This is a genomic window from Sporolactobacillus vineae DSM 21990 = SL153 (assembly GCF_000377985.1).
GTDB lineage: Bacteria > Bacillota > Bacilli > Bacillales > Sporolactobacillaceae > Sporolactobacillus > Sporolactobacillus vineae.
Map to the genome: position 1 here is coordinate 1 of NZ_KB899051.1, position 55,561 is coordinate 55,561.

The 55,561-nt window shown below is 49.5% G+C and carries 70 protein-coding genes, 8 tRNA genes, 1 rRNA gene and 2 other annotated features (1 of these 81 cut by a window edge); of the genes, 78 read left to right on the forward strand and 1 reads right to left on the reverse strand.

The genetic code is table 11. The features are described from left to right. Nucleotides 1–152: 152 nt before the first annotated feature. The 78 genes from rrf to gerD all read left to right on the forward strand — a co-directional run bounded on the left by rrf (nt 153) and on the right by gerD (nt 55,344). Nucleotides 153–269 (forward strand): 5S ribosomal RNA (rrf, locus tag D889_RS0110965). A 6-nt stretch (nt 270–275) separates the two neighbouring features. Beyond that, nucleotides 276–348: transfer RNA gene (locus D889_RS0110970), tRNA-Val, on the forward strand. Between the two features lie 7 nt (nt 349–355). Further along, nucleotides 356–428 (forward strand) — tRNA-Thr (locus tag D889_RS0110975). Between the two features lie 20 nt (nt 429–448). Next, nucleotides 449–523, forward strand: a tRNA-Lys gene (locus D889_RS0110980). Nucleotides 524–558: 35 nt separating this feature from the next. Further along, a tRNA-Gly gene (locus D889_RS0110985) sits at nt 559–633 on the forward strand. 14 nt (nt 634–647) lie between these two features. Next, a tRNA-Leu gene (locus D889_RS0110990) sits at nt 648–736 on the forward strand. A 16-nt stretch (nt 737–752) separates the two neighbouring features. Further along, nucleotides 753–826: transfer RNA gene (locus D889_RS0110995), tRNA-Arg, on the forward strand. Nucleotides 827–834: 8 nt separating this feature from the next. Then, nucleotides 835–908: transfer RNA gene (locus D889_RS0111000), tRNA-Pro, on the forward strand. An 11-nt stretch (nt 909–919) separates the two neighbouring features. After that, nucleotides 920–992, forward strand: a tRNA-Ala gene (locus D889_RS0111005). Nucleotides 993–1,244: 252 nt separating this feature from the next. Next, nucleotides 1,245–1,703 carry a CtsR family transcriptional regulator gene (locus D889_RS0111010; protein WP_010632237.1) on the forward strand — a complete coding sequence of 153 codons (459 nt, stop codon included), beginning with the start codon at nt 1,245–1,247 and terminating at the stop codon, nt 1,701–1,703. Between the two features lie 273 nt (nt 1,704–1,976). Beyond that, nucleotides 1,977–4,424, forward strand: coding sequence for an ATP-dependent protease ATP-binding subunit ClpC (gene clpC, locus D889_RS0111015; protein WP_010632238.1), 2,448 nt, complete (start codon nt 1,977–1,979; stop codon nt 4,422–4,424). A 152-nt stretch (nt 4,425–4,576) separates the two neighbouring features. Continuing rightward, nucleotides 4,577–5,986 (forward strand): DNA repair protein RadA, encoded by a 1,410-nt coding sequence (gene radA, locus D889_RS14970; RefSeq protein ID WP_193379227.1) that lies wholly within the window; start codon nt 4,577–4,579, stop codon nt 5,984–5,986. Nucleotides 5,987–6,106: 120 nt separating this feature from the next. Next, nucleotides 6,107–7,213, forward strand: coding sequence for a PIN/TRAM domain-containing protein (locus D889_RS0111025; protein WP_010632240.1), 1,107 nt, complete (start codon nt 6,107–6,109; stop codon nt 7,211–7,213). Nucleotides 7,214–7,267: 54 nt separating this feature from the next. After that, entirely contained in the window at nt 7,268–7,990 is a 723-nt protein-coding gene (gene ispD, locus D889_RS0111030) for a 2-C-methyl-D-erythritol 4-phosphate cytidylyltransferase (RefSeq protein ID WP_193379228.1), read from the forward strand. Then, a complete protein-coding gene (ispF, locus tag D889_RS0111035; RefSeq protein ID WP_010632242.1) occupies nt 7,968–8,447 on the forward strand; it encodes a 2-C-methyl-D-erythritol 2,4-cyclodiphosphate synthase in 480 nt (159 codons plus the stop codon). The genes ispD and ispF overlap by 23 nt, the downstream gene beginning before the upstream one ends. Nucleotides 8,448–8,570: 123 nt before the next feature. Continuing rightward, nucleotides 8,571–10,052, forward strand: a complete 1,482-nt coding sequence (gene gltX / locus D889_RS0111040; protein WP_026039102.1) for a glutamate--tRNA ligase — start codon at nt 8,571–8,573, stop codon at nt 10,050–10,052. A gap of 76 nt (nt 10,053–10,128) precedes the next feature. Continuing rightward, nucleotides 10,129–10,351: a binding site (T-box leader), on the forward strand. 107 nt (nt 10,352–10,458) lie between these two features. Continuing rightward, a complete protein-coding gene (gene epsC / locus D889_RS0111045; RefSeq protein WP_010632244.1) occupies nt 10,459–11,112 on the forward strand; it encodes a serine O-acetyltransferase EpsC in 654 nt (217 codons plus the stop codon). Between the two features lie 5 nt (nt 11,113–11,117). Beyond that, nucleotides 11,118–12,518, forward strand: coding sequence for a cysteine--tRNA ligase (gene cysS, locus D889_RS0111050; protein WP_010632245.1), 1,401 nt, complete (start codon nt 11,118–11,120; stop codon nt 12,516–12,518). Further along, a complete protein-coding gene (locus tag D889_RS0111055; protein ID WP_010632246.1) occupies nt 12,515–12,937 on the forward strand; it encodes a Mini-ribonuclease 3 in 423 nt (140 codons plus the stop codon). Before cysS ends, D889_RS0111055 begins: the two co-directional genes overlap by 4 nt. Next, complete coding sequence (gene rlmB / locus D889_RS0111060; RefSeq protein WP_010632247.1) at nt 12,934–13,668, forward strand: 23S rRNA (guanosine(2251)-2'-O)-methyltransferase RlmB; 735 nt, start codon at nt 12,934–12,936, stop codon at nt 13,666–13,668. The genes D889_RS0111055 and rlmB overlap by 4 nt, the downstream gene beginning before the upstream one ends. Before the next feature lie 13 nt (nt 13,669–13,681). Continuing rightward, nucleotides 13,682–14,197, forward strand: coding sequence for an NYN domain-containing protein (locus tag D889_RS0111065; protein ID WP_010632248.1), 516 nt, complete (start codon nt 13,682–13,684; stop codon nt 14,195–14,197). Between the two features lie 67 nt (nt 14,198–14,264). Next, nucleotides 14,265–14,921: an RNA polymerase sporulation sigma factor SigH gene (gene sigH, locus D889_RS0111070; protein ID WP_428834903.1), complete on the forward strand. Its 657-nt coding sequence runs from the start codon at nt 14,265–14,267 to the stop codon at nt 14,919–14,921. A gap of 191 nt (nt 14,922–15,112) precedes the next feature. Further along, the gene (gene secE, locus D889_RS0111075) at nt 15,113–15,310 is read left to right on the forward strand and encodes a preprotein translocase subunit SecE (protein WP_010632250.1); all 198 of its coding nucleotides are present in this window, start codon (nt 15,113–15,115) and stop codon (nt 15,308–15,310) included. Between the two features lie 36 nt (nt 15,311–15,346). Continuing rightward, nucleotides 15,347–15,883: a transcription termination/antitermination protein NusG gene (nusG, locus tag D889_RS0111080; RefSeq protein ID WP_010632251.1), complete on the forward strand. Its 537-nt coding sequence runs from the start codon at nt 15,347–15,349 to the stop codon at nt 15,881–15,883. 172 nt (nt 15,884–16,055) lie between these two features. Further along, nucleotides 16,056–16,481 (forward strand): 50S ribosomal protein L11, encoded by a 426-nt coding sequence (gene rplK / locus D889_RS0111085; RefSeq protein WP_010632252.1) that lies wholly within the window; start codon nt 16,056–16,058, stop codon nt 16,479–16,481. 101 nt (nt 16,482–16,582) lie between these two features. After that, complete coding sequence (rplA, locus tag D889_RS0111090) at nt 16,583–17,275, forward strand: 50S ribosomal protein L1 (RefSeq protein WP_010632253.1); 693 nt, start codon at nt 16,583–16,585, stop codon at nt 17,273–17,275. Between the two features lie 75 nt (nt 17,276–17,350). Beyond that, nucleotides 17,351–17,502, forward strand: a sequence feature (ribosomal protein L10 leader region). Between the two features lie 59 nt (nt 17,503–17,561). Next, nucleotides 17,562–18,068: a 50S ribosomal protein L10 gene (rplJ, locus tag D889_RS0111095; protein WP_010632254.1), complete on the forward strand. Its 507-nt coding sequence runs from the start codon at nt 17,562–17,564 to the stop codon at nt 18,066–18,068. Between the two features lie 60 nt (nt 18,069–18,128). Further along, nucleotides 18,129–18,491 (forward strand): 50S ribosomal protein L7/L12, encoded by a 363-nt coding sequence (gene rplL, locus D889_RS0111100; RefSeq protein WP_010632255.1) that lies wholly within the window; start codon nt 18,129–18,131, stop codon nt 18,489–18,491. A gap of 122 nt (nt 18,492–18,613) precedes the next feature. After that, nucleotides 18,614–19,210, forward strand: coding sequence for a class I SAM-dependent methyltransferase (locus D889_RS0111105; RefSeq protein WP_010632256.1), 597 nt, complete (start codon nt 18,614–18,616; stop codon nt 19,208–19,210). A 167-nt stretch (nt 19,211–19,377) separates the two neighbouring features. Then, nucleotides 19,378–22,899 carry a DNA-directed RNA polymerase subunit beta gene (rpoB, locus tag D889_RS0111110; RefSeq protein WP_026039105.1) on the forward strand — a complete coding sequence of 1,174 codons (3,522 nt, stop codon included), beginning with the start codon at nt 19,378–19,380 and terminating at the stop codon, nt 22,897–22,899. A gap of 94 nt (nt 22,900–22,993) precedes the next feature. Continuing rightward, nucleotides 22,994–26,620, forward strand: coding sequence for a DNA-directed RNA polymerase subunit beta' (gene rpoC, locus D889_RS0111115; RefSeq protein ID WP_010632258.1), 3,627 nt, complete (start codon nt 22,994–22,996; stop codon nt 26,618–26,620). A gap of 80 nt (nt 26,621–26,700) precedes the next feature. Further along, nucleotides 26,701–26,952 (forward strand): 50S ribosomal protein L7ae-like protein, encoded by a 252-nt coding sequence (locus tag D889_RS0111120; RefSeq protein WP_010632259.1) that lies wholly within the window; start codon nt 26,701–26,703, stop codon nt 26,950–26,952. A gap of 98 nt (nt 26,953–27,050) precedes the next feature. Next, nucleotides 27,051–27,464, forward strand: coding sequence for a 30S ribosomal protein S12 (gene rpsL, locus D889_RS0111125; RefSeq protein ID WP_010632260.1), 414 nt, complete (start codon nt 27,051–27,053; stop codon nt 27,462–27,464). A 28-nt stretch (nt 27,465–27,492) separates the two neighbouring features. Further along, the gene (gene rpsG, locus D889_RS0111130) at nt 27,493–27,963 is read left to right on the forward strand and encodes a 30S ribosomal protein S7 (protein WP_010632261.1); all 471 of its coding nucleotides are present in this window, start codon (nt 27,493–27,495) and stop codon (nt 27,961–27,963) included. A gap of 34 nt (nt 27,964–27,997) precedes the next feature. Further along, nucleotides 27,998–30,076, forward strand: coding sequence for an elongation factor G (fusA, locus tag D889_RS0111135; protein ID WP_010632262.1), 2,079 nt, complete (start codon nt 27,998–28,000; stop codon nt 30,074–30,076). Nucleotides 30,077–30,196: 120 nt separating this feature from the next. Further along, a complete protein-coding gene (tuf, locus tag D889_RS0111140; protein WP_010632263.1) occupies nt 30,197–31,384 on the forward strand; it encodes an elongation factor Tu in 1,188 nt (395 codons plus the stop codon). A gap of 342 nt (nt 31,385–31,726) precedes the next feature. Next, nucleotides 31,727–32,035, forward strand: coding sequence for a 30S ribosomal protein S10 (gene rpsJ, locus D889_RS0111145; RefSeq protein WP_010024543.1), 309 nt, complete (start codon nt 31,727–31,729; stop codon nt 32,033–32,035). 29 nt (nt 32,036–32,064) lie between these two features. Further along, the gene (rplC, locus tag D889_RS0111150; protein WP_010632264.1) at nt 32,065–32,703 is read left to right on the forward strand and encodes a 50S ribosomal protein L3; all 639 of its coding nucleotides are present in this window, start codon (nt 32,065–32,067) and stop codon (nt 32,701–32,703) included. Between the two features lie 17 nt (nt 32,704–32,720). Next, nucleotides 32,721–33,344 (forward strand): 50S ribosomal protein L4, encoded by a 624-nt coding sequence (gene rplD, locus D889_RS0111155; RefSeq protein WP_010632265.1) that lies wholly within the window; start codon nt 32,721–32,723, stop codon nt 33,342–33,344. After that, nucleotides 33,344–33,637: a 50S ribosomal protein L23 gene (gene rplW, locus D889_RS0111160; protein WP_010632266.1), complete on the forward strand. Its 294-nt coding sequence runs from the start codon at nt 33,344–33,346 to the stop codon at nt 33,635–33,637. Before rplD ends, rplW begins: the two co-directional genes overlap by 1 nt. Nucleotides 33,638–33,665: 28 nt before the next feature. Next, nucleotides 33,666–34,496, forward strand: coding sequence for a 50S ribosomal protein L2 (rplB, locus tag D889_RS0111165; RefSeq protein ID WP_010632267.1), 831 nt, complete (start codon nt 33,666–33,668; stop codon nt 34,494–34,496). A gap of 36 nt (nt 34,497–34,532) precedes the next feature. Further along, complete coding sequence (rpsS, locus tag D889_RS0111170) at nt 34,533–34,814, forward strand: 30S ribosomal protein S19 (RefSeq protein ID WP_010632268.1); 282 nt, start codon at nt 34,533–34,535, stop codon at nt 34,812–34,814. A gap of 17 nt (nt 34,815–34,831) precedes the next feature. Further along, nucleotides 34,832–35,173, forward strand: coding sequence for a 50S ribosomal protein L22 (rplV, locus tag D889_RS0111175; protein WP_010632269.1), 342 nt, complete (start codon nt 34,832–34,834; stop codon nt 35,171–35,173). Nucleotides 35,174–35,176: 3 nt separating this feature from the next. Beyond that, nucleotides 35,177–35,836, forward strand: coding sequence for a 30S ribosomal protein S3 (gene rpsC / locus D889_RS0111180; protein ID WP_010632270.1), 660 nt, complete (start codon nt 35,177–35,179; stop codon nt 35,834–35,836). A gap of 2 nt (nt 35,837–35,838) precedes the next feature. Further along, nucleotides 35,839–36,273, forward strand: a complete 435-nt coding sequence (rplP, locus tag D889_RS0111185; RefSeq protein WP_010632271.1) for a 50S ribosomal protein L16 — start codon at nt 35,839–35,841, stop codon at nt 36,271–36,273. After that, a complete protein-coding gene (gene rpmC, locus D889_RS0111190; protein ID WP_010632272.1) occupies nt 36,263–36,466 on the forward strand; it encodes a 50S ribosomal protein L29 in 204 nt (67 codons plus the stop codon). Before rplP ends, rpmC begins: the two co-directional genes overlap by 11 nt. Before the next feature lie 16 nt (nt 36,467–36,482). Beyond that, nucleotides 36,483–36,752, forward strand: a complete 270-nt coding sequence (rpsQ, locus tag D889_RS0111195) for a 30S ribosomal protein S17 (RefSeq protein ID WP_010632273.1) — start codon at nt 36,483–36,485, stop codon at nt 36,750–36,752. A gap of 43 nt (nt 36,753–36,795) precedes the next feature. After that, the gene (gene rplN / locus D889_RS0111200) at nt 36,796–37,164 is read left to right on the forward strand and encodes a 50S ribosomal protein L14 (protein ID WP_010632274.1); all 369 of its coding nucleotides are present in this window, start codon (nt 36,796–36,798) and stop codon (nt 37,162–37,164) included. A 43-nt stretch (nt 37,165–37,207) separates the two neighbouring features. Further along, the gene (rplX, locus tag D889_RS0111205) at nt 37,208–37,516 is read left to right on the forward strand and encodes a 50S ribosomal protein L24 (RefSeq protein WP_026039106.1); all 309 of its coding nucleotides are present in this window, start codon (nt 37,208–37,210) and stop codon (nt 37,514–37,516) included. 29 nt (nt 37,517–37,545) lie between these two features. Further along, the gene (rplE, locus tag D889_RS0111210; protein WP_010632276.1) at nt 37,546–38,085 is read left to right on the forward strand and encodes a 50S ribosomal protein L5; all 540 of its coding nucleotides are present in this window, start codon (nt 37,546–37,548) and stop codon (nt 38,083–38,085) included. A 24-nt stretch (nt 38,086–38,109) separates the two neighbouring features. Then, the gene (locus tag D889_RS0111215; protein ID WP_010632277.1) at nt 38,110–38,295 is read left to right on the forward strand and encodes a type Z 30S ribosomal protein S14; all 186 of its coding nucleotides are present in this window, start codon (nt 38,110–38,112) and stop codon (nt 38,293–38,295) included. Nucleotides 38,296–38,327: 32 nt separating this feature from the next. Further along, on the forward strand, nt 38,328–38,726 hold the full coding sequence (rpsH, locus tag D889_RS0111220) for a 30S ribosomal protein S8 (RefSeq protein ID WP_010632278.1): 399 nt from the start codon (nt 38,328–38,330) through the stop codon (nt 38,724–38,726). 27 nt (nt 38,727–38,753) lie between these two features. Beyond that, nucleotides 38,754–39,293: a 50S ribosomal protein L6 gene (rplF, locus tag D889_RS0111225; protein ID WP_010632279.1), complete on the forward strand. Its 540-nt coding sequence runs from the start codon at nt 38,754–38,756 to the stop codon at nt 39,291–39,293. A 46-nt stretch (nt 39,294–39,339) separates the two neighbouring features. Then, nucleotides 39,340–39,702, forward strand: a complete 363-nt coding sequence (gene rplR / locus D889_RS0111230; protein WP_010632280.1) for a 50S ribosomal protein L18 — start codon at nt 39,340–39,342, stop codon at nt 39,700–39,702. A gap of 22 nt (nt 39,703–39,724) precedes the next feature. Next, entirely contained in the window at nt 39,725–40,252 is a 528-nt protein-coding gene (gene rpsE, locus D889_RS0111235; protein ID WP_010632281.1) for a 30S ribosomal protein S5, read from the forward strand. A 12-nt stretch (nt 40,253–40,264) separates the two neighbouring features. Then, nucleotides 40,265–40,453 carry a 50S ribosomal protein L30 gene (gene rpmD / locus D889_RS0111240; protein ID WP_010632282.1) on the forward strand — a complete coding sequence of 63 codons (189 nt, stop codon included), beginning with the start codon at nt 40,265–40,267 and terminating at the stop codon, nt 40,451–40,453. A gap of 29 nt (nt 40,454–40,482) precedes the next feature. Beyond that, on the forward strand, nt 40,483–40,923 hold the full coding sequence (rplO, locus tag D889_RS0111245) for a 50S ribosomal protein L15 (protein ID WP_010632283.1): 441 nt from the start codon (nt 40,483–40,485) through the stop codon (nt 40,921–40,923). Further along, nucleotides 40,923–42,209 (forward strand): preprotein translocase subunit SecY, encoded by a 1,287-nt coding sequence (secY, locus tag D889_RS0111250; RefSeq protein ID WP_010632284.1) that lies wholly within the window; start codon nt 40,923–40,925, stop codon nt 42,207–42,209. Before rplO ends, secY begins: the two co-directional genes overlap by 1 nt. 30 nt (nt 42,210–42,239) lie before the next feature. Beyond that, nucleotides 42,240–42,893, forward strand: coding sequence for an adenylate kinase (locus tag D889_RS0111255; protein ID WP_010632285.1), 654 nt, complete (start codon nt 42,240–42,242; stop codon nt 42,891–42,893). Beyond that, on the forward strand, nt 42,890–43,639 hold the full coding sequence (gene map / locus D889_RS0111260; RefSeq protein ID WP_010632286.1) for a type I methionyl aminopeptidase: 750 nt from the start codon (nt 42,890–42,892) through the stop codon (nt 43,637–43,639). The genes D889_RS0111255 and map overlap by 4 nt, the downstream gene beginning before the upstream one ends. A 16-nt stretch (nt 43,640–43,655) precedes the next feature. After that, the gene (locus D889_RS0111265; RefSeq protein WP_010632287.1) at nt 43,656–43,979 is read left to right on the forward strand and encodes a KOW domain-containing RNA-binding protein; all 324 of its coding nucleotides are present in this window, start codon (nt 43,656–43,658) and stop codon (nt 43,977–43,979) included. Continuing rightward, nucleotides 43,972–44,190 carry a translation initiation factor IF-1 gene (infA, locus tag D889_RS0111270; RefSeq protein WP_010632288.1) on the forward strand — a complete coding sequence of 73 codons (219 nt, stop codon included), beginning with the start codon at nt 43,972–43,974 and terminating at the stop codon, nt 44,188–44,190. Before D889_RS0111265 ends, infA begins: the two co-directional genes overlap by 8 nt. 38 nt (nt 44,191–44,228) lie before the next feature. Further along, entirely contained in the window at nt 44,229–44,342 is a 114-nt protein-coding gene (gene rpmJ / locus D889_RS0111275) for a 50S ribosomal protein L36 (protein WP_010024581.1), read from the forward strand. 16 nt (nt 44,343–44,358) lie between these two features. Further along, nucleotides 44,359–44,724, forward strand: coding sequence for a 30S ribosomal protein S13 (gene rpsM, locus D889_RS0111280; RefSeq protein ID WP_010632289.1), 366 nt, complete (start codon nt 44,359–44,361; stop codon nt 44,722–44,724). Nucleotides 44,725–44,746: 22 nt separating this feature from the next. Continuing rightward, nucleotides 44,747–45,136 carry a 30S ribosomal protein S11 gene (rpsK, locus tag D889_RS0111285; RefSeq protein ID WP_010632290.1) on the forward strand — a complete coding sequence of 130 codons (390 nt, stop codon included), beginning with the start codon at nt 44,747–44,749 and terminating at the stop codon, nt 45,134–45,136. 168 nt (nt 45,137–45,304) lie between these two features. Next, nucleotides 45,305–46,249 (forward strand): DNA-directed RNA polymerase subunit alpha, encoded by a 945-nt coding sequence (locus D889_RS0111290; RefSeq protein WP_010632291.1) that lies wholly within the window; start codon nt 45,305–45,307, stop codon nt 46,247–46,249. 81 nt (nt 46,250–46,330) lie between these two features. Next, entirely contained in the window at nt 46,331–46,696 is a 366-nt protein-coding gene (gene rplQ, locus D889_RS0111295) for a 50S ribosomal protein L17 (RefSeq protein ID WP_010632292.1), read from the forward strand. Nucleotides 46,697–46,846: 150 nt separating this feature from the next. Continuing rightward, the gene (locus D889_RS0111300; protein ID WP_010632293.1) at nt 46,847–47,686 is read left to right on the forward strand and encodes an energy-coupling factor ABC transporter ATP-binding protein; all 840 of its coding nucleotides are present in this window, start codon (nt 46,847–46,849) and stop codon (nt 47,684–47,686) included. Further along, nucleotides 47,662–48,534 (forward strand): energy-coupling factor ABC transporter ATP-binding protein, encoded by an 873-nt coding sequence (locus tag D889_RS0111305; protein ID WP_010632294.1) that lies wholly within the window; start codon nt 47,662–47,664, stop codon nt 48,532–48,534. Before D889_RS0111300 ends, D889_RS0111305 begins: the two co-directional genes overlap by 25 nt. Next, nucleotides 48,524–49,321 (forward strand): energy-coupling factor transporter transmembrane component T family protein, encoded by a 798-nt coding sequence (locus D889_RS0111310; protein ID WP_026039107.1) that lies wholly within the window; start codon nt 48,524–48,526, stop codon nt 49,319–49,321. The genes D889_RS0111305 and D889_RS0111310 overlap by 11 nt, the downstream gene beginning before the upstream one ends. 17 nt (nt 49,322–49,338) lie before the next feature. Continuing rightward, nucleotides 49,339–50,079 (forward strand): tRNA pseudouridine(38-40) synthase TruA, encoded by a 741-nt coding sequence (gene truA, locus D889_RS0111315; protein WP_010632296.1) that lies wholly within the window; start codon nt 49,339–49,341, stop codon nt 50,077–50,079. A gap of 231 nt (nt 50,080–50,310) precedes the next feature. Continuing rightward, on the forward strand, nt 50,311–50,748 hold the full coding sequence (gene rplM, locus D889_RS0111320) for a 50S ribosomal protein L13 (protein ID WP_010632297.1): 438 nt from the start codon (nt 50,311–50,313) through the stop codon (nt 50,746–50,748). A gap of 26 nt (nt 50,749–50,774) precedes the next feature. After that, nucleotides 50,775–51,167 carry a 30S ribosomal protein S9 gene (rpsI, locus tag D889_RS0111325; protein WP_010632298.1) on the forward strand — a complete coding sequence of 131 codons (393 nt, stop codon included), beginning with the start codon at nt 50,775–50,777 and terminating at the stop codon, nt 51,165–51,167. Between the two features lie 173 nt (nt 51,168–51,340). Continuing rightward, nucleotides 51,341–51,541 (forward strand): hypothetical protein, encoded by a 201-nt coding sequence (locus tag D889_RS0111330; protein ID WP_010632299.1) that lies wholly within the window; start codon nt 51,341–51,343, stop codon nt 51,539–51,541. A 756-nt stretch (nt 51,542–52,297) separates the two neighbouring features. Next, complete coding sequence (locus D889_RS0111345; RefSeq protein WP_010632301.1) at nt 52,298–52,732, forward strand: DUF2521 family protein; 435 nt, start codon at nt 52,298–52,300, stop codon at nt 52,730–52,732. Nucleotides 52,733–52,815: 83 nt separating this feature from the next. Beyond that, entirely contained in the window at nt 52,816–53,526 is a 711-nt protein-coding gene (gene cwlD / locus D889_RS0111350; protein ID WP_010632302.1) for an N-acetylmuramoyl-L-alanine amidase CwlD, read from the forward strand. A gap of 81 nt (nt 53,527–53,607) precedes the next feature. Beyond that, nucleotides 53,608–54,666: an Mrp/NBP35 family ATP-binding protein gene (locus D889_RS0111355; RefSeq protein WP_010632303.1), complete on the forward strand. Its 1,059-nt coding sequence runs from the start codon at nt 53,608–53,610 to the stop codon at nt 54,664–54,666. Between the two features lie 123 nt (nt 54,667–54,789). Further along, on the forward strand, nt 54,790–55,344 hold the full coding sequence (gene gerD, locus D889_RS0111360) for a spore germination lipoprotein GerD (protein WP_010632304.1): 555 nt from the start codon (nt 54,790–54,792) through the stop codon (nt 55,342–55,344). A gap of 40 nt (nt 55,345–55,384) precedes the next feature. Here the strand turns inward: gerD and D889_RS0111365 are convergent, their stop codons facing one another. Further along, nucleotides 55,385–55,561 carry the final stretch of a polysaccharide deacetylase family protein gene (locus D889_RS0111365; RefSeq protein ID WP_010632305.1) on the reverse strand. 576 nt of this gene lie beyond the right edge of the window, so the window shows 177 of its 753 coding nt (coding positions 577–753); its start codon lies beyond the right edge, outside the window; the stop codon is at nt 55,385–55,387.

Here is a 55,561-nt window from a genome sequence, read left to right on the forward strand (position 1 = left end):
GGATAGGTCTGGAGTGGAAGCGCGGTGACGCGTGAAGCGGACAGATACTAATCGGCCGAGGGCTTAACCCGGAAGGGTTAAGGATCAGATCAGGAAGACATGGCAAAACATTCGTTACCGGTTTTGAAGGCTCGGTCCAGGCCGGGTTTACGTCTGGCGGTTATAGCGAAGAGGTCACACCCGTTCCCATCCCGAACACGGCCGTTAAGCTCTTCGGCGCCGATGGTAGTGGGGGGCTGTCCCCCTGTGAGAGTAGGTCACTGCCAGGCAATTGTGGAGGATTAGCTCAGCTGGGAGAGCGTCTGCCTTACAAGCAGAGGGTCATAGGTTCGAGCCCTATATCCTCCATTTTTATGCCGGTCTAGCTCAATTGGTAGAGCAACTGAATCGTAATCAGTAGGTTGGGGGTTCAAGTCCTCTGACCGGCATCCCTCTATTACAGAGGTATGAGCCGCTAGCTCAGGGGTAGAGCATCTGACTTTTAATCAGAGGGTCGAGGGTTCAAATCCCTCGCGGCTCACCATTTGATATTTATGGTGTAATGAATCTTTACAATATGCGGAAGTAGTTCAGTGGTAGAACATCACCTTGCCATGGTGGGGGTCGCGGGTTCGAATCCCGTCTTCCGCTCCATTTTGATTTATTGCGCCGGGGTGGCGAAATTGGCAGACGCACAGGACTTAAAATCCTGCGGCAGGTGACTGCCGTGCCGGTTCGAGTCCGGCCCTCGGCACCACTTATTCTGTCTTTTTGCGCCATTAGCTCAATTGGATAGAGCGTCTGACTACGGATCAGAAGGTTGGGGATTCGACTTCCTCATGGCGCATGTATTATCGGGAAGTGGCTCAGCTTGGTAGAGCACCACGTTCGGGACGTGGGGGTCGCAGGTTCAAATCCTGTCTTCCCGACTTTTTGTTTTGGGGCCTTAGCTCAGCTGGGAGAGCGCCTGCTTTGCACGCAGGAGGTCAGGAGTTCGATCCTCCTAGGCTCCATAATTTTATCAGCACTCAGATTTTCCGGACAGACTACCGAAAGCTGAGGGCACATGACTGACTGATGACGTTTCCGTCTGTAGAACGGGAACGTCATCTTTTTAGCACACATCGCTGTTTTCAGGCCCAGGAGGATCCGGTGATATTTCCGGATCCGGGGGGATATATCTGTACCGATGCTTGAATTTTCTCCAAAAACCAGTCATAATTAATTTAGTCAAAGTTAGTCAAAGTCAGGGAGATGATACCCCGATGAGGAACATATCAGATGTAATCGAAAAGTATATCAAGGAGATACTTAATTCAAGCGACACGATCCGATTAAAACGTAACGAACTAGCCGAAAAATTTCAATGCGTGCCTTCACAAATTAATTACGTGCTGAAAACACGCTTTTCTATTGAACGGGGTTATGTTGTCGAAAGTAAGAGGGGCGGCGGCGGGTATATCAGGGTTGTGAAGGTCCAGCCGGTAACCGATGCCGATCTGATTGATGAAATGATCCATTTGATCGACTACCAGGTTTCAGAAAATATGGCGGATTCGATCATCGTACATCTTCTCGAAGAAGAAGTTATCAATGAACGTGAAGCAAGGCTGATGCTCAGTGCGATCGACCGTGGCGTAATTGAGGCAGATGTCCCTGCAAGAGACGAGATGCGCGCGAATATTTTAAAAGCAATGTTGCAGTCACTGACCTATACAAGATGAATTAATCCGGGAATTAAAGGAATTTTACTGATTAGCGGCGAATGATTATAGTGTGTTATTCAGTGATAAAGAGTTGAACATTTTCAGAAGGTTCTCTACAATAGACAGAACAAGAAGAATTGATGCTGCATAGGGTCTTCTTGTATCTATAGGCTGGAATCCAAAGATGATGGACGATGGGCCGGTTATATTTGCAGTCAGACGGTGAACAAAAGTCACGGTTATCTGAAAGGCCTGAAGCAACAGATAAAGCAGCAAAGGGAGGCCACCATTATGATGTTTGGACGGTTTACGGAACGTGCTCAGAAAGTACTTGCACTTTCGCAGGAAGAAGCCATAAGGCTTGGCCATAACAATATCGGTACGGAACATATTTTGCTTGGCCTTGTCCGTGAAGGTGACGGCATTGCCGCGAAGGCGCTGCTGGCACTTAATCTGAGTCCGGAAAAGATTCAGAAGGAAGTTGAGGCGCTGATCGGACGGGGGAGCGAAACCGTTCAGAACCCGCATTATACGCCAAGGGCAAAGAGAGTCATTGAATTGTCAATGGATGAAGCAAGGAAGATCGGGCACTCTTACGTCGGTACGGAACATATTTTGCTCGGCCTGATTCGTGAAGGCGAAGGTGTAGCTGCAAGAGTACTGAACAACCTCGGCGTCAGCCTGAATAAAGCAAGACAGCAGGTGCTGCAGCTTCTGGGGAGTCATGAAGCAACGGCAGGCGGTGCTCAGGGAAGGGCGTCAGCGCATGCCAGTACGCCGACGCTTGACAGTCTGGCCCGTGATCTGACAGCTATGGCCGGTGAGGGGGGCCTTGATCCTGTAATCGGGCGCAGCAAAGAGATTGAACGTGTGATTGAAGTGCTGAGTCGCCGGACGAAGAACAACCCGGTACTGATCGGCGAACCTGGAGTCGGGAAAACGGCCGTTGCAGAAGGCTTGGCACAGGAGATTGTCAATAATGAAGTGCCGGAGATTCTGCGGGACAAACGTGTCATGACGCTCGATATGGGGACTGTCGTTGCCGGTACCAAGTATCGTGGTGAATTTGAAGACCGACTGAAAAAAGTGATGGATGAAATACGTCAGGCGGGAAACATCATTCTATTCATTGACGAACTTCACACACTGATCGGTGCCGGCGGGGCAGAGGGTGCAATTGATGCATCGAATATCCTGAAGCCATCTCTGTCACGCGGGGAACTGCAGTGTATCGGCGCGACAACGCTTGATGAATATCGCAAATATATTGAAAAAGATGCGGCACTGGAGCGGCGCTTCCAGCCGATCAAGGTGAAGGAGCCGACCAAAGAGGAGTCCGTTCTGATCCTGAAAGGGCTGCGTGACCGCTATGAGGCTCATCACAGGGTGAAGATCACCGATGCAGCGGTTGAAGCGGCAGTGAACCTGTCCGACCGTTATATTTCCGATCGTTTCCTTCCTGATAAAGCCATCGATCTGATGGATGAGGCATCCTCAAAAGTTCGCCTGCGCTCCTATACGGCTCCGCCGGATCTCAAGGAGCTGGAGCAGAAGCTGGAAACAGTGAAGAAAGAGAAGGATGCTGCAGTACAGAGCCAGGAGTTTGAGAAGGCCGCATCGCTTCGCGACAGCGAACAGAAGCTGAAGGAACAGGTAGACGTCTGCGAAAAAGAATGGAAAGAGAAACAGGGTAAGGAGAATACCCAGGTTCTTGCAGACGATGTTGCCCAGGTTGTTGCCAACTGGACAGGAATACCGGTTGTCCGGCTGGAACAGAAAGAGAGCGAGCGTCTGCTCCATATGGAAGACATCCTGCATAAACGGGTGATCGGCCAGGATGAGGCGATCAGGGCAATTTCACACGCCGTTCGTCGTGCCCGTGCCGGGCTGAAAGATCCGAAGCGGCCGATCGGCTCGTTCATATTCCTTGGACCGACCGGTGTCGGTAAGACGGAACTGGCCCGTGCCGTTGCCGAGACCCTCTTTGGTGACGAAGAGGCAATCATTCGCATTGATATGTCCGAATATATGGAGAAGCACACAACTTCGCGTCTGGTTGGTTCACCCCCAGGCTACGTCGGTCATGAGGAAGGCGGTCAGCTGACTGAAAAGGTACGTCAGAAACCATATTCCGTGATTCTTTTCGATGAAATTGAGAAGGCGCATCCGGATGTCTTTAATATTCTGCTCCAGGTGCTCGATGACGGGCGTCTTACCGACTCTAAAGGCAGGACCGTCGATTTCAGGAACACAGCGATCATCATGACCTCCAATGTCGGCGCCAGTGAGTTGAAACGGAATAAGTACGTCGGATTCACGGTTGGCGGTGAAAATCATGAATACAAGGAAATGAAGGATAAGGTGATGGGCGAGCTGAAGCGTGCGTTCCGTCCGGAATTCCTGAACCGAATCGATGAAATCATCGTCTTCCATGAACTGACCAAGCCGCAGCTGATGCAGATTGTGACGCTGCTCGCCGGACATCTGAAACACCGGCTGTCCAGTCAGGGCATTGTCATCGATATCACAGACAAGGCCAAAGCTCAGATTGTCGAAGAAGGATATGATCCTGAGTATGGTGCAAGACCGCTGCGCCGGGCGCTTCAGAGGCGTGTTGAAGATAAACTCTCCGAAGAATTGCTTAAGGGCAATATTGAAAAGGGAACGCAGGTCATCATTGATTATGCAGATGGTGATTATGTCGTCAGAAAAAATGAAGAAGCCGTTGCCAAAGCCTGAAATGGCGACAGCTTCGAAGTCTGATCACTGAACCAGGGAGAAAGCCAAAGTTTGCTTATCGCCTTGGCTTTTTTCTTTACCGGAAAGACATAATTTATCCTGGTGATCCGGCGTTGTCAGGTTAATTTCAGATGATGAACAGGTGGATGAAATTGGCGAAGGTAAAAACGGTATTTATTTGTCAGGAATGCGGTTATGAAAGTCCCAAGTGGATGGGACGCTGTCCCGGCTGCCAGAAGTGGAACACAATGGTGGAGGAAACCGTCCGTCCGTCATTATCCGGAGCCGCCCCGGCGAAGCAGGAGAACAAGCCGGCACTGCTGAATCATGTACAGCTTGGTAAGGAGCCGAGAATGGTGACCGGTTTTCCCGAGTTTGACCGGGTGATGGGCGGCGGGGTCGTACCTGCCTCGCTGACACTGGTCGGCGGCGATCCGGGCATCGGGAAATCAACCCTGCTGCTTCAGGTTTCGGACCGGCTGGGAAAGACCGGACGCAAAGTCTTTTATATTTCAGGAGAGGAGTCGGTCCGTCAAACAAAGATGAGGGCAGACCGCCTGAACGTCTCTTCTGATAAACTATATGTGCTGGCGGAAACGGACATCCAGCAGATTGAGCAGCATTTGCAATCGGTCGGCCCGGAGATCATGGTCATTGACTCCATTCAGACCATTTATGATTCGGAAATGTCGTCCGCTCCGGGCAGCATCTCACAAGTCAGGGAATGCACCGGCCACCTGCTGCGAATTGCCAAAACGGAAGGCATTGCCATATTTATCGTCGGACATGTGACCAAAAACGGGGCATTAGCCGGACCGCGGACGCTGGAACATATGGTGGACACCGTGCTGTATTTCGAAGGCGAACGCCATCACACATTCCGCATTCTGAGAGCTGTAAAAAACAGGTTCGGATCGACGAATGAAATGGGTGTGTTTGAAATGAAAGAATCCGGACTCGTCGAGGTGACCAATCCCTCTGAAATGTTCCTTCAGGAGAGAGCCAGAGGTGCATCGGGTTCGGCAATTGTTGCGGCGATGGAGGGGACACGGCCGGTGCTGGTCGAAGTCCAGGCACTGGTGTCTCCCACCAGCTTCGGCAATCCGCGCCGCATGGCCACCGGGATGGACGACCACAGAGTGGCATTGCTCATGGCTGTTCTTGAGAAGCGGGCAGGACTGCTGCTGCAGAATCAGGATGCGTATGTCAATGTTGCCGGCGGGATCAAGCTTGATGAACCGGCCACTGATCTTGCTACCGTGATCAGTATTGCATCCAGTTTCAGCAACCGTCCGACAGCGGCAACAGATGTATTCATCGGAGAAGTCGGTCTGACAGGTGAGATCAGAGGCGTTTCCCGGATCGAACAGCGGGTGAAAGAGTCTTTTAAACTCGGGTTTACACGCGCATTTATTCCCAAAAGGAATCTGGAAGGATGGAGTCACCCTGACGGGATGCATCTTATTGGCGTCTCTTCCCTTGCGGAGGTGATGCGGCTGGCCTTTGGTGAGGAAGAAAGAATTCCGTCAGGATCGGAATTTTATAACCCTGATGCGACGTAACCGGTCGGTCCGCTGCGTATTATTGAGAGGGTACACTTCTAAAATATCCCTTTCTTTTTTTAAAACAGTTTGTGTTTCGAATCTGCTAATTTGTCAATAATGTCTGAGGAGGTGATCAATGTGTTAAAAAGAGGCGTTCAGCTATTCTTTATCTTACTTGGAGGTACACTCGGTTTTGTCTACATTCCGATAATTGTGAAACTGCTGAATTTCGGAAGTAACATTCCGGGCTGGATCCATTCTTCCTTTACAGGCATGGTAATCGGTGCGGTGATTTTTACACTTCTGACTTTCTGGTTCGTGGACTCATTAGTCAATTTTATTAAAACTTTTGAAGAGAGAATCATCAATGCCCCGGTTACCGATGTTGTCTTCGGCACGATCGGTCTGGTATTCGGTCTTGTGATTTCCTTTCTGATCCAGCTCCCGCTGTCCGGGCTTCATATTCCGGGGATCAGCAATGTCCTTCCGATCTTCATCTATATCCTGCTGGGGTACTTTTTCTTTCAGATCGGCTTCAGGAAAAAGGATGAACTGATCAGTCTGTTTCATCTGCCGACGCGCTCCAGAGACAGAAAAAGGGATACAAAAATTGAGACTGGAAAGAAAAGCAGCTATGCACCCTATAAAATTTTTGATACGAGCGTGATTATTGACGGCCGTATTGCGGACATCTGTCAGACTGGATTTCTTGAAGGTACGATGGTGATCCCCCACTTTGTTCTGGAGGAATTGCAGCATATCGCCGATTCATCCGACGTGCTGAAGAGAAATCGGGGCCGACGCGGGCTGGATATTCTAAATAAAATCCAGAAAGACCATTCGATCGATGTCGATCTTTATGAAGGCGATTACGACGATATCACGGAAGTCGACAGCAAACTTGTCCGGCTGGCGAAACAGATTGGCGGTATCGTAGTGACCAATGATTTTAATCTGAATAAGGTCTGTGAGTTTCAGGGTGTCCGCGTCCTGAACATCAACGATCTGGCGAATGCGGTCAAACCGGTCGTACTGCCCGGTGAAGAACTGCAGGTTCAGGTGATCAAAGACGGCAAGGAACAGAATCAGGGTGTCGGCTATCTGGATGACGGCACGATGATTGTCGTCGAAGAAGGCCATCGTTTTATCGGCAAAACCATTGATGTCATTATTACGAGTGTGCTTCAGACTTCTGCCGGCCGGATGATCTTTGCCAAGCCGAAACTGCTTGAAAAAGCGTTGTAAGCCGGACTGAAGTTTAACCGGCACGTTGTATCGCATGCGGAGGAATGATCTGTGATAAGTTATTATGTCGTCGTTGTGGCAGCCGGCCGGGGAACGCGCATGGGCGCAGACAGGAACAAGGTGCTCCTGTTGTTGAAAGGCGTTCCGGTGATTATCCGCACGCTGCAAGTCTTTGAAAACGATCCCGCATGCGGCGGGATCGTTCTGGTTGTTCGGAAAAATGAAATTCCCCAGTTCCGTAAGCTGACTGATACATTTGAAATAAATAAAATCATGGCTTTTGCAACAGGCGGGCCGGAACGGCAGGAGAGTGTCCGAAACGGTCTGAATGTACTGGAAGCACAAGGTGCCGGGCAAAATTCCGTGATCCTGATCCATGACGGTGCGCGTCCCTTTATCGGACAGGACCGGATTGCGGCAGTTGCCGAGGCGGCTGACGGTCAGGGTGCGGCCCTGCTAGCCGTACCCGTCAAGGATACGATTAAGCAGGCCCGGGGAAATCATGTGGACAAAACACTGGAGCGGAAAACCCTGTGGGCGGCGCAAACCCCGCAGGCTTTTCGTCTTTCAGTGATTCTGAGGGCTCATGATCAGGGCCGTAAAGACCAGTACCAGGCGACTGATGATGCTTCACTGGCGGAACATCTTGGTGTACCGGTTACCCTTGTCAAAGGGAGCTACCGGAACATTAAACTGACCAGTCCTGAAGACATGATGATTGCCGAAAAGTTTATCGAAGAAGAGGAGACTGAACATGCGCGTAGGTCACGGATTTGATGTCCATCAGTTTGCCGATCACCGGAAATTAATTATCGGCGGCGTGACGATCCCCTATGTTCAGGGGCTTGCGGGGCATTCCGATGCAGACGTCCTGCTCCATGCTGTCAGTGATGCACTTCTCGGCGCAGCCGGTGAAGGCGATATCGGCAGGCATTTTCCGGACAGCGACAGCCGGTTTAAGGACGCTGACTCACGGGAATTGCTTGAGACGGTCCGCCAGATTATCCGGAAAAAAGGTTACAGGATCAGTAACGTCGATTGCGTGGTCATTGCTCAGAAGCCGAAACTTGCCTCGTATATTGAAGCGATGCGGGAGGCCATTGCTTCCGTCCTGGAAACGGATCGGGACCGGATCAATGTGAAGGCGACAACGACGGAGCGACTCGGTTTTACCGGGCGGGGCGAAGGCATTGCTGCCGAAGCAGTATGCCTGCTCGAAGAGAATCCGAAATAAGCACTTTCTGACTCCGGAACAACCAGAATCGACACAGAACGCCCGGAAAAAGATGAAAAAGATGATACCTGAACGTTCATCCGTGTTAAAATAAAAAAGAATAACTGGAAAGTGGTGAATATGGTGGCAGAAGAAGTAAGGGTACGCTATGCACCGAGTCCGACCGGCTTTCTGCATATAGGCAACGCGCGTACCGCGATATTTAACTATCTTTTCGCTCGCCACGCGGGCGGGAAGTTTATCATCCGGATTGAGGATACCGACCAGAAGCGAAATGTTGAAGGCGGCGAAGAAAGCCAGCTGAAGTATCTGAAGTGGCTGGGCCTCGACTGGGACGAAAGCGTCGATGTCGGCGGACCATACGGCCCCTATCGGCAGATGGAGCGTCTGGATATTTATAAAAAGTACTGGCAGGAGCTTCTGGATAAAGGGCTCGCCTACAAGTGCTATTGCACCGAAGACGAACTGAAGGCGGAACGCGAAGATCAGATGGCTCACGGTCAGACACCGCACTATTCAGGAAAGTGCCGTAATCTGACTCAGGAACAGATTGCAAAATACGAGGCTGAAGGAAGGAAACCGACGATCCGGTTCCGGATCCCTTCTGACCAGGCGGTTGAATTTGATGATATCGTCAAAGGGCATGTCTCGTTTCAATCAAATGATGTCAGTGATTTTGTTATTGTCAAACAGAACGGCGTACCGACCTATAACTTTGCGGTCGTGATTGATGATCATCTGATGAAGATGACCCATGTGCTGCGCGGTGAAGAACACATATCGAACACACCGAAACAGATTATGCTGTTCCAGGCTTTCGGGTGGAAGCCGCCGGTGTACGGGCATATGACGCTGATTGTCAATGAAAATCATAAGAAGCTGAGCAAGCGCGACCACAGTATCGTCCAGTTCATCGAGCAGTATAAGAACATGGGCTTCCTTCCAGAAGCACTGTTTAACTTTATCACGCTGCTCGGCTGGTCTCCAAAGGGAGAAGAAGAGATCTTCTCCATGAACGAGTTCATCAAAATGTTTGATGCGAACCGGCTGAGCAAGTCGCCGGCAATGTTCGACAAGTCAAAGCTGGAGTGGATGAACGGGCAGTATATTAAGAAAATGCCTAAAGATGCATACGTCCGCTTCACGCTTCCGTATCTGATCGACGCCGGACTGCTGCCGGCCGACATGACGGAGGCGCAGAAATCGTGGGCGACACGTGTCGTTCTGCTCTATCAGGAACAGCTGCACTATGGCGAAGAAATCGTGAAGATCAGCGATATGTTCTTTAACAAGAACATTGAAAACCAGGCTCTGACCAAGGATGAGAAAAAGATTCTGGCCGGCGATCAGGTTAATGATGTGATTTCTGCATTTAACCGTGAACTCAAAGGTCTGACTGAATGGACAGCAGAAGCCATTGCACCGGTAATTAAGACCGTACAGAAGGAAACGAAACAACGCGGCTGGAAATTGTACATGCCGATGCGGGTTGTCGCAACCGGTTCGCAGCACGGACCGGAGCTTCCGGAAGCGCTTGAACTGCTGGGCCGTGATCTGGTGTTGAAACGGATGGAGACCTATCTCGATAAGCAGACGGCTGTCTGACAGAGCTGCCGTCCGGTGAAAAACGACCGGTCACGGCGGCCTGACTGTGAGCATAGGCTATGAGACAGCTGAATAGGAGAAGATGTTGAAGAGGTTAAGTAGGGATTGGTCGTTCCGGAACAGAGAGGACGGATGATAAGCTGAGAGCCGCCCTGGAAGGCAAATTCACGAATTGCTCCTCGGAGTTTTATCGCTGAATTCATCAGTAGGCGATGACGGTTGCCGCCGTTACCGGTGTTGAGCGGGAAAGCGAATACTTTCCAAACAAAGTGGAACCGCGTCCAGGGGGCGTCTTTGTGTTTACAGGCACAGAGGCGTCCTTTAGTATATTTTCCTGTATGAAAACAGGTGCGGAGCAAAACAGATATCTGTTTGCAGCCAACTAGAAAAAAGAGGTGCATCTGCAGTGCGGAATCTCATTCGTGAGGATCTGAATAATGTCTTTGACCAGGATCCCGCAGCTCGCAGCAAGTTTGAAGTGATCATGACGTATTCCGGCCTTCACGCAATCTGGGCACATCGGGTTGCGCACTGGCTGTGGAAAAAGAAGCTGTACTTTTTCGCCCGGGCACTCTCGCAATTTTCACGATTTCTTACCGGTATTGAAATTCATCCCGGTGCTCAGATCGGCAGGCGTTTTTTCATGGATCACGGTATGGGTATTGTAATCGGCGAAACTTGTGAAATCGGCGATGATGTTACCCTTTTCCAGGGTGTAACACTGGGCGGAACAGGGAAAGAAAAAGGGAAAAGGCACCCGACCATCGGAAACGATGTCTTGATTTCAGCCGGAGCACGTGTCCTCGGATCCATTAATATCGGCGATCATTCCAAGATCGGGGCCGGATCGGTTGTCCTTCGGGATGTTCCCGCCGATTCCACAGTCGTGGGCATCCCTGGCCGCGTCGTCCGGCAGCATGGCCAGAAAGTGCATCATCATGATCTGGATCACGCCGACCTGCCGGATCCTGTCGCCGATAAAATTGAGAAACTCGAGTCCGAAATCAACCGGCTGAAAAAAGCAGTACAAGACCTTGAGCTATCTGAAGAGAAGGAGTGATCATTTTGGTTCTTAGAGTATTTAACACAATGACAAGGAAGAAAGAAACGTTTGTTCCGATTGAAAAAGGCAAAGTACGCATGTACGTCTGCGGGCCGACTGTTTACAACTATATTCATATAGGCAATGCCCGGCCGGTGGTGGTTTTTGATACGGTCCGGCGCTACTTTGAGTACAGAGGCTACGAAGTCAACTACGTTTCGAACTTTACGGACGTCGATGACCGGCTGATCAATGCGTCAAAGGAACGCCACATTCCTGTACCGCAGATTGCGGATCAGTTCATCAAAGCATTTCTCAGCGATATTCGCGCGCTGAATGTAAAGAAGGCAACGGTTAATCCGCGGGCCACAGAAACGATGCCGGAAATCATCGCTTTTATCGGCAGACTGGTTGAGACCGGCTACGCCTATCCGGTTCACGGGGATGTCTATTTCCGGACGAGAAAATTCCAGGATTATGGCAAGCTCTCTCACCAGTCTGTTGACGATCTGAAATCCGGAGCACGGATTGAGATTGGCGAAAACAAGGAGGACCCGCTGGACTTTGCCCTGTGGAAGGCGGCAAAACCTGGCGAAATCAAATGGAAAAGCCCGTGGGGTGAAGGACGCCCCGGCTGGCATATTGAATGCTCGGCGATGGTTGAGAAATATCTTGGCGATACGATTGATATTCACGCCGGCGGTACGGATCTGGTTTTCCCGCATCATGAGAATGAAATTGCCCAGTCTGAAGCATTGCATCATAAAACCATGGCCCACTATTGGCTGCATAACGGACATATCCAGATTAACAATGAAAAAATGTCCAAATCCATCGGCAATGTGATCCTGGTTCACGATCTGATCCAGAAATATGATCCTCAGGTTATTCGCTTTTTCATTCTGACGGTTCAGTACCGGCATCCGATCAATTTCAGTGATGAACTGCTGAATGATGCGGTGCAGGCCTTCGGACGCCTGAAAACAGCAGCGTTTAATCTTCGTGAACGCGTTGGTGACCGAGATGTTGACGACAGTGCCTTTCAGGAAAAAGGGGACCACTACCGTCAGGACTTCATTTCGGCGATGGATGACGACTTTAATACGGCAAACGCGATTGCTGTGCTTTTCGACATCGTTAAAGATGCGAATATTGCCCTGCAGCAGACGAATGCGGAGCCGGGACAGCTTGCCGGCTATCTGAATGTTTTGCTGGAACTGTCCGGCGTTCTGGGCCTGAAACTTGAGAGCCATGAAACAAGTATATTGGATAGTGAGATTGAGGATCTGATTAAGAAGCGCGAGCAGGCGCGCAACCAGAAACAATTTGCGCTTGCCGACCAGATTCGCGGTGAGCTTAAGAGTAAAGGGATTGTTCTGGAAGACACCGTTCAAGGCGTACGCTGGAGGCGGGATCAGGAATGATACTGGATCAGAAACGCGTCGACCCCGAACTGCTCGGCAGCCTGACACTGGCTTTTATGGGTGATGCAATTATTGAAACTTATGTGCGTGAAGCGGTGATCGCAGCCAGTAAGGCGAAAATACACCGGCTCCACGAACAGACGATCAGTTACGTTTCGGCAAAGGCGCAGTCTGCCTTCCTTCATGAACTGACGGCCGCCGGCTTTCTCACGGATCAGGAGCAGGATATTGTGCGCAAGGGACGGAATGTTAAACCGCATACAGTCCCTAAAAATACGGATGTCCAGACGTATAATTTTAGTACCGGTTTTGAGGCACTGATCGGTTATCTTCATTTTGCCGGCCGGAAAAAGCGAATTGATGAAATCATGAAGAGAATGTTTGCCTTGCACCCGGCGGAAGGGAGACGCAATCAATGAGTGATGAATGGATTGTCGGCCGCCATCCGGTTTCAGAAGCAATTCGCTCCGGCCGCGGGATCAATAAAGTATGGATGAATAAGGACGGCAGGGGGCTCGGGGAACTTCTGGATCTGATCAAGACGCATGGTATTGCCATGCAATTTGTGCCGAAGCAGAAACTTGATCAGCTTTCCAGAACATCCAATCATCAGGGCGTCGTCGCTTCGGTTGCTGCCTATCGTTATGCGGAAATAACCGATCTGTTCGCTCTGGCGCAGCAGCGCCATGAGCCGCCGTTTTTCCTGATGCTGGACGGCATCGAGGATCCTCACAATTTAGGCTCGGTCCTCAGGACAGCGGATGCGACCGGGTGTCACGGCATCATCATTCCGAAACAGCACTCCGTCGGTCTGACATCTGTGGTTGCTAAAGCCTCTACCGGGGCGATCGAGTATGTACCGGTTGCCCGCGTAGCCAATCTGGCAAATACCATGGATGCGCTGAAGAAAAAAGGTGTATGGTTTGCCGGAACCGCAGCAGACGGCAGTGAAGATTACGGCACTGCGGATTACTCGATGCCGGTCTGTCTGGTCATCGGCAATGAAGGAGCGGGCATGTCGCGGCTGGTCCGTAAGAAATGTGACTATCTGATCCGGATTCCGATGGCCGGGAAAGTGACATCGCTGAATGCATCGGTTGCTGCAGGCCTTCTTATGTACGAAGTGTTTCGGAAAAGGAATCAGGGATAAAGAGGTGAGTGCGATGAACGACATACTGATTGTTGACGGATATAACGTGATTGGGGCGTGGTCGAATCTTAAGTCTCTGAAGCAAAAGGAATTTGAAAATGCCAGAGACTATCTGATTGACAAGATGGCTGAATATCAGGCAGTAACCGGGTGGCGGGTCATCGTTATCTTTGATGCTTATCTGATTCCCGGACAAGAGATCAAGACAAGAAAATCCAACATCGAAGTCATTTATACAAAGAAAAGTGAGAAAGCCGATCAGAAAATTGAAGGTCTGATCCGGAAACTCAAGAACGTGAAAACACGAATTCATGTGGCGACGTCCGACATGGCTGAGCAGTGGGCGGTATTTTCCCAGGGAGCACTTAGAAAGCCGTCACGGGAGCTGATCGATGAAATCAAACGGATTGACCGGGAAATCGGCGATGCCACCACGACGATGCATCAGCACAAGAGCAACAAAGGGATAAAGATCCCGATGGACGAGGCAACACGGGAGAAACTTGAAAAAATGCGCAGAGGTTTTTGAATATTCTTGACTGTTCGAATTTGCATACGGTATACTTTTTTATAAGACATCATCGAGCACGGGGGGAATGAAGATGAGTTACAATCCGGTCAAATCTGAGGCTGCAATGTTCTGTTCACTTGATGACGAAAAGATTCTGAAGGTTGCTCATGACGGTAACCTTGATGCACTGGAGTTTCTCATCTTCAAATATCGAAATTTTGTCCGTTCACGAGCCAAATCATATTTTCTCGTCGGCGCGGAACGTGAGGATATTGTTCAGGAAGGCATGATCGGCCTTTATAAGGCCATTCGGGATTACAACATTGAAAAGCCGGCTTCTTTTAAAGCGTTTGCAGAATTATGTGTAACCCGTCAGATGATCACCGCGGTAAAGACGGCAACGCGCCAGAAACATATCCCGCTCAATTCTTATGTTTCACTGGACAAGCCGATTTACGATGAGGAATCGGAACGGACACTCCTTGATGTTGTCGGGGAATCCCACTCATCGGATCCGGAGCAGCTGGTGATCAGCCGTGAAGAATATGATGATATTGAAGAAAAGCTGTCAAAGGTACTGAGCAGGCTGGAACGGAATGTTCTTGACCAGTATCTGGACGGCCGCTCATATCAGGAGATTTCTGCGGATTTAAAGCGGCACGTCAAGTCCATTGACAATGCCCTGCAACGTGTGAAGCGGAAACTGGAACACTATCTGCAGATTAAGGAACTCAGTGTTTAACAGCTCGGGACTGATTGACACAGTATGGGCCGTGTGATAAGTTAATGTTAAATAGTCTGAATTAAAAAAGAGAGGCGGACCGTCGCCTTTCTTTTTACTGTCGTAAACTTTTATGCGGGCAGCCGGTTACAAAGGACAGGCCCGCGGTCCGAAACAATATAGCCCCAGAGGGCGGGAGGTATTAAGGAAACATGGCTGATATCGTTAAAGGGACCGGAAAATTTTTCCGGGATATTGTTACCGAGACGAAGAAAGTAACCTGGCCGACACGTAACGAACTGGTTAAATATACAATCACCGTAGTAATCACCGTGGTCTTTCTGACGGTCTTCTTTGTTCTGATCGATCTGGGTGTCTCGCAGCTGCTTCATCTGATTACAAAACAATAATGTCCGGACTTGCCGGTCATTTGGAGGAAGAAAGTTATGGAGAAGAACTGGTATGTTGTTCACACATACTCGGGTTATGAAAACAAAGTAAAAACGAATCTGGAAAAAAGAGTCGAATCGATGGGCATGGCCGACAAGATTTTCCGCGTACTGGTGCCGATGGAAGAAGAGACGGAGATCAAAAACGGCCAGAAGAAGACGGCGATGAAAAAGGTCTTCCCAGGTTATGTACTCACTGAAATGATTATGACCGACGACTCCTGGTATGTGGTCCGCAATACACCCGGCGTCACCGGATTCGTCGGCTCGACCGGAGCAGGATCCAAGCCGATCCCGCTGCTCCCTGAAGAAGTCGATACGATTCTGAAACAGATGGGTCTTAAAGAGCGGACGGTGGATGCAGATTTTTCTATCAAGGAACAGGTTAAAGTCAAAGAAGGCCCATTTGCCGATTTTGTCGGCAGTGTTGAAAGCATCGATCAGGAAAAAGGCAAGCTGAAAGTACATGTGAATATGTTTGGCAGAGAAACGCCGGTGGAACTGGACTTTGATCAGGTCAAGAAGCTGGATTAAAGGTTCCCTTTCACATCTTGCAATATACGCGGGACCCGTGTATAATTTTAATGTTTGTATGAGTTGAACCGATCTCACCATCATTTGCATGAACAAACGAATCGGCCATAGAGTTTTGAATGAGTGGGAGGGAACGATCCCGTACCACAAACTGTTTCAGGGAGGTGCTCTCATGGCAAAAAAGGTTATTAAGTTAGTCAAACTGCAAATTCCTGCAGGCAAAGCAAATCCGGCTCCGCCGGTAGGTCCTGCACTGGGCCAGGCGGGCGTTAACATTATGGGTTTTTGCAAGGAATTCAACGCGCGCACTTCAGATCAGCCGGGTATGATCATTCCGGTTGAGATCACGGTGTTCGAAGACCGTTCCTTCACATTTATCACAAAGACGCCGCCGGCTGCTGTACTTCTGAAGAAGGAAACCGGCATTAAATCCGGTTCCGGCACGCCGAATACGCAGAAAGTCGCAACGATCAAGCGCGACAAAGTGCGGGCGATTGCGGAACTGAAGATGCCTGATCTGAATGCATCAGATGTTGAATCCGCAATGCGCATGGTTGAAGGAACCGCGCGCAGCATGGGCATCGTCGTCGAAGACTGATCTTACGATTCATCCGTTTTCGCGCGTCAAGTGCCTATCAGGCAATGTATGATCGGTGGGAGGTCAATGCAAACCGTTTGAACCACAAAGGAGGATTTTAAATGGCTAAAAGAGGAAAGAAGTATCTCGAAGCAGTAAAGGCGGTCGACCGGACCAAAGTATACAGCATTGATGAAGCTGTTGCTCTCGTCAAGAAAGTCGCTGCTGCAGGCTTTGATGAATCTGTAGATGTTGCTTTCCGGCTCGGCGTCGATACGCGCAAAAACGACCAGCAGGTCCGCGGCGCGGTCGTTCTGCCGAATGGTACAGGCAAAACGCAGCGCGTTCTTGTCTTTGCCAAGGGCGATAAGGCCAAGGAAGCTGAAGCAGCCGGTGCGGATTATGTCGGCGAACAGGAGTATGTGGACAAGATCAACGGCGGATGGTTTGATTTCGACGTTGTCGTTGCGACTCCGGACATGATGGCCCAGGTTGGCCGTCTCGGCCGTGTGCTTGGACCAAAAGGCCTGATGCCGAACCCGAAGACCGGAACAGTTACTTTTGATATCGAAAAAGCAGTTAAAGAGATCAAGGCCGGCAAGGTGGAATACCGCGCTCAGAAAGACGGTAATGTTCATGTGCCGATCGGCAAGGTCTCCTTTGAAGACGATAAGCTTGTCGCTAACTTCAAAGTACTTCTGGATACGCTGATCAAAGCGAAACCGGCTGCAGCCAAGGGCACATACCTTAAGAACATCGCCATCTCATCAACGATGGGCCCTGGTGTTAAGGTATCAACAGCCGTTGCACGCTGAGCAGTCAAATCAGAATGATGCGGATAACGTGTTGACAGCTGGTCTGTCGCCACGTATAATATCTCATTGTGGATTGAATTGAAAATTTATTTACCGTAGACAGCAGGGGCATCCAGGATGCTTAATGATTCCCGGCCGAGGTGATACAGTTTTTCTGAAAGCATATTTTTGCTGAAAAAAAACGAGCCCTCATGCTGTCACAGCATGAGGGCTTTTTATCAGCCCTCCGGCATATGGAACAAACCGGACTGAATACGGAATGCATTGCAGGGAGGTGTACGACTGAATGAGTAACGAAAAAATTCTTGCAGAAAAGAAAAAGGTTGTCGATGAGATTACCGGAAAGCTGAAAGAAAGTGCTGCGGTAATTGTCGTTAACTACCGCGGACTGCCGGTAGCCGATGCAACGGCACTGCGCAAGCAGCTTCGGGAAGCTGATGTTGACTTCAAAGTATATAAAAATACTTTTGCCCGCCGCGCTTCCAAAGCTGCAGGCACAGAGGCTCTGGACGATGTTTTCTCCGGACCGACCGCCATTTCGTTCAGCAAAGAAGATGTCATCGCTCCGGCCAAGGTTCTTTATAACTTTGCCAAGGATCACGAGACACTGGAAATTAAAGCAGGCCTTATCGAAGGCAAGCCGGTTTCAATGGATGAAATCAAGACACTGGCTGAAATGCCTTCAAGAGAGACGCTGCTGTCGATGCTGGCCAATGTACTGCAGGCACCGATCCGCGATTTTGCGATTGGCGTCAAAGCTGTTGCCGACAAGAAGGAACAGGAAGGCGCCTGACTTTGGCTGCCTGATCATGGAATAAAAAGAAACAGGATAATCTAAGGAGGATTATATTCAATGACTAAAGAAGATATCATTGGCGCTATTAAAGAGATGTCCGTTCTCGAACTGAACGATCTCGTTAAGGCAATCGAAGACGAATTTGGTGTCAGCGCTGCTGCTCAGGTTGTTGCTGCAGGCGGTGCGGGTGCTGCAAAAGAAGAAGAAAAGACGGAATTCGACGTTGTTCTTGCTGAAGTCGGTGCTCAGAAGATTAAGGTTATCAAAGTTGTCCGTGAAATCACCGGTCTTGGCCTGAAAGATGCAAAAGCATTGGTTGACGGCGCACCTAAGGCTGTCAAGGAAGGCGCTGCTAAAGAAGATGCTGAAGAAATCAAAGGCAAACTTGAAGAGGTTGGCGCAAAGGTAGAACTGAAATAAGTTCGTTCAATGGGCCCGCGCTTGCGCGGGCCTTTTTGTTTCCCCTTGTTTTTTAGCGCCGGCTGCCGGACACTGTTCGTGATTTGGACAATAATCTTCTACTTTACCATGGGGTGGTCTAAATGAGCGATTTTTATTTTTCGGAAGAACCTCACGCGAAAAGTCATCCTCAGCAGCTGACTGCAGAATTGCGGGGGAAGACGTTTCTGTTTACCACAGATGCCGGTGTTTTTTCAAAAGCCGGCATTGATTATGGCTCACGGCTTTTAATCGAAACCTTCACTGAGCCCGACATTTCGGGCAGTCTGCTGGATATCGGCTGCGGGTACGGACCGATTGGCATTGCACTGGCCGCATCGTTCCCTTCACGCAAAATGGTGATGACCGATATCAATCAGCGGGCAGTCCGGCTTGCCGATGAAAATGCCGGAAGAAACCATGTTGCCGCAGAAGTGGTCCAGGGGAATCTGTACGAACAAATCCGTGGAAAGTACGCTGCAATTGTTACAAACCCGCCAATCCGGGCTGGAAAAGCAATTGTCAGCCGCATTCTTTCAGAGTCGGTTAACTATCTGGATGAAGGCGGCGAACTGTGGGTTGTGATTCAGAAAAAGCAGGGTGCCCCGTCCGCGTTAAAGCTGCTTCGTGAGATCTATGGCCAGGTGACTGTAGCCGCACGGAAAAAAGGCTATCATGTCTTTCATATGAAAAAACGTTGACATTAAAATTTGACTATGATATTATGTTTTAATGCTAACATTGATCTATTTCTAGGTATAAGTTATCCTGTTTTATGGGAAAACTTAATTAAATATCTTTGACTGTGGTAAGCTCAATTGTTCAGTTTGCCGGTTTTTCAATCTGCATGATTTGAGGGGTGAATTAGTTGACAGGTCAACTCGTACAATACGGACGCCACCGCCAACGCAGGAGCTACGCTCGGATTAAAGAAGTACTGGAACTCCCTAATCTTATTGAAATTCAGACTGCCTCTTACAAATGGTTCCTTGATGAAGGAATCCGGGAAATGTTCCAGGATATCTCACCTGTAGAAGACTTCACGGGGAATTTGATCCTGGAATTTGTCGATTACAGTCTGGGTGAGCCCAAGTACTCAGTTGACGAAGCAAAGTCGCGCGATGTGACCTATGCTGCGCCGCTGCGCGTCAAAGTCCGTCTTATAAATAAAGAAACAGGTGAAGTCAAGGAACAGGAAGTCTTCATGGGCGACTTCCCGCTGATGACTGAAGCCGGTACTTTCATCATTAACGGTGCGGAACGGGTTATCGTTTCCCAGCTGGTCCGTTCGCCAGGCGTTTATTTCAATGAGCATGTGGATAAGAACGGTAAAACGGGATACGGCGCGACCGTCATACCGAACCGGGGCGCATGGCTGGAATATGAAACCGATGCCAAAGATGTCGCCTATGTGCGAATCGACCGTACGAGGAAAGTCCCGGTTACGGTTCTTTTGCGTTCCCTGGGATTTGGCACGGATCAGGAGATTATTGATCTCCTCGGCGATGACGAATTTCTCAGAAACACGATGGAAAAGGATAATACAGACAGCACGGACAAAGCACTCGTTGAAATTTATGAACGCTTGCGCCCGGGTGAACCGCCGACCGTTGAAAATGCGAAGAGTCTGCTTGAAGCACGCTTTTTCGATCCGAAACGTTATGACACGGCAAATGTCGGCCGTTATAAATTGAATAAAAAGCTGGACATTAAAAACCGCCTGTTTAATCAGCGCCTTGCAGAGAAACTGATTGATCCGGAAACGGGTGAAATCGTCGCCAATGAAGGGACGCTGCTTGACCGGCGGACATTGGACAGGCTGCTTCCGATCATCGAAAAGAAAATCGGCTATACGGAATATACACCGCATGACGGTGTCATTGCCGGCCAGACGGTTCGGGTTCAGGCCATCAGCGTTTATTCACCGCTTGAAGACGACCGCGGTAAAGTCGTCAAAGTGATGGGCAACTGCAAAATCGACACGGCGATCAAGCATATCACGCCTGCAGATATTGTGTCATCCATTAATTATTTCTTCAATCTGATGCACGGTATCGGCGATACTGATGATATCGACCATCTGGGCAACCGTCGTCTCCGTTCTGTCGGCGAACTGCTGCAGAACCAGTTCCGCATCGGTTTGTCCCGGATGGAGCGTGTCATCCGTGAAAGAATGTCCATCCAGGATACAAACAGCATCACGCCGCAGGCACTGATTAATATCCGGCCGGTCATTGCATCGATCAAAGAATTTTTCGGAAGTTCACAGCTCTCGCAGTTCATGGATCAGACCAACCCTCTGGCAGAGCTGACACACAAGCGCCGGCTCTCTGCCCTTGGACCGGGCGGTCTGACACGTGAACGTGCCGGCATGGAAGTCCGTGACGTTCACTATTCGCATTATGGACGTATGTGCCCGATTGAAACGCCTGAAGGACCGAACATCGGACTGATTAACTCACTGTCTTCCTATGCACGTGTAAACAAATATGGTTTTATTGAAACACCGTATCGCCGTGTTGATCCGGATACCGGCAAGGTTACGGAACACATTGACTATCTGACTGCGGATGAAGAGGATAATTATGTTGTTGCTCAGGCAAATGCGAAGCTGAATGATGACGGTTCTTTCAGAGACGATCACATTCTTGCCCGTTTCCGTAGTGAGAACCTGGTTGTTCATAAGGATCGCGTGGACTATATGGATGTATCGCCGAAGCAGGTTGTTTCTGTGGCATCCGCATGCATTCCATTTCTGGCAAACGACGACTCGAACCGTGCGCTTATGGGTGCGAACATGCAGCGCCAGGCTGTACCGCTTCTGAAACCGGAAGCACCGATTGTCGGTACCGGTATGGAATATGTTTCCGCACGGGATTCAGGCGCTGCGATCCGTTCCAAGGCCCGCGGCCGTGTTACTTACGTATCTGCGGATAAAATCAAGGTTCGTACACTTGAAACAGTAGATGGCAAAGAAACTGAAGGCGATGAGCGGACCTATCATCTTTCCAAATTTGAACGCTCTAACCAGGGTATGTGCTACAATCAGAAGCCGATCGTCGAGAAGGGTACGGTTGTTGAAAAAGGCGAGATCATTGCCGATGGTCCGTCGATGGATAAAGGCGAGCTTGCACTCGGCCGTAACGTGCTCGTCGGATTTATGACCTGGAACGGTTATAACTACGAAGACGCCGTGATCATGAGTGAAAAACTGGTTAAGAATGACGTCTATACCTCTATTCATATTGAAGAATATGAATCTGATGCACGTGATACAAAACTTGGACCGGAAGACATCACCCGTGACATTCCTAATGTCGGCGATGATGCATTAAAGAATCTTGACGATCGTGGCATTATCCGCATTGGTGCGGAAGTCCGCGACGGTGATATTCTGGTCGGCAAGGTCACCCCAAAGGGTGTTACGGAACTGACTGCCGAAGAGCGCCTGCTCCATGCTATATTCGGGGAGAAAGCCCGCGAGGTTCGCGATACCTCTCTGAAAGTACCGCATGGCGGCGGCGGTATTGTCCATGATGTCAAGATCTTTACTCGCGAGGCGGGCGATGAATTGCCGCCGGGCGTTAATGAACTGGTTCGTGTGTATATTGTTCAGAAACGTAAAATTCATGAAGGCGACAAGATGTCCGGCCGTCACGGCAACAAAGGTGTTATTTCCAAAATCCTGCCGGAAGAGGATATGCCGTATCTGCCGAACGGACGTCCGCTGGACATTATGCTGAATCCACTCGGTGTTCCTTCACGAATGAATATCGGTCAGGTTCTTGAACTTCATCTTGGCATGGCTGCCCGCGAACTTGGCATTCATGTTGCAACACCTGTTTTTGACGGTGCCACAGATGAGGACGTTGAGAGCACCCTGGAAGAAGCCGGACTGGCAAAGGACGGCAAGACGGTTCTGTATGACGGTCGTACCGGAGAGCCTTTTGACAACCGTGTTTCGGTCGGTGTGATGTATATGATTAAGCTGGCACACATGGTTGACGACAAACTTCATGCCCGTTCCACCGGACCTTACTCACTGGTTACGCAGCAGCCGCTTGGCGGCAAAGCGCAATTTGGCGGCCAGCGTTTCGGAGAAATGGAAGTCTGGGCTCTTGAAGCATATGGCGCGGCACATACACTGCAGGAAATCCTGACGGTCAAGTCGGATGATGTTGTCGGCCGTGTCAAAACCTATGAGGCGATTGTCAAGGGTGAGAATCTGCCGAATCCGGGAGTGCCTGAAGCTTTCAAGGTTTTGATCAAGGAACTTCAGAGTCTCGGCATGGACGTTAAAGTTCTCGATGCCGACAAGCAGGAGATCGTCATCAAGGAACTGGAAGATGAAGAAGAGACATTGGACGACAACCTGAACGTACAAGTTTGAGATATTCAGAATCAGTCTCATATCTGAAAGACAGCTCGGCGAAGCAATGATGGCATGATTGCCAAAGACTGAAAATATAAGGGAGGTTGCCCCCTTGCTGGATGTTAACAAGTTTGAGTATATGAAAATCGGTTTAGCATCGCCGGATAAAATCCGGTCCTGGTCCCATGGTGAAGTCAAGAAGCCGGAGACGATCAATTACAGGACCCTCAAGCCGGAGAAGGACGGTTTGTTCTGTGAACGCATTTTCGGACCGACGAAGGACTGGGAATGCCACTGCGGGAAATACAAACGCGTCAGGTACAAAGGCGTCGTCTGTGACCGCTGCGGTGTTGAAGTCACCCGCGCCAAGGTCAGAAGAGAAAGAATGGGACACATTGAACTGGCAGCCCCTGTTTCTCATATCTGGTACTTCAAGGGCATTCCGAGCCGTATGGGGTTGCTTCTGGACATGTCCCCGAGGGCACTCGAAGAAGTCATCTACTTTGCTTCTTATGTGGTCACCGAGCCTGGTGACACACCGCTTGAGAAGAAACAATTGCTTTCTGAAAAGGAATACAGAAGCTATCGTGAAAAGTACGGCAAGGCCTTTAAAGCCGGCATGGGCGCAGAGGCTATTAAGAAGCTGCTTCAGGAAGTGGATCTGGATAAAGAATCCGCAGCACTTCAGGATGAGTTGAAAAATGTTCAGGGACAAAGACGTACCCGGGCGATCAAACGTCTGGAAGTTGTCGAAGCATTTCGTGAATCTGGAAATGAACCGTCCTGGATGATTCTTGACGTACTGCCGGTGATCCCGCCGGAACTGCGTCCGATGGTTCAGCTGGACGGCGGCCGGTTTGCTACATCGGATCTTAATGATCTCTATCGCCGCGTGATCAACCGGAACAACCGGTTGAAACGGCTGCTTGAATTGGGCGCACCAAGCATCATCGTTCAAAATGAAAAGCGGATGCTTCAGGAAGCGGTCGATTCGCTGATTGACAACGGTCGCCGCGGACGTCCGGTCACCGGACCGGGGAACCGTCCGCTGAAATCTCTTTCCCATATGCTGAAAGGGAAACAAGGACGTTTCCGTCAGAACCTGCTCGGCAAACGTGTCGACTATTCCGGCCGATCGGTTATTGCCGTAGGTCCGAGCCTGCAGATGTATCAGTGCGGGCTTCCAAAAGAAATGGCACTTGAGCTGTTCAAACCTTTCGTCATGAAAGAACTGGTCAGCCGCAAGATTGCCAATAATATTAAGAGTGCCAAGCGCAAGGTAGAAAAGGTGAGCCCGGAAGTCTGGGGCGTCCTCGAAGATGTCATTAAGGAACATCCGGTTCTGCTCAACCGTGCGCCGACGCTGCACCGGCTCGGTATTCAGGCATTTGAACCGAGGATCGTTGAAGGCCGCGCCATCCGCCTTCATCCACTGGTCTGCACCGCTTATAACGCGGACTTTGACGGCGACCAGATGGCGGTGCATGTGCCCCTGTCTACGGAGGCTCAGGCCGAAGCCCGTCTGCTGATGCTTGGTGCCCAGAATATCCTTAATCCGAAAGACGGCAAGCCGATTGTTACACCGTCACAGGATATGGTGCTGGGGAATTATTATCTGACCCTGGAACGTAAAGGGGCTGTTGGTGAAGGCAAAATCTTCAAGGATTCGAACGAAGTGCTGCTGGCCTATCAAAACGGATTTGTGCATCTGCATACACGGATTGCCATTCCGGCTGCATCGACACATAATCCGACGTTCACCGAAAAGCAAAATCACGAATATTTGCTGACTACGGTCGGGAAACTGATTTTCAACCGGATTCTTCCACCTTCGTTCCCGTACATTAACGAACCGACAGATCATAATCTGCAGGTGGAAACCCCGGATAAATACTTTGTGCCGATGGGTACCGATATTGTCAGTGAAATTGCTTCAAGAGACGAGATTCCACCGTTCAAGAAGGGCTATCTCGGACATATTATCGCTGAAGTGTTTAAAAAGTATAAAGTGACGGAAACATCTAAATTCCTTGACCGGCTGAAAGCTCTTGGGTTCAAGTATTCCACAAAAGCCGGGATCACGGTCGGTGTCTCCGACGTTATCGTGCTTCCTGAGAAGCAGGAAATACTGGACAAAGCCGAGGAAAATGTCGGCAAAGTCATGAAGCAGTTCCGTCGTGGCCTGATCACTGAAGATGAGCGTTATGAACGCGTCGTCGGTATCTGGAGCGATGCAAAAGATACGATTCAGTCGAAGCTGATGGATTCGCTGGCCAAGACAAACCCGATTTTCATGATGAGTGATTCCGGTGCCCGTGGTAACGCATCGAACTTCACACAGCTTGCCGGGATGCGCGGGCTGATGGCCGACCCATCCGGCCGAATCATCGAACTGCCGATTATCTCCAGTTTCCGTGAAGGTTTGACCGTGCTGGAATATTTCATTTCGACACACGGTGCACGCAAGGGGCTGGCCGACACAGCACTGAAAACGGCCAATTCAGGCTACCTGACACGGCGGCTCGTCGATGTGGCTCAGGACGTTATTGTCCGTGAAGACGATTGCGGTACTGACCGTGGTCTCGTTGTCCGCGCTATTCGCGAAGGCACTGAAGAAATCGAGAGTCTGTATGATCGTCTGGTCGGCCGTACGGCCAGCAAGACGGTTTACGATCCGAACACAGGTGAAGTCCTGGCTAAGCGCGATGAGCTGATTAATGAGGAGACCGCAAACAAGATCGTCAATGCAGGGATCGAAGAGGTAGAGATTCGTTCGGTATTCACCTGTGAGACGCGGCATGGTGTCTGCAGAAAGTGCTATGGACGCAACCTGGCGACAGGTTCCGAAGTCGAAGTCGGCGAAGCTGTCGGTATCATTGCGGCTCAGTCGATCGGTGAACCCGGTACCCAGCTGACCATGCGCACGTTCCATACCGGCGGTGTTGCCGGAGATGACATCACACAAGGTCTTCCACGTATTCAGGAACTTTTCGAAGCGCGTAATCCGAAAGGGCAGGCGACGATTTCGGAGATTAACGGTGTCGTGACATCGATTACGGAACAAAAGGACAGGAGAGAGATCACTGTCAAAGGTAATCTTGAAACAAGATCCTATACCATTCCGCTCAGCGCCCGTATGAAGGTTGCCGAGGGGAGCGAGGTCAAGGCCGGCGATCCGCTGAACGCCGGATCCATTGATCCAAAAGAGCTGCTTCATGTTGTCGGCCTGCGCGGCGTCCAGAACTATCTGCTCCGCGAAGTCCAGAAAGTTTACCGGATGCAGGGTGTTGAAATTGGAGATAAGCACGTCGAAGTCATGGTGCGTCAGATGATCCGCAAGATCCGTGTGATTGACGGCGGCGATACATCTGTATTGCCGGGTGCGCTGCTCGATATTCATCGCTTTAAAGACGACAACCGTGAAGTGCTGCTCCATCGGAAGGTTCCCGCAACCGGCCGTCCTGTATTGCTCGGTATTACCAAGGCAGCACTTGAGACAGAGTCCTTCCTGTCGGCGGCATCCTTCCAGGAGACCACGCGTGTCCTGACGGATGCGGCAATCAAGGGCAAAACCGACGATCTGATTGGCCTGAAGGAAAATGTGACGATCGGCAAACTGATTCCTGCCGGAACCGGCATGCCGAAATATCGCAATATTGAAGTTCAGACAGCTGATGAGGCAGCTGCTCCTGCCGATGAACAGCAGAAACACGATGAATTAATCAACCAGGAGAGCTGACAGGTGTTGACAAGGGCGAATCCCGGATGCTATTATATTCGAGTGCTCTTGAACAATGTTGCTTTGGAGGATTTGGCCTGATGTCTTATGAAAAAGTGACACAAGCAGAGAACGGAATTATTATTGGCACGAAGCAGTCGCTGAAGGCACTGAAAGAAAATCTTGTTAAAGAGGTTGTCATTGCTCAGGATGCGGATGTTCGTGTCACGAATAAAGTGCTGACACTAGCGGAAGAAATGAATGTGCCCGTTTACTCTGTAGACTCAATGAAGAAGCTGGGCCAGGCTTGTGGCATTGAAGTGGGCGCATCAGCTGTTGCAATAAAAAGATAATGTTTTTGCAGAAGGATTCCTTTTGCAAAAACACTTTTTTGCGCGAAAAAGAACCGCCTGGATCAGTGGGTTTAGAATCTTGAAAGGAGGAACAGGAAATGCCAACAATCAATCAATTAATTCGCCAGGGACGCAAGTCCAAAATCAAAAAGTCAACTGCACCTGCTCTGAACAAGGGATATAACAGTTTCAAAAAGGCACTGACGGATGATTTTGCTCCGCAGAAACGCGGTGTATGTACACGTGTCGGCACGCTGACACCTAAGAAGCCGAACTCTGCACTTCGTAAATATGCCCGTGTCCGTCTCTCGAATAACATTGAAGTCAACGCATACATCCCCGGAATCGGACACAACCTTCAGGAACACAGTGTTGTTCTGATCCGCGGCGGCCGTGTCAAGGATCTTCCTGGTGTGCGCTATCACATCATTCGCGGCGCGCTGGATACTGCCAGTGTTGTTGACCGTAAGCAAGGCCGTTCAAAGTACGGCGCAAAGAAACCGAAAAAATAATCATTAAAACCGGGAAGGAGGAATGATCATGCCAAGAAAAGGACCTGTTGAAAGACGGGATGTTCTGCCTGATCCGCTGTACAATTCTAAGCTGGTTACCCGGTTAATCAACCGGCTGATGAAAGACGGCAAGAAAGGCAAAGCACAGACAATCCTTTATCAGTCTTTCGATCTGATTAAGGAACGCACAAACCACGAACCGATGGAAGTATTCGAACAGGCGCTGAAAAACGTCATGCCTGTACTCGAAGTTAAGGCACGTCGAGTCGGCGGTTCGAACTATCAGGTGCCGGTTGAAGTACGCCCGGAACGCCGGACGACACTCGGCCTGCGCTACCTGGTTAATTATTCAAGACTTCGCGGTGAAAAGACGATGATCGAACGGCTCGCCAATGAAATTATCGACGCGTCGAACAATACCGGTGCATCTGTCAAAAAGCGCGAAGATATGCACAAGATGGCGGAAGCCAACAAGGCTTTTGCACATTATCGCTGGTAATCTAATACTCGCACTGAGGAAGGAGTGAAAACTCATGGCGCGGGATTTTCCCCTTGAGAAGACACGTAACATTGGTATCATGGCGCATATTGATGCCGGAAAGACGACAACAACGGAACGTATTCTCTACTATTCCGGACGTATTCACAAAATCGGTGAAACCCATGAAGGGGCTTCACAGATGGACTGGATGGATCAGGAAAAAGAACGTGGTATCACCATCACTTCCGCTGCGACAACGGCACAGTGGAAGGGCTATCGGATCAATATTATTGATACCCCGGGACACGTCGACTTCACTGTTGAAGTAGAGCGTTCGCTGCGTGTCCTTGACGGTGCCGTAACGGTTCTGGATGCTCAGTCCGGTGTTGAACCGCAGACTGAAACCGTATGGCGTCAGGCAACGACATATGGTGTTCCGAGAATTGTCTTTGTCAACAAAATGGATAAGATTGGTGCAGATTTCCTTTATTCCTGTAAAACGCTGCACGAGCGTCTGCAGGCAAATGCCCATCCGATCCAGTTGCCAATGGGTGCCGAAGACAAATATAAAGGCGAAATCGATTTGGTAAACATGAAAGCTTATATCTATGAAGATGAAATGGGCTCGATTGTTGAAGCTGAAGAGATTCCTGATGAGTACAAGAAACAGTCCGAAGAGTACCACACAAAACTGATCGAAGCCGTCGCTGATGTCGATGACAACATCATGGAGAAATATCTGAACGGCGACGACATCTCGGTCGCCGAACTGAAGGCAGCCATCCGTAAAGCGACCTGTGAAGTGAAATTCTTCCCGGTTCTCTGCGGCACGGCATTTAAGAACAAAGGTGTTCAGCACGTTCTGGATGCCACAATCGACTACCTTCCTTCACCACTGGATGTTCCGCCGATCAAAGGTACGGATCCCGACAGCGGTGAAGAAACCGAACGTGTTGCCGACGACAACGAACCGTTCTCGGCACTGGCTTTTAAAGTTATGACAGACCCGTTCGTCGGGAAACTGACTTTCTTCCGTGTCTATTCAGGTACGGCAGATGCCGGTTCCTACATTCAGAACTCAACAAAGGACGTTCGCGAACGTCTCGGTCGTATTCTGCTCATGCATGCCAACCACAGAAGTGAAATCAAGAAAGTTTACTCCGGTGATATCGCTGCGGCGGTAGGTTTGAAAAACACGACGACAGGTGATACCCTGTGTGATGAAGATCATCTGGTTGTTCTGGAATCCATGGACTTCCCGGATCCTGTTATCCATGTAGCCATCGAACCAAAGTCGAAAGCCGACCAGGATAAGATGGGTATTGCACTGGCAAAGCTGGCCGAAGAGGATCCGACATTCAAGACACATACGGATGATGAAACCGGACAGACCATCATCGGTGGTATGGGTGAACTTCATCTGGATATCATTGTTGACCGTCTGCGCCGTGAATTCAAAGTTGACGCGAACGTCGGGGCACCTCAGGTTGCTTACCGGGAAACATTGACCAAATCGGGCAGAGTGGAAGGCAAGTTTATCCGTCAGTCCGGTGGCCATGGCCAATACGGACATGTATGGATCGAGTTCGAGCCGCTTAAAGAGGGCGAAGGATTCGTATTCGAGAACAAGATTGTCGGAGGCGTCGTTCCGCGTGAGTACATCCCTGCTGTTGAAGCCGGGTTGAAGGAATCCCTGCAGAACGGGCTGCTTGCCGGCTATCCGATTATCGATGTCAAGGCCAGCCTGGTCGACGGTTCTTACCATGATGTCGATTCCAGTGAAATGGCCTTCAAGATTGCCGCTTCGATGGCTTTGAAGGCTGCGAAGAATGTCTGTGCACCGGTTATTCTTGAACCGATCATGAAGGTCGAGGTCAATATGCCTGAGGAATACCTTGGCGATATCATGGGCGATATCACCAGCCGGCGTGGCCGCGTTGATGGAATGGAAGCACGTCAGGGTGCCCAGGCTGTTGATGCGCATGTTCCGCTGGCTGAAATGTTCGGCTATGCGACTTCCCTTCGTTCATCAACTCAGGGTCGAGGTACATTCACGATGCAATTCGATCACTATGAACAGGTTCCGAAGAGTGTCAGTGAAGACATTATTAAGAAGGCAACCGGAGAATAACCTCAGATTGTCACACTTTGCTTTTTATTGTAAGCTAAGGAAGATGGCAGATGAAACTTGCCGAATCCTTACTGCATATAAATTCAAACTCGCATTTAATAAAGGGAGGATTATAAATCCATGGCTAAAGAACACTATGAACGCACAAAGCCGCATGTTAACATCGGTACCATTGGTCACGTTGACCACGGTAAAACGACATTGACTGCAGCCATTACCGCTGTACTTGCCAAGAAAGGTCTGGCCAAAGCACGCGCCTATGATTCCATCGACGGTGCGCCTGAGGAAAAGGAACGTGGCATTACGATTTCAACGGCACACGTTGAATATGAAACAGAAAAACGTCACTATGCACATGTTGACTGCCCAGGGCATGCCGATTATGTCAAGAACATGATCACCGGTGCTGCTCAGATGGACGGTGCGATTCTTGTCGTATCCGCTGTTGACGGCCCGATGCCTCAGACTCGCGAACATATTCTGCTGGCTCACCAGGTCGGTGTTCCGGCAATCGTTGTCTTCCTGAACAAGACGGATCAGGTCGACGATCCTGAATTGCTCGAACTGGTTGAGATGGAAGTTCGCGATCTTCTGAGCGAATACGGTTATCCGGGTGACGATGTTCCGGTTATCAAAGGTTCTGCTTTGAAAGCACTGCAGGGCGATCCTGAAGAACAGAAGCACATTCAGGAACTAATGGACACTGTAGACAGCTACATTCCTACACCTGTCCGTGATAATGACAAGCCGTTCCTGATGCCTGTCGAAGACGTCTTCTCAATTTCCGGACGTGGTACTGTTGCCACCGGCCGTGTTGAACGTGGTGAAGTCAAGATCGGTGATGAAGTTGAAATCCTCGGTCTGACTGATGCTCCTAAGAAAACGGTTGTTACCGGTGTTGAAATGTTCCGTAAGACGCTGGACTTTGCCGAAGCCGGCGATAACATCGGTGCGCTGCTTCGTGGTATTGACCGCGACGGCGTAGAACGTGGCCAGGTTTTGATCAAACCAGGTACCGTTACAGCATACAAGAAATTCAAGGCTCAGGTTTATGTCCTGAAGAAAGAAGAAGGCGGCCGTCATACTCCGTTCTTCACCAACTATCGTCCGCAGTTCTATTTCAGAACGACAGACGTTACTGGAACAATCACACTGCCTGAGGGAACTGAAATGGTTATGCCTGGCGACAATGTCAACATGGATGTTGAACTGATCGCTCCGATCGCCATTGAAAAAGGAACCAAGTTTACGATTCGTGAAGGCGGCCGTACAGTCGGTGCCGGATCTGTATCTGAAATCGAAGGCTGATTCAAGACTCAGGTAATTCTTTGAAAAGCGTCTCTTCATAGAGGCGCTTTTTTGTTGCAATTTTTTTCAAAAAGTTTATTAAAAATAATCCTGTAGAAGCAGAAAGTGTCCGACCGCTTGATCTTGACCGATTAATTCTTTATAATAGTTAAGTCACTGAAGAAGGCCGCTCTATGCCTTGATTTCACTATTGATGCAAGGTATAATAGATTGAGTTGGTTTGCAGCGATGATGCGAGAGGTTGCGGATACACCCGGCTCCTTTGCCAAGGCGGGGTATCCGGAAATTTTCGTGGAGCAAGTCTGTTTTTGAAAAATGGACGAAAAAAGGAGGGAATGTAACATGGCAAAACAAAAGATTCGCATTCGTCTGAAGGCATATGATCATCGCATTCTGGATCAATCTGCTGAGAAAATCGTGGAAACAGCAAAGCGTTCCGGTGCAAAGGTATCCGGTCCGATTCCGCTGCCGACTGAAAAATCGATTTACACGATTCTTCGTGCGGTCCACAAATACAAGGATTCACGTGAACAGTTCGAAATGCGTACACACAAACGTCTGGTAGATATTGTTGAGCCGACACCGCAGACCGTCGATTCATTGATGAGACTGGACCTGCCGTCAGGCGTCGACATCGAAATCAAGTTATAAAACAGTTCATTGTATGGGAGGTGTAACAAATGGCAAAAGGAATCTTAGGCAAGAAGATTGGCATGACACAGATCTTCGCTGAAAATGGTGATGCAGTTCCGGTAACGGTTGTTGATGTATCGGGTAATGTTGTCCTCCAGAAGAAGGACGTCGAGACGGACGGCTATGAAGCTGTACAGCTGGGCTTCGACAATACCAAGACATCACGCATCACAAAACCGGCGAAAGGTCATGCCGACAAAGCAAAGGCAGAACCTAAGCGCTTCATTAAGGAAATCCGCAACGTGAACCTGGACGATTTTGAACTCGGACAGGAAGTCACAGCAGAAACGTTCAAGGCTGGGGACGTTGTTGATGTCACCGGTACTTCAAAGGGCAAAGGCTATCAGGGCCCGATCAAACGGAACAATCAGTCACGCGGACCGATGGCACATGGTTCTCGCTACCATCGCCGTCCGGGTTCTATGGGCGTTATTGACCCGGCCCGTGTGTTTAAAGGAAAAAAACTGGCCGGACGTATGGGCGGAGAGAGAATCACCGTTCAGAACCTGGTCATTGCAAAAGTTGACGCAGAACGCAAGCTGATTTTGATCAGAGGAAACGTTCCGGGAGCAAACAAAAGTTATATTACCATCAAATCTGCTCGCAAAGCAGTAGAAGATAAATAAGAAGGGAGGATGCTTCCATGCCGAAATTAACCGTATTTGATCAGAAAGGTACCGAAGTAGGAAACGTCGATCTGCCGGATTCCGTTTATGGTATCGAACCTAATGAGCATGTACTCTATCAGGCTGTCGTTATGCAGCAGGCATCGCAGCGCCAGGGTACGCATGCTGTAAAGAATCGCTCCGCAGTCCGCGGCGGCGGCCGCAAGCCATGGCGCCAGAAAGGCACAGGCCGCGCACGCCAGGGCTCTATCCGCTCGCCGCAGTGGGTAGGCGGCGGCACCGTTTTCGGACCGACACCGCGCAGCTATGCTTACAAACTTCCTAAAAAGGTCAGAAGGCTGGCCATTCGCTCAGCACTTTCCGACAAAGTAGGAACCAGCGATCTTATCGTTCTGGACAATCTCAAGCTGGATGCACCGAAAACCAAAGAATTTGTTACTGTACTGAAGAACCTGTCCGTATCTGAAAAAGCTCTGTTTGTCACAAACGAGGCAGATCCGGCAGTCGCTCTTTCAGCACGCAATATTCCAGGAGTGAAAGTACTGACTTCAGAAGAAGTCAATGTTCTGGATGTTGTAGCCCATAACAAACTGATCGTCACCAAGGAAGCCGCCGAAAAGCTTGGGGAGGTGCTCGGATAATGAATAAGGATCCGCGCGAAATCATCAAACGCCCAGTGCTGACTGAACGGACAACCAACCAGATGGCCGATAAGAAATATACATTCGATGTCGAGATTCATGCGAATAAATCGGAAATCAAGCGTGCCGTTGAGTCGATATTTGATGTTAAAGTCGTTAAAGTTAACACAATTACCGTCAAGGGCAAACCGAAACGCTACGGCCGGTATTCAGGCTTTACATCCAAACGCAAGAAGGCTGTAGTGACATTGACACCGGACAGCAAAGAACTGGATTTTCTTTCAGGTAAATAAGGACTACTGAAGAAGGAGGTAAGTGATCGTGCCACTTAAAAAGTACAAACCGACGTCTGCAGGCCGCAGAAATATGAGTTCGCTCGATTTTGCGGAGATTACGACTGCAACGCCGGAAAAGACATTGTTAACACCACTGCCGCACAGGGCAGGCCGCAATAATCAGGGCAAACTGACCGTTCGTCATCAGGGCGGCGGTCACAAGCGCCAGTACCGTATCATCGACTTCAAACGGAATAAAGACGGCGTGCCGGGAAAGGTTGTTTCGATCGAATATGATCCGAACCGGACAGCCAATATCGCTTTGGTTCACTATGCGGACGGCGAAAAACGCTATATCCTTGCTCCTCAGGGAATCAAGGTAGGCACGCAAATCGAATCCGGAGAGAAAGCAGATATCAAACCCGGGAATGCACTTCCCATTAAGGATATTCCGGTTGGTACAACAGTTCATAATATTGAGCTGAAGCCGGGAAAGGGCGGCCAGCTTGTTCGCTCAGCCGGTGCTTCTGCCCAGATTCTTGGTAAAGAAGGCAAATACATCATTGTACGTCTTGTCTCCGGCGAAGTCAGAAAGATTCTCGAAACTTGCCGTGCGACAATCGGACAGGTCGGGAATCTGGAACACGGTCTGGTATCCATCGGAAAGGCCGGACGTTCCCGCTGGAAAGGCGTTCGCCCGACAGTACGTGGTTCCGTCATGAACCCGAACGACCATCCGCATGGTGGTGGTGAAGGTAAGGCCCCTGTCGGAAGAAAGTCGCCGATGTCTCCCTGGGGCAAGCCGACGATGGGTTACAAGACACGTTCTAAGAAGAATGCTTCTGAACAGTTTATTATCAGACATCGTAAAAAATAATAAGTGATCGACATTTAGTCGAAAGGAGGTCTATTCATGAGCCGAAGCCTGAAAAAAGGACCTTTTGTTGATGAACATCTGATGAAAAAGGTTGTTGCATTAAACGAAAAAGACGAAAAAAGAGTGATCAAGACCTGGTCCCGCCGCTCTACCATATTCCCTGATTTTATCGGTCAGACCATTGCCGTTTATGACGGCCGCAAACATGTACCGGTTTATATTACTGAAGACATGGTCGGACACAAGCTTGGCGAATTCGCTCCGACAAGAACGTTCCGCGGGCATGCCGCCTCGGATAAGAAAACATCAGTTCGCTAAGGAAAGGAGGAACGATGATGGAAGCAAAAGCTGTAGGCAAACAAATTCGCATTGCTCCTCGTAAGGCTCGTCTGGTCATTGATCTTATCAGGGGCAAGGAGGTCGGCTATGCATTTGCGGTTCTGAAGAACACGCAAAGAGCCGCTTCACCGATCATTGAAAAAGTTTTGAAATCTGCAGTTGCGAACGCAGAACATAATTACGATATGGATACCGATAATCTTTATGTTGAAAAAGCATTTGTCGATGAAGGCGCAACTCTGAAACGTTTTCGTCCCCGTGCGAAGGGCAGTGCCAGCAAGATCAACAAACGCACAAGCCACATCACAATCATCGTATCGGAAAAGAAGGAGGGATAATGCGTGGGTCAGAAAATTAATCCGATTGGGTTCCGCATCGGAGTCATCCGTGACTGGGAATCCAAATGGTATGCTGACAAGAATTATGCGGAATATCTTCACGAAGATATCAGGATCCGTAAGTATATTGAAAACAGACTGAAAGATGCTGCTGTTTCGTCAATTGAACTGGAACGCGCCGCAAATCGGATCAACATCACGATCAAAACGGCAAAACCAGGCATGGTCATCGGCAAGGGCGGATCTGAAGTTGAAGAACTCAGAAAAGCACTGAACGATCTGACCGGTAAGAAAGTTCATGTCAATATTTTCGAAATTAAGCAGGCTGATCTTGATGCCAAGCTTGTTGCCGAGAATATTGCCCGTCAGCTTGAAGGACGTATTTCCTGGAGACGTGCTCAGAAGCAGACGCTTCAGAGAGCAATGAGAGCAGGCGCAAAGGGCATTAAAACTCAGTGTGCAGGACGTCTGGGCGGTGCCGATATGGCAAGGACCGAAGATTACAGTGAAGGTACTGTTCCACTGCATACACTGCGTGCCGATATCGACTATGGTACAGCTGAAGCTGCCACAACTTACGGCAGAATCGGTGTTAAGGTATGGATTTATCGCGGAGAGGTCCTTCCGACGAAAGGAACGAACACTAAGGAAGGAGGCAGATAATTATGTTAATGCCTAAACGTGTAAAGTATCGCCGTCAGCACCGTGGAAGAATGCGCGGCAAAACAAAGGCCGGCGCTACGGTAACTTTTGGTGAATACGGACTTCAGGCTCTGGAATCTGCATGGATCACAAGCCGTCAGATCGAAGCTGCCCGTATCGCCATGACCCGTTTTATGAAACGTGGCGGAAAAGTCTGGATCAAAATTTTCCCGCAGAAGTCATATACGAAGAAACCGCTTGATGTCCGCATGGGTTCCGGTAAGGGTGCCCCGGAAGGATGGGTTGCAGTTGTTAAGCCCGGACGTGTTCTTTTTGAAGTCGGCGGCATTAGCGAAGAAGTGGCCAATGAAGCATTGAGACTGGCCGGCCACAAACTGCCGATTAAAACGAAAATTGTGAAACGCGTAGAAGTGGATGGTGACGCAAATGAAGGCTGAAGAAGTTCGTAAGTTATCCACTGACGAGGTTGAACAGAATATCAAGTCTTTGAAAGAGGAATTGTTTAATCTGCGTTTTCAGTTAGCAACCGGACAATTGGAAAATCCTGCCCGTATTCGTGAAGTTCGCAAATCAATAGCTCGCGCAAAAACCATTTTGCGTGAACGTGAACTGAATGTCCAGAACGGCTGAGAAGGAGGTTATCTGAATGGCTGAAGAAACACGCAATTCGCGCAAAGTACTGACCGGTCGTGTGGTTTCCGATAAGATGGATAAGACCATTACGGTTCTGGTTGAAACTTATAAGAACCATCGTCTGTACGGCAAACGCGTTAACTATTCGAAGAGATTCAAAGCACATGATGAAAAGAATCAGGCTAAAGTCGGCGATATTGTGGAAATTATGGAAACTCGCCCGCTTTCGAAGGATAAACGTTTTCGTCTTGTGAAAATCGTTGAAGAATCCGTTATTATCTGATCTTCCGGCGTGAGTGTCGAAGATCGAAGGGAGGTCGCAAGTAATGATTCAGCAGGAAAGCCGTTTGAAAGTGGCCGATAATTCCGGTGCCCGCGAAGTACTGACGATTAAAGTACTCGGCGGTTCAGGAAGAAAGACGGCCAATATTGGCGATGTGATCGTGGCTACTGTTAAACAGGCTACACCAGGTGGCGTTGTCAAGAAGGGCGAAGTGGTCAGAGCTGTTGTCGTCCGCACCCGTCACGGTGTCAGAAGAACGGATGGTTCTTACATCAGGTTTGACGAGAACGCTGTCGTTTTGATCAAGGATGACAAGAGCCCGCGTGGAACACGTATCTTCGGACCGGTTGCCCGTGAACTTCGTGATAATCAGTTTATGAAGATTGTTTCACTTGCACCGGAAGTACTGTGATTCCGACGTTAAGGAAAAGGAGGTGTCCGTCAGCATGGCAAAACTGCATGTAAAAAAAGGCGATAAGGTTCAGGTCATTTCCGGTAAGGATAAAGGCAAGCAAGGTGTCATTCTTGCTGCTTATCCGGCGAAGGAGCGTGTGACTGTCGAAGGCGTCAATGTTGTTAAAAAACATTCCAAGCCGACTCAGGCTGCCCCTCAGGGCGGTATCATCGAACACGAAGCGCCGATTCATGTATCAAATGTGTTGCTGGTTGATCCGAAAACCAATAAGCCTACACGTGTAGGTCACAAAATAGTAGACGGCAAGAAAGTACGCGTTTCAAAAAAATCAGGCGAAGTTATCGACTGATCTTTATGTCTGTGAAAGGAGGGAAACTCATGGGCCGTTTCAAAGAAAAGTATGCAAAAGAAGTTGTACCGGCTTTAATTGAGAAGTTCAAATACACATCTATTATGCAGGTGCCGTCCATCCAGAAAGTCGTGATTAATATGGGTGTCGGTGAAGCCGTTCATAATTCAAAAGTTCTTGACAGTGCTGTTGAAGATCTGACGGCGCTGTCCGGTCAGAAACCGGTCATTACACGGGCCAAGAAGTCAATTGCGGCATTTAAACTTCGTGAAGGAGTTGCTATTGGTGCTAAGGTTACGCTCAGGAAAGATCGTATGTACGATTTCCTTGACAAGCTGATCACCGTTGCACTTCCTCGAGTTCGTGATTTTCACGGCATCTCGAAGAAAGCATTTGACGGACGTGGAAATTATACTCTGGGTATCCGCGAACAGCTGATCTTCCCGGAAATTGATTATGACAAGGTCGATAAGGTTCGCGGGATGGACATTGTTATTGTGACCTCCGCCAAGACCGATGAAGAGGCATCTGCGCTGCTGACGCTGCTTGGTATGCCGTTTGTAAAATAATTTCCGATAAGGAGGATATCCATATTGGCAAAGAAATCAATGCTTGTCTCTGCACACCGACCGAAGAAGTTCAAAGTGCAGGAGTACACCCGCTGCGAACGCTGCGGTCGCCCGCATTCGGTTCTGAGAAAGTTTAAATTATGCCGGATATGCTTCCGTGAACTTGCCCACAAAGGACAGATTCCCGGAGTCAAGAAATCCAGCTGGTAAAATTCAAGCAACAGGGAAGGAGGTCGTTTTGCATGGTCATGACAGACCCGATTGCAGATATGCTGACACGTATCCGCAACGCAAATATTGTTCGCCATGAACAGATTGAGCTGCCTGGTTCCAGAGTGAAGAGAGAAATCGCTGAGATTCTGAAACGTGAAGGCTTCATCAAAGATGTTGAATATATCGAAGACAACAAGCAGGGAGTGCTTCGTTTATTCCTGAAGTATGGTGGGAGTAAAGAAAGAGTCATTTCCGGCCTGAAGAGGATCAGCAAGCCAGGACTTCGCGTTTATGCGAAAGCCGATGAAGTTCCGAAAGTTCTCGGCGGTCTTGGAATCGCTATTGTTTCGACATCAAAGGGCATCATCACGGATAAAGAAGCCCGTCAGCAGAATGTTGGCGGAGAAGTTCTTGCCTACGTCTGGTAAGCAAGAGAGAGGACAGGAGGTGTACACATGTCTCGTATTGGATTAAGACCTACGGTAGTTCCGGAAGGTGTGGCAGTCACCTTAAATGGTCAGACTGTTACGGTGAAAGGCCCGAAAGGAGAAATTTCAAGGACTTTTCATCAGGATATGATCATCAAGCAGGAAGGCAACGAAATCAAGGTTGAAAGACCTGATGATTCGAACCAGCACCGCGCACTGCACGGCACGACAAGCAGCCTGATCAGCAATATGGTTGAAGGTGTGACCAAGGGATTTACAAAGAACCTTGAGCTGGTCGGTGTCGGCTATCGTGCGAACAAGCAGGGGAAGAACCTGGTCCTGAACGTCGGCTATTCTCATCCGGTTGAAATCGTTCCTGAAGCTGGAATTGAGCTCAGTGTTGACAAAAATAACAAAATCACCGTCAGCGGCATCGATAAGCAGCGTGTCGGTGAGGTTGCTGCAAATATTCGTTCGGTTCGCGCACCTGAACCTTACAAGGGCAAAGGTATTCGCTATGAAGGCGAACATGTACGTCGTAAGGAAGGAAAGACCGGTAAGAAATAATGCACCGGCATCCTGAAAGTCACAGTAAGGAAGGAGCGACACATACATGATTACCAAGAAGGATAAGAATTTAATTCGCCAGAGAAGGCATATGCATGTTCGTCATCGTGTTGTCGGCACGAGTGAACGTCCGCGCCTGAATGTTTTTCGTTCATCCAAAAACATTTATGCACAGCTGATTGACGATTCAAAGGGCATTACGCTGGCGTCATCTTCTTCGCTCGATAAAGCACTCGGGCTGGAGAAGGGCAGTGATGTAGCAGCTGCCAAGAAGGTCGGCGAAGCAATCGGAAAAGAAGCTCTGGAAAAGGGCATTGAAACGGTTGTCTTTGACCGGAGCGGTTATCTCTATCATGGCCGGGTTGAAGCCGTTGCCGACGGCGCCCGTGAAGCCGGATTGAAATTCTAACAATAAAAAAGGAGGGGAATCCATGGCTTACAATGATCGTAACAAATCAGATCGTAAATCAGATCGTAATAAATCCGAATTTGAAGAACGCGTGGTGACGATCAACCGTGTTGCCAAGGTTGTCAAAGGCGGACGTCGTTTCCGTTTTGCAGCACTGGTCATCGTCGGCGATAAAAAGGGCAGAGTAGGCTTCGGTATGGGCAAGGCACACGAAGTTCCGGAAGCCATCCGTAAGGCGATTGAAGACGCTAAGAAGAATGTCTTCCGTGTCGCCATTGTAAATACAACGATTCCGCATCAGGTTGTCGGACATTCCGGAGCAGGCAGTGTTCTGTTGAAACCGGCCTCAGCCGGTACCGGAATCATCGCCGGCGGACCTGTCCGCGCCGTGCTCGAACTGTCCGGCCTGAAGGATATTCTTTCAAAATCCCTTGGCTCGAACAATCCGATCAACATGGTTCGTGCGACGATTGCCGGGCTGAAGAGCCTGAAGCAGGCAGAACATGTTGCCAAACTTCGCGGCAAGTCTGTTGAAGAGTTGCTGGGATAAGGAGGGAACAAAATGGCGAAGAAACTGGAAATCACCCTCAAACACAGCATTGTCGGCCGCCCCGAATCCCAGCGTGTTACCGTCAAAACACTGGGATTACGGAAAACGTATCAGACGGTTGTCCAGGAAGACAATCCGTCGATCCGCGGCATGATTAACAAAGTAGCACATTTGCTCGATGTGCATGAACTGAACGACTGATAGGGATTAAAAATAAAGGAGGTGCCAAGATGAAGCTCCATGAATTGAAACCGGCCGAAGGTTCACGGTTCGCAAGAAGAAGAGTGGGACGCGGCTATGGATCCGGACTTGGCAAAACATCCGGCAGAGGCCAAAAAGGACAGAAATCTCGTTCGGGCGGTAAGATTCGTCCCGGATTTGAAGGCGGCCAGCTGCCTCTGCTCCAGACGTTGCCGAAAAAGGGATTCAAGAACCCTACTCGCAAGGTTTACACCATTGTCAACGTTGAAAAACTGAATCAGTTTGAAAACGGCACAGAGGTTACACCAGCACTCTTGCTTGACAAGAAAGTCATCAAGAAGCTGAATGATGGTGTTAAGATTCTGGGCGAGGGCAAACTTGCAGCCAAATTAACGGTTAAGGCGACTAAATTTTCTGCTTCTGCCAAAGAAGCTATTGAATCTGCAGGCGGAAACATTGAGGTGATCTGATGTTTCAAGTGCTCTCCAGTATGTGGCGAGAAGCCGAAATCAGGAAAAAAGTAATTTTCACGCTGATTATGCTTGTTATTTTCCGGATCGGCACGTTTATTCCTGTCCCGGATATTAATACGAACTTGATTAACATCAGTGACAACAGTGCATTCGGCTTGTTCAATACGTTCGGAGGCGGCGCCCTTCAGAACTTCTCAATTCTGTCAATGGGTGTCATGCCTTACATCACTGCTTCAATTATCGTACAGCTCCTGCAGATGGATGTTGTGCCTAAACTGACCGAATGGTCGAAGCAGGGAGAAATGGGCAGACGGAAACTGAATCAGCTAACCCGTTATGGGACCATCGTCCTCGGCTTTATCGAAGCCCTTGGCCTGTCATATTCATTTAATTCGCGATTTCAGGGTCTCGTGGCCAATCCGAATATTTGGTCGTTTCTGATCATCGCGCTTGTTCTGACTTGCGGTACTGCATTTTTGATGTGGCTCGGCGATCAGATCACAGCGTATGGTGTAGGAAACGGGATCTCGATCCTGATTTTTGCCGGTATTGTTGCACGAATCCCGACAGCGATCAATCAGATCTATGTTCAGCGATTCTCCGGTGCAGCGAATTCCTTCATGGAAATTCTCGGTGTACTGGCGATCGCCTTCATCGTTCTCCTGATCGTCGTCGGAACGATTTATGTTCAGCAGGCGGTGCGAAAGATTCCGATTCAATATGCGAAGCGGACAATCGGAACAAAGACATACAGCGTTGAACCAGCTCATCTTCCGATCAAGGTAAATGCAGCAGGTGTCATCCCTGTTATCTTTGCCATTTCTCTGATGATCACACCGCCGACAATTGCCCAGTTCTTTCACCAGAATGCGGTGACCGGCTGGATCACTAAGATCTTTGACTATTCAACAGTCTATGGGATGGTCATCTACGCGGCACTGATTATCGCATTCACCTATTTCTATACATTTGTTCAGGTAAACCCTGAAAAGATGGCAAAAAATTTAGGTGAGCAGGGCGGTTATATTCCGGGTATTCGTCCCGGGAAGAATACGGAGAAGTATATTACCCGGATCCTGTACCGTCTGACTTTTCTCGGAGCTATTTTTCTTGCCGTGATTTCACTGCTTCCCATCGTTTTCGGAGAGATCGGGAATCTGCCGGCGAGTGCCAGAATCGGCGGCACGAGTTTGCTGATCGTTGTCGGTGTTGCTCTTGATACGATGAAAAGAATTGAGAGTCAGCTGGTGAAGAAAAATTACCAGGGATTTATCAGAAGATAATCGGCTGCTGAAAGGTCAGGAGGTGGAGACATGAATCTCATTTTAATGGGTCTTCCCGGAGCCGGAAAGGGTACTCAGGCGGATCAGATCGTTGCTAAGTTCGGCATGCCGCACATATCCACAGGGGATATGTTTCGTGCAGCCATCAAGAATGGTACAGCGCTTGGCAAACAAGCTAAATCATTCATGGACAAAGGCGATCTTGTTCCCGATGAGGTAACCATCGGCATTGTACGCGAACGGCTCAGCCAAGATGATTGCAAAGCAGGTTTCCTGCTTGACGGTTTCCCGCGGACGGTTTCACAGGCCGAAGCGCTTGACGCGATCATGACCAAAGAGAAGAGCCAGATTGATGCAGTGCTGTACATCGATGTGAATGCAGAGCATCTTCTGGCCCGGCTGACCGGGCGGCGCGTTTGTGCAAATTGCGGGGCCAGCTATCATGTCACCTACAACCCCCCGAAAAAAGAGGGTGTCTGTGACAGGTGCGGCGGTCAACTGACCCAGCGTCCGGATGACCGTGAGGAAACGGTTCATGAACGGCTGGAAGTCAACATTAAGCAGCAGAAACCGCTTGTTACATTTTATAAAGGGAAAAACGTGCTGAAGAAGATCAACGGCGATCAGCCGATTGATCGGGTATTTGAAGAAGTTTCCCGTGTGCTTGGTGCGATCGCTCAGTGATTCATTTGAAAACCGGCCGGGAAATCAACAAAATCCGGTGCGCCGGCGCAATTGTCGCTGAAACACTTGAACTATTGAAACGATCGATTGTACCGGGTATGACAACCGGCGAACTTGACCTGCTCGCAGAGCGCGCGATCCGGCAGGCGGGTGCGGAACCATCTTTTAAAGGCTACGACGGTTATTCACACTGCATCTGTACATCCGTTAATCATCAGCTAGCTCACGGCATCCCGGGACCGTACAGGCTTGAGGAGGGAGACATCATCAGCATCGATATCGGTGCAAGATATGAAGGCTTCCACGCCGATTCTGCCTGGACATATCCCGTCGGTGAAATTTCCGAGATTACCGGCAGACTGCTTGAAGCAACGAGCGAAGCGCTGCGCTGCGGAATTGCTGAAGCGGTCCCCGGGGCACGATTGACAAACATTTCCCATGCCGTTCAGCAGTGTGCAGAGTCCTATGGCTTTTCTGTCGTTCGCGAATTAACCGGTCACGGTGTGGGATCAGAGCTCCATGAAGAACCGGAAGTGCCGAATTACGGTGCTGCCGGTCATGGTCCGGTTTTAAAACCTGGAATGGTTCTCGCTGTCGAACCACTGATCAATGAGGGCCGCCGCGATATCTGGATGGTTGAGGACGACGGTTGGACAATTGAGACACAGGATGGAAAATATGGGGCACATGATGAACACACATTGGTTGTTACAGAAAATGGTAATGAAATCTTGACAAAGCAATAAGTGAAGGTGATGATTGATGGGTAGTGATCAGGCTCCTTTGCCTGTCCCCGGCCAGCTTGCTCGGGTATTAAGAGGGAAAGAAACCGGTTCTTATTTTGTGATTGTACGTCTGCTTGATCACCGGCTGGTTGAAATCGCCGATGGTGACAGACGGAAGTTCGACAATGCAAAAAAGAAAAACATCAGCCATCTTGATCTTCAGACATATGTATCTGCCGAAGTTCAGAAGAGTCTGCGTGAAACCGGACGTGTCACAAACGGCAAACTCCGGTTTGCGATCGCTCACTTTCTGGATGAAAGCTCCAGTAATATAAGGAAGGGTGAATCAGCCGATGGCTAAGGAAGATGTCATTGAAGTTGAAGGCACCGTCGTAGAACCACTGCCGAATGCAATGTTTCGTGTAGAATTGGAAAACGGACATAAGATACTGGCCCATGTCTCCGGAAAAATTCGGATGCACTACATCCGTATTCTCCCCGGTGACAAAGTGACTGTGGAACTGTCTCCATACGATGTATCCCGTGGACGTATCACGTTCAGACACAAATAACCGTAGCTGCTCTGCGGTGTATAAGGGAGGATTTAGCAATGAAAGTAAGACCTTCAGTAAAGAAAATGTGTGAAAAGTGCAAGATCGTCCGTCGTAAGGGCGTTGTTATGGTCATCTGTGAAAATCCCAAGCACAAACAAAGACAAGGTTAAGGAGGTGTTTTGACGCATGGCTCGTATTGCAGGTATTGATATTCCCAGAGAAAAAAGAGTCGTCATTTCTCTGACCTATATTTATGGTATCGGGTTGACTACTGCCAAAAAAATCCTTGCAGAAGCAAAGGTTTCTGAAGATACACGCGTTCGCGATCTGACTGAAGAGGAACAGACACGTATCCGTGAAGTTGTGGATCATTATCGTGTTGAAGGCGATCTGCGCCGTGAAGTGTCTTTAAACATTAAGAGGCTGATCGAAATCGGCTCTTACAGAGGAATTCGTCATCGCCGCGGTCTTCCGGTTCGCGGACAGAATACGAAGAACAATTCACGTACACGCAAGGGTCCGAAGCACACGATGGCAAATAAAAGGAAATAAGTGAAGGAGGGTTTAAACATCTATGGCTAAACAAGTTCGTACGCGTAAACGCCGTGTCAAGAGAAATGTCGAAAACGGGGTAGCACATATTCGTTCGACATTCAATAATACGATTGTCACGATCACTGATCCCCACGGCAACGCCATTTCATGGGCCAGCGCCGGAGGCCAGGGATTCAAGGGTTCCAGAAAATCTACACCTTATGCGGCACAGACTGCAGCAGAAGCGGCAGGCAAGAGTGCTCTAGACAGCGGCATGAAGACGATCGAAGTCTCTGTCAAAGGTCCGGGTGCCGGTCGTGAAGCGGCAATTCGTGCGCTTCAGGCGATTGGTCTTGAAGTCACGACCATCCGTGACGTGACACCGATCCCGCATAATGGCTGCCGTCCGCCGAAACGTCGCCGTGTTTGATCTGCAGGCGTATAGTCTGAAAACAATCTGTTTATAATGCTACTATTATATTTGGATGATACGTTTGAGAGAAGCAGGCCGTAAGCCTAAAGAAGAATACAGCGGGAAATTCTGACCGGGTTGCTTCCCGGTCACCATTTCGACGTTTTGAAGGAGGGTTCTTATTTGATGATTGAGATCGAAAAACCAAAGATCGACACGGTTGAGCTTGCAGACGATGGAAGCTACGGCAAGTTTGTTGTTGAACCGCTCGAACGTGGGTATGGTACGACTCTGGGCAATTCTTTACGTCGAATTTTGCTTTCTTCCCTTCCGGGCGCGGCTGTTACAACCGTTCAGTTTGATACGGTGCTTCATGAATTTTCCACCATCGAAGGCGTTGTTGAGGATGTAACGGCGATTATTCTGAATATCAAGAAGCTTGCGCTTAAGCTTTATTCAGATGAAGAAAAGACATTGGAAATCGACGTACAAAGAGAAGGAAAAGTGACAGCTGCCGATATTATTCATGATAGTGATGTCGAAATTCTGAACCCGGAACTCGAAATCGCTACTCTGGATAAGAATGCACATTTCCACGTCAGGATGATTGCCAAAAAAGGCCGTGGTTATGTACCAGCGGAAGGTAACAAGTCGGAAGAAAATCCGATCGGTGTCATTCCGATCGATTCGATTTATACACCGATTGAACGTGTCAACTATCAGGTGGAAAAGACGAGAGTCGGCCAGGTTGCCAATTATGACAAACTGACACTCGATGTGTGGACCGATGGCAGTATTCGTCCGGAAGAAGCTGTATCGCTCGGTGCAAAAATCCTTTCCGAGCACTTGAACATTTTTATCGGTCTGACCGATCAGGCTCAGAAGGCTGAGATTATGATCGAAAAAGAAGAAGATAAAAAGGAAAAAGTGCTGGAAATGACCATCGAGGAACTGGATCTTTCAGTTCGCTCCTATAACTGCCTGAAACGTGCAGGGATCAATTCGGTTCAGGAATTGACGCAGAAGTCCGAGGAAGATATGATGAAAGTCAGGAATCTGGGCCGCAAATCTCTTGAAGAAGTCGAAGAAAAGCTTCATGATCTCGGTCTCGGACTGAGAACAGAAGATTGAATGGTGTAAAGTGACATGGAAAAACATTTCTTTTTTGCGCAAAAAAGAAAGAATCAGGACTGAAAAAGGAGGTACAGGTGCATGGCATACGCAAAACTGGGCCGTGATTCGGCTGCGAGAAAAGCGCTGTTCCGTGATCTGACAACCGATTTGATTATTAGTGAACGCATTCAGACAACGCATTCCAAGGCCAAGGCCGTTCAGCCAATCATCGAAAAGATGATTACACTGGCAAAACGCGGCGATCTCCATGCCCGCAGGCAGGCAGCTGCTTTTGTAAGAAACGAAGTAGCGGATACGGAAGCCGGCAAGAATGCCGTACAGAAACTGTTCGATGATATTGCCAAACGTTACGCAGACCGCCAGGGCGGTTATACACGTGTTCTGAAAGTCGGCCCTCGCAAGGGCGACGGCGCGGAAGAAGCAATCATTGAACTGGTTAAATAAGTGAATGAAGACTACGGGCAGAAATCCGGTTCCGACGAACCTGTTTTCTGCTTTTTTTTCAAATTGGGTCAGTACGCATAAACAGACAGCCTGGATGCCCGCGGGCATTTGGCATACATAACACGAGCGGAGCCTGAGAGGAGCACAGCAATGGAGAAGATTATTGAGGTCAGCGATATCTCCTATAACTATTCCGACGACCATCCGAAGGTATTGAAACATGTCAGCCTGACGATCAACAAGGGGGAATGGGTATCGATCATCGGCCATAATGGGTCCGGAAAATCGACACTGGCGAAATGCCTGAACGGATTAATCATTCCCCAGGAAGGATCCGTCCATGTCGGGGGTTTTGATACCAGAGATCCCGAACATATTTGGGAGATCCGGAGGCTTGTCGGTATGGTTTTTCAAAATCCGGACAACCAGTTTGTAGGTTCGACAGTCATGGACGACGTGGCGTTCGGTATGGAGAATCACGGTATTCCCCGGGAAGAGATGGTTAGACGACTGCACGAGGTATTGCGCCTGGTCAGAATGGATGCCTTTGCCGACCGGGAACCTTATCGACTCTCCGGAGGGCAGAAACAGCGCGTCGCAATTGCCGGCATTGTCGCCCTGCAACCATTGATAATTATCCTGGACGAGGCCACATCGATGCTGGATCCTGAAGGACGCCGGGAGATCATTCAGACGGTCCGTTCGCTGAATAAGAAACTCGGTCTGACCGTTTTATCGATCACACACGATCTTGAGGAAGCAGTACACGCGGATCGTATTCTGGTCATGAATCAGGGACAGGTCGTAAAAAAAGGAACGCCTCATGAAATTTTTAAAACGCCTGAACTGCTGGAGAAAATCGGGCTTGATCTTCCCTTTGCTGTGAAAATGAATGGACTCCTTCGTGCACGGGGAATTGCTGTGACCGGAACGGCGTTAACAGAGGAAGAGCTGGTGAATGAGCTATGGACATTACATTCCACAATGTAACTCATGTGTATCATCCGAAGACGCCATTTGAACGGACGGCACTTGACAGGATCAATCTCCGGATCCGGTCAGGGTCGTTTACCTCGATCATCGGTCATACGGGATCAGGAAAATCGACGCTGGTCCAACATATCAACGGCTTGCTCCGGCCGACTTCAGGACTGATTACCGCCGGCGATCTTAAAATACAGGCGCAAAAAAAGAAACAGGATCTGAAACCATTACGCCGGAAAATCGGCCTGGTTTTTCAGTATCCGGAACATCAGCTGTTTGAAGAAACGGTGATTAAAGATGTCTGCTTCGGTCCGATGAACTTTGGCGTCCCTTCAGCGGAAGCCACGAAACGAGCTGAAGAATGTCTCAGTCTGGTTGGCCTGCCGTCGCAGTTCTGGCACCAGTCGCCGTTCGATCTGAGCGGCGGTCAGATGCGGCGCGTGGCGATTGCCGGGGTGCTGGCGGTCAATCCTGAAGTGGTTATTCTCGATGAACCGACAGCGGGTCTGGATCCCAGCGGCCGTAAAGAGATTCTGAATCTGTTCAAAAAACTGCATCAGGAAATGAACCTGACGATTATCATGGTGACGCACAATATGGGCGATGCGGCGACATTGTCCGACGAAGTCGTAGTGATGGACAGCGGCCGGCTCGTGATGAGCGGGACACCGGAGCAGATTTTTTCTCGAGACCGGGAACTCCGGAAAATCGGTCTGGATGTTCCGGAAACAATGCTGTTTCTGGACAGCCTGACGGATAAGTTCGATCAGCCGCGGATGACGCCAGTATTTTCGCTCAAGGGAACAGCAGACCGGATCGCCGGACTGATGAATGGAGGTGCGGCTGATGTTTAATCTGGTCATCGGTCAATACGTACCGCTCGATTCAGTCATACATCGGATGGATCCGCGTTCAAAACTGATCAGTGTCTTTATGTTTGTCGTGATCGTATTTCTTGCGAATAACTGGCTGACGAACGTGCTTCTGATCCTGTTCTGTCTTGGCGGTATTTTGACTTCGAAAATCTCGCCTGCGTTTCTGTTCAGAGGTTTGAGATCAATCCTGATTATTGTGCTGCTGACCTTCTTCCTGAATCTTTTCTTTACCGGAGGGGGTCCGCTGCTGCTGCACATCGGATGGGTGCGGATCTATCAGAATGGCCTGATTCAGTCGATTTTCATTACTAACCGCATTCTTGTTATTATCGTCATGACGACGCTGCTGACGCTGACGACGTCGCCGATGGAGATTACCGACGGGATGGAGACGCTGCTCAATCCATTGAAGAAGATTAAAGTGCCGGTGCACGAATTTGCCCTGATGATGGCGATTTCACTGCGCTTTATTCCGACACTGCTGGAAGAAACCGAGAAGATCATCAAGGCTCAGGCTGCCCGCGGTTCGGATTTCACCAGCGGCTCATTGAAGAGCCGGATGAAAGCAATTGTGCCGCTGCTTGTCCCACTGTTTGTCAGTGCCTTCAAACGCGCCGAGGATCTGGCGATGGCGATGGAAGCCCGCGGCTATCATGGCGATTTCGGCCGGACACGCCTTCACAAACTCGTATGGAAACGGCGGGACACGCTGCTGCTCCTGACGATGGGTCTGCTGACTGTGGCATTGATTCTGGCCAGACTGTGAGAGAATGGAAGATGCAAATGACAAAGTTGAAGTGTACGGTTGCCTATGACGGCAGCCATTTTTTTGGCTACCAGGTTCAGCCGGGCAGGAGAACCGTACAAAGGGAAATCGAATCGGCACTGGAAAGGATTCATCACGGAGAAAAGGTCCGGATTACTGCCTCGGGGCGAACGGACAGCGGGGTACATGCCTACGGACAGGTATTTCATTTTGAAAGCCCGCTGGCCATCCCTGAGAAGAACTGGCCGAAAGCACTGAACAGCATTCTTCCGGATGATATTTATATCCGTGACGCCGAGATCGTTCCGGCGCATTTTCACGCCCGTTATGATGTGAAAAGAAAGGAATACCATTACCGGCTGCTGACCCGCAGCGAACCGGACCTGTTCCGCCGTCTCTATACACTGCACGTGACGGTGCCGCTTGACCTGCAGAAGATGAATGAAGCCGCTGCCCGAATCACCGGGACCCATGACTTTTCCTGCTTTTGCGCAGCAAATACAGAAGTAAAAAGTAAAATCCGTACGGTCTATCAGCTTGACGTCGTCCCCAGGCCGGCGGATGAGACGCTGATTCGGATCAGCGGCAGCGGTTTTCTGTATCAGATGGTCCGGATCATTACAGGCACATTGCTGGATGTCGGTACTGGGAAACTGCAGCCCGATGATGTTTCGAAAATCATTGCCGGCAAAGATCGTCAGGCTGCATCAAAAACCGTTTCACCCTGCGGACTGACGCTTTGGAAGGTCAGTTACTGAGCGGTGCAGAAACGAAGGGAAAACCACTGCAGAAAGCCGATCCATGGCTTGACAATGATGCCGGGGTAGCATAAAATATATTTCGGCATTTCTATTTTGACCACGATTAGCCCCAAACTATTTTGTGTCAAATTAGAGGAACGGAACGGGGAGTGAAAAGCACTCTCCGGCTCGAAGCGGTTGTGGGTCGCTGCGAGAAATGAAACAGGCGAATTAAGGGAGGAAATCATTGTGCGTACAACATATATGGCGACAGCTGCAACGGCTGATCGCAAGTGGCTGCTGATTGACGCTGACGGCCAGATTCTTGGCCGTCTGGCCAGCCAGGTTGCCGCTATCCTGCGCGGCAAGAACAAACCGACATTCACACCTCATGTTGATGTCGGCGACAATGTCATTATCATCAATGCCAGCAAAATTGAACTGACCGGTAAGAAACTTTTGAAGAAACAATACATTCACCACTCAGGTTTTGCGGGCGGTATTAAAGCACGTTCGGCTCTTGAGATGAGGGAAACACGTTCAAGGCAGATGCTTGAGAAGACGATCAAGGGCATGCTGCCGCATAATGCGCTCGGCAGCCAGATGTTCCGGAAACTGCACGTCTATGAAGGCGCAGAACATCCGCATTTGGCTCAGAAACCGGAAGTTTATCAGCTTCGTGGATAATTGAAATCAGGGAGGTTAATGAATAAATGGCACAAGTACAGTATTACGGCACCGGCCGCCGCAAAAGTTCTGTTGCCCGCGTCAGGCTCGTTGCCGGCGATGGCAAGATTATTGTAAACGGCCAGGATGTTGAAAAATATTTTGATCTTGAAACGCTGCGCACGATTCTGAAGCAGCCGCTGGTTACAACGGAAACCGAAGGAAGATATGACGTGCTCGTCAATGTTAACGGCGGTGGATTCACCGGCCAGGCGGGTGCGATCCGTCATGGTGTCGCCCGTGCATTACTGCAGGCTGACCCGGCATATCGTCCGGCGCTCAAGCAGGCTGGATTCCTGACACGTGACCCACGTATGAAGGAACGTAAGAAATACGGACTCAAAGGTGCACGTCGCGCTCCGCAGTTCTCAAAACGCTGATCTGTTACTTATCCTTATCTAAGGGCTCCTTTCCGAACAATCGGAAGGGGCTTTTTTCATGCCTTCATGCTTTAACAGATAGAGTAGCAGGATTTCGGACGGGCGAAAATGATCCCCCTTCAGATATTGATAAAAATCCTCCGGGTGGGAAGACTAATCCGGAGGTGGTATGTGTGCGAATCAAGATATTTTCTGATGATAATTTAGGAAAACTTGAAAAAACAGTGAATGACTTTCTGGATCAGGATGATATGGTTTTAATCAAAGATATACAGTTCAGCACTTATGTTAAAGATGCAGATGAAATGGTACCGGGTAATGACCAGAGACTGTATTATTCCGTCATGATTGTACATGTGACTGGAAAGGGATAATGGGCGTGCAGGGCTCCGGTGAACGGTCACAGGAGAGCTGCATCATCCTCTGCACCTATGATTATGTAATTTCTGACGTATGCCGGATTGTGTCGGGTAAAGTCAGATATACTTATTCGTGAGTAGTGGGATACTCTCTTTAATTTCACTTTTATGATTTATTAAGCTCCGGTTGGTTCAGAGCTTATTTTTTATGGCTTTTCTGAGCGTTGAGGATGCAGCGCCGACGACTGGGATGGAGGATGCACCCTGTCGTGAAAACATGGCGGCATTTCAAAAGAAATGGAAAAGCAGAATGGCCAGTAATCCCGCAGAAAGAATCACACTGGCGGGCTTTAACAAGCGATGACGGGACTTTTTTGCATGTCGTCCTCTCGTGGCAGGGGTCTTGAAGAGTAAGATGAGCAGGCCGATAATCAGAGCGCTCGTGAATACAATTACGGCGATAAGGAAGGCCATGATCAGGAATTTAATTTTTTGCAAATTGTAATTATTTGGCTGTAAGGCAAGAAGTATAGTGAATCGGGATACCAAATTCATAACAATCACCCGTTTCTATTATAACTTTTTTGATTTTATGGAAATAAAGTTCAAATTATTTACAAAAGCGTATAAATAACATTCGGTAATTTTTTAAAGCAACTGGAAAAAGCTGTTACGATTGAAAATGATCCTTTAACCGAATCTAAAGTCAGGGCAGTGATGACTGAGGCTGGTTGTTCCGCTGAATAAAACCTGAAGCGAGGAGGGGTGAATATGGGGATCGTCATGAATTTTCAGGAAAAACTGCACGATAAGCAGCAGGCTGCAGAACGGCGCGCGCTGCAGGATCTGTCATATGATCAGCTCGAAAAGTCGATCCGGGCCTGCTTTGACCCGCTGCTCTCAAAAGTTCCCGGCGCGAAAGATATTGCCACAGAGATGTGTGCGGAATACGCACTTGAAGCCTTTCTGCTGGGTTCAGCGATGAGCCGGTTCGGTTATTATGGGGAAGAACGATCCGTTGTCTTTCAGCGCTCCGGGCCGTCTTTTGAAAAGCTTCTGACGGATTTCTGCGATTTCTGGGAATTCTGGGCCAGTCAGCCGCAGATGAAGAATGAAATAGTTCCGGTTTGCAGGCTTTATCTGAACAACTGGTGGACCGAGGGCTTCGAAAGGACATTAAAGCGCCGGAAAATGAAACTGCACTGACTGACCGGACAGATTCAGGACATAAGTTTCCCACGGACGCCATATACATGTTCATGTAAGTGCATGTCCATGGGGGAACGAAGATGAAGCGAAAAAAACTGATCATCATTCTGATCATCAGTATGATCCTGGTTCTGTCTGCCGGCACCCGCTGGCTGATCGTCAGTCGACATACGTTACAGTTCTGGCATCTGCCGCTGTCCGGGAGAGTGATCGTTGTCGATGCCGGACACGGCGGACCAGATGGCGGAGCTGTTGGCGGAGACACCGTTGAGAAAGCACTGAACCTGGCGATCGCCCGCAATCTGCGGGACTATCTTCAGGAGTCGGGGGCACTTGTGGTCATGACCCGGGACAGTGATGAAGACCTTGCTGATGAAGATTACACGGGACGGCATAAGACGCAGGATCTTCTCAGACGCGCCGACCTGATTGAGAAGGCACACCCCGATGCTGTGATCAGCGTGCACATGAATGCCATTCCTTCGACGCGCTGGCATGGGGCACAGACCTTTTTTTACCCGAAGTCGGTGGAAAACGAGCGCTTTGCCCGGCTGATTCAGGATGCAATCCGGAAGACACTGAACAATACGGACCGGTATGCCAAGCCGATCGGTCACGTTTACATTTTAAAGAAAGCATCCCCTCCGGCTGCACTGGTTGAAGTCGGGTTCCTCTCAAATCCGGATGAACGATCGATGCTGGTTAAGGAAAGCTACCAGAAGAAGGTCGCCGCAGCAATCAGTGTGGGCATCCTGCGCTATTTCACCAGTGAAAAGGCACCATCAAATTAATTAGCATCGTCTGGTACCTCTTTTCTCTGCAGTTTTGGTATACTGAAAGTGCAGAGAAAAACAGGAAGGGCGGTCATTCTTATGATTCGTGAGCAGCAGGTCCGAGCAGTTTTGAAAACGGTTCAAGATCCCTTTTTACATAAAAGTCTGTCGGAAACAGGCGGGATACGCGAAGTGAAGGTAAGTAACGGTTTCGTTAGTCTTAAGATTGCGCTGTCCAGGTCGGACCGGGTCAAACAGATGCAGACCCAGGTTGAAATTTCCACGAAGCTCAAAAAGTCCGGAGCGGAATCTGTCGGCATGCGCTTCGATACGCTCAGTGAGGAAGAGGTCCGGGCACTGGGCGGTTTCCCTGAAACGGGTCCGACTTTACTCTCACCGAAGAGTAAGACGGTGTTTATCTCCGTTGCCAGTGGTAAGGGCGGTGTCGGAAAATCAACAGTTTCCGTTAACCTGGCTTTGGCACTGAAGCGGAAGGGCAAGCGTGTCGGGCTGCTTGATGCGGACATCTACGGCTTCAGCATCCCGGATATGATGGGGATTGAAGGCCGGCCGCAAGTCAGGGACAACCGGATTATCCCTGTAGACCGGTACGGTGTGCAAGTGATTTCAATGGGTTTCTTTGTTGAAAATAATTCTCCGGTCATCTGGCGTGGTCCGATGCTCGGGAAAATGCTGAACAACTTTTTCAATGACGTGGATTGGGGCGAACTGGACTATCTGATCCTCGATCTTCCGCCGGGCACCGGTGATGTTGCTATGGACATCCACAGCAAACTGCCGCATTCACAGGAAATTATCGTGACGACGCCGCATCCGACGGCGGCCTTTGTGGCAGCCCGGGCGGGAGCCATGGCCGAAAAGACGCATCATGAGATTATCGGCGTCATCGAAAATATGGCCTATTTCAAGAGCCGCAAAACCGGAGAGGTCGCCTATGTATTCGGCAAAGGCGGCGGAGACAAACTGAGCGAACTCCTTCATACGGATCTGCTTGGCCGGCTGCCGCTGGGACAGCCTTTGGGGAAGCAGGGAGAATTTGCACCAGGCGTCTATTTCGAGGGCGACCCGATCGCCGACGAATACGACCGTATTGCCGGAAAAGTGCTGGATAAGGTGGCAGAAGTTCGTACACGCTGACAGCAAATGAATAGAAATGAGAAAAAATGTCCGCCGGGAGCGGGCATTTTTTTGTCCGGATCCTGAATAATCCGACGCGCTTCCCGCATATTAACAGTGAGCTAATGCGGAGGAGGCAACACTATGGTCCGGAGAACAGTTCTACTGGCACTGATTGCGCTGCTCTGTGCAGGAGTGAGCGGCTGCGGCGGCGATGACAGCCAGACCTCCTACCAGGACAGTAAGAAGATGGTTCTCGATATGCTGCGGACGGATGACGGCAAAAGAACGTTAAAGGAAGTGATCGGGGACCGTGAAATGAAGGCAGCTCTTGTGCTGGACGAACCGGCTGTGCGGAAAACAATTGTGGACACCCTGACGACGCAGCAGGGGAAACAGTTATGGACAGAGCTGATCAAAGATCCGGACTTCTCCGAAAAACTTGCTGAGACGATGCAGGAAGAAAATGAACAGCTGCTTAAGAAGATGATGAAAGACCCGGGTTATCAGAAAATGATGACCGATATTCTTAAGAATCCGGCACTTCAGGACCAGTATCTGAGTCTATTGCGGACCAAGCCATTCCGTCAGCAGATCGCGACAGATTTACAGGAAGCCATATCCGGACCTGCGTTTCAGAAGGAAATGTCGGACGCTGTTTCACAGTTCATGAAAAAGCAGGATCAAAGCAACCATTAAAAAATGCGCGATCCGGCCCGCCCTTCAGAAGATATCGCATTTAATTAAGAAGATGTTCCCGGGATTTACTATCTGAAATCAGCCCTTGTAAAGTCACAAAGGTAAATCCGCGATTCTCCAGTTCGCGAATAATCAGAGGCAGAGCACGGTCCGTCTGTTTTGCAGAATCCGAAGCGTGCAGCCGGATAATGCTGCCCTTGCCTGCTGTCCGGAGTAC

Bases quoted from the DNA above. Each gene is read 5' to 3' on its own strand.
- D889_RS0111010 (WP_010632237.1), top strand. From the start codon at position 1,245: ATGAGGAACATATCAGATGTAATCGAAAAGTATATCAAGGAGATACTT.
- clpC (WP_010632238.1), top strand. From the start codon at position 1,977: ATGATGTTTGGACGGTTTACGGAACGTGCTCAGAAAGTACTTGCACTT.
- ispF (WP_010632242.1), top strand. From the start codon at position 7,968: ATGCGCGTAGGTCACGGATTTGATGTCCATCAGTTTGCCGATCACCGG.
- D889_RS0111055 (WP_010632246.1), top strand. From the start codon at position 12,515: ATGATACTGGATCAGAAACGCGTCGACCCCGAACTGCTCGGCAGCCTG.
- rlmB (WP_010632247.1), top strand. From the start codon at position 12,934: ATGAGTGATGAATGGATTGTCGGCCGCCATCCGGTTTCAGAAGCAATT.
- D889_RS0111065 (WP_010632248.1), top strand. From the start codon at position 13,682: ATGAACGACATACTGATTGTTGACGGATATAACGTGATTGGGGCGTGG.
- sigH (WP_428834903.1), top strand. From the start codon at position 14,265: ATGAAGATGAGTTACAATCCGGTCAAATCTGAGGCTGCAATGTTCTGT.
- secE (WP_010632250.1), top strand. From the start codon at position 15,113: ATGGCTGATATCGTTAAAGGGACCGGAAAATTTTTCCGGGATATTGTT.
- nusG (WP_010632251.1), top strand. From the start codon at position 15,347: ATGGAGAAGAACTGGTATGTTGTTCACACATACTCGGGTTATGAAAAC.
- rplK (WP_010632252.1), top strand. From the start codon at position 16,056: ATGGCAAAAAAGGTTATTAAGTTAGTCAAACTGCAAATTCCTGCAGGC.
- rplA (WP_010632253.1), top strand. From the start codon at position 16,583: ATGGCTAAAAGAGGAAAGAAGTATCTCGAAGCAGTAAAGGCGGTCGAC.
- rplJ (WP_010632254.1), top strand. From the start codon at position 17,562: ATGAGTAACGAAAAAATTCTTGCAGAAAAGAAAAAGGTTGTCGATGAG.
- rplL (WP_010632255.1), top strand. From the start codon at position 18,129: ATGACTAAAGAAGATATCATTGGCGCTATTAAAGAGATGTCCGTTCTC.
- D889_RS0111105 (WP_010632256.1), top strand. From the start codon at position 18,614: ATGAGCGATTTTTATTTTTCGGAAGAACCTCACGCGAAAAGTCATCCT.
- D889_RS0111120 (WP_010632259.1), top strand. From the start codon at position 26,701: ATGTCTTATGAAAAAGTGACACAAGCAGAGAACGGAATTATTATTGGC.
- rpsL (WP_010632260.1), top strand. From the start codon at position 27,051: ATGCCAACAATCAATCAATTAATTCGCCAGGGACGCAAGTCCAAAATC.
- rpsG (WP_010632261.1), top strand. From the start codon at position 27,493: ATGCCAAGAAAAGGACCTGTTGAAAGACGGGATGTTCTGCCTGATCCG.
- fusA (WP_010632262.1), top strand. From the start codon at position 27,998: ATGGCGCGGGATTTTCCCCTTGAGAAGACACGTAACATTGGTATCATG.
- tuf (WP_010632263.1), top strand. From the start codon at position 30,197: ATGGCTAAAGAACACTATGAACGCACAAAGCCGCATGTTAACATCGGT.
- rpsJ (WP_010024543.1), top strand. From the start codon at position 31,727: ATGGCAAAACAAAAGATTCGCATTCGTCTGAAGGCATATGATCATCGC.
- rplC (WP_010632264.1), top strand. From the start codon at position 32,065: ATGGCAAAAGGAATCTTAGGCAAGAAGATTGGCATGACACAGATCTTC.
- rplD (WP_010632265.1), top strand. From the start codon at position 32,721: ATGCCGAAATTAACCGTATTTGATCAGAAAGGTACCGAAGTAGGAAAC.
- rplW (WP_010632266.1), top strand. From the start codon at position 33,344: ATGAATAAGGATCCGCGCGAAATCATCAAACGCCCAGTGCTGACTGAA.
- rpsS (WP_010632268.1), top strand. From the start codon at position 34,533: ATGAGCCGAAGCCTGAAAAAAGGACCTTTTGTTGATGAACATCTGATG.
- rplV (WP_010632269.1), top strand. From the start codon at position 34,832: ATGGAAGCAAAAGCTGTAGGCAAACAAATTCGCATTGCTCCTCGTAAG.
- rplP (WP_010632271.1), top strand. From the start codon at position 35,839: ATGTTAATGCCTAAACGTGTAAAGTATCGCCGTCAGCACCGTGGAAGA.
- rpmC (WP_010632272.1), top strand. From the start codon at position 36,263: ATGAAGGCTGAAGAAGTTCGTAAGTTATCCACTGACGAGGTTGAACAG.
- rpsQ (WP_010632273.1), top strand. From the start codon at position 36,483: ATGGCTGAAGAAACACGCAATTCGCGCAAAGTACTGACCGGTCGTGTG.
- rplN (WP_010632274.1), top strand. From the start codon at position 36,796: ATGATTCAGCAGGAAAGCCGTTTGAAAGTGGCCGATAATTCCGGTGCC.
- rplE (WP_010632276.1), top strand. From the start codon at position 37,546: ATGGGCCGTTTCAAAGAAAAGTATGCAAAAGAAGTTGTACCGGCTTTA.
- rpsH (WP_010632278.1), top strand. From the start codon at position 38,328: ATGGTCATGACAGACCCGATTGCAGATATGCTGACACGTATCCGCAAC.
- rplF (WP_010632279.1), top strand. From the start codon at position 38,754: ATGTCTCGTATTGGATTAAGACCTACGGTAGTTCCGGAAGGTGTGGCA.
- rplR (WP_010632280.1), top strand. From the start codon at position 39,340: ATGATTACCAAGAAGGATAAGAATTTAATTCGCCAGAGAAGGCATATG.
- rpsE (WP_010632281.1), top strand. From the start codon at position 39,725: ATGGCTTACAATGATCGTAACAAATCAGATCGTAAATCAGATCGTAAT.
- rpmD (WP_010632282.1), top strand. From the start codon at position 40,265: ATGGCGAAGAAACTGGAAATCACCCTCAAACACAGCATTGTCGGCCGC.
- rplO (WP_010632283.1), top strand. From the start codon at position 40,483: ATGAAGCTCCATGAATTGAAACCGGCCGAAGGTTCACGGTTCGCAAGA.
- secY (WP_010632284.1), top strand. From the start codon at position 40,923: ATGTTTCAAGTGCTCTCCAGTATGTGGCGAGAAGCCGAAATCAGGAAA.
- D889_RS0111255 (WP_010632285.1), top strand. From the start codon at position 42,240: ATGAATCTCATTTTAATGGGTCTTCCCGGAGCCGGAAAGGGTACTCAG.
- D889_RS0111265 (WP_010632287.1), top strand. From the start codon at position 43,656: ATGGGTAGTGATCAGGCTCCTTTGCCTGTCCCCGGCCAGCTTGCTCGG.
- infA (WP_010632288.1), top strand. From the start codon at position 43,972: ATGGCTAAGGAAGATGTCATTGAAGTTGAAGGCACCGTCGTAGAACCA.
- rpmJ (WP_010024581.1), top strand. From the start codon at position 44,229: ATGAAAGTAAGACCTTCAGTAAAGAAAATGTGTGAAAAGTGCAAGATC.
- rpsM (WP_010632289.1), top strand. From the start codon at position 44,359: ATGGCTCGTATTGCAGGTATTGATATTCCCAGAGAAAAAAGAGTCGTC.
- rpsK (WP_010632290.1), top strand. From the start codon at position 44,747: ATGGCTAAACAAGTTCGTACGCGTAAACGCCGTGTCAAGAGAAATGTC.
- D889_RS0111290 (WP_010632291.1), top strand. From the start codon at position 45,305: ATGATTGAGATCGAAAAACCAAAGATCGACACGGTTGAGCTTGCAGAC.
- rplQ (WP_010632292.1), top strand. From the start codon at position 46,331: ATGGCATACGCAAAACTGGGCCGTGATTCGGCTGCGAGAAAAGCGCTG.
- D889_RS0111300 (WP_010632293.1), top strand. From the start codon at position 46,847: ATGGAGAAGATTATTGAGGTCAGCGATATCTCCTATAACTATTCCGAC.
- D889_RS0111305 (WP_010632294.1), top strand. From the start codon at position 47,662: ATGGACATTACATTCCACAATGTAACTCATGTGTATCATCCGAAGACG.
- truA (WP_010632296.1), top strand. From the start codon at position 49,339: ATGACAAAGTTGAAGTGTACGGTTGCCTATGACGGCAGCCATTTTTTT.
- rpsI (WP_010632298.1), top strand. From the start codon at position 50,775: ATGGCACAAGTACAGTATTACGGCACCGGCCGCCGCAAAAGTTCTGTT.
- D889_RS0111345 (WP_010632301.1), top strand. From the start codon at position 52,298: ATGGGGATCGTCATGAATTTTCAGGAAAAACTGCACGATAAGCAGCAG.
- cwlD (WP_010632302.1), top strand. From the start codon at position 52,816: ATGAAGCGAAAAAAACTGATCATCATTCTGATCATCAGTATGATCCTG.
- D889_RS0111355 (WP_010632303.1), top strand. From the start codon at position 53,608: ATGATTCGTGAGCAGCAGGTCCGAGCAGTTTTGAAAACGGTTCAAGAT.
- gerD (WP_010632304.1), top strand. From the start codon at position 54,790: ATGGTCCGGAGAACAGTTCTACTGGCACTGATTGCGCTGCTCTGTGCA.